The organism is Streptomyces olivochromogenes, assembly GCF_001514115.1.
GTDB lineage: Bacteria > Actinomycetota > Actinomycetes > Streptomycetales > Streptomycetaceae > Streptomyces > Streptomyces olivochromogenes.
Window position 1 is genome coordinate 115,343 of the sequence record NZ_KQ948462.1, and the last position, 53,440, is coordinate 168,782.

Annotated in this window: 49 protein-coding genes and 1 riboswitch; of the genes, 33 read left to right on the forward strand and 16 right to left on the reverse strand. The window is 70.2% G+C overall.

What is annotated here, in order from left to right; translation table 11 throughout:
- The first annotated feature begins 31 nt into the window (after positions 1 to 31).
- From AQJ27_RS29600 to AQJ27_RS29625, 6 genes are all read left to right on the forward strand, one after another.
- On the forward strand, positions 32 to 2,155 hold the full coding sequence (locus tag AQJ27_RS29600) for a DNA gyrase/topoisomerase IV subunit B (RefSeq protein ID WP_067375260.1): 2,124 nt from the start codon (positions 32 to 34) through the stop codon (positions 2,153 to 2,155).
- Positions 2,156 to 2,714: 559 nt separating this feature from the next.
- Positions 2,715 to 3,239, forward strand: a complete 525-nt coding sequence (locus AQJ27_RS29605; RefSeq protein WP_067375262.1) for a DUF1453 family protein — start codon at positions 2,715 to 2,717, stop codon at positions 3,237 to 3,239.
- Entirely contained in the window at positions 3,236 to 4,387 is a 1,152-nt protein-coding gene (locus tag AQJ27_RS29610; protein WP_067375264.1) for a sensor histidine kinase, read from the forward strand. The genes AQJ27_RS29605 and AQJ27_RS29610 overlap by 4 nt, the downstream gene beginning before the upstream one ends.
- Positions 4,384 to 5,067 carry a response regulator transcription factor gene (locus tag AQJ27_RS29615; RefSeq protein WP_067375266.1) on the forward strand — a complete coding sequence of 228 codons (684 nt, stop codon included), beginning with the start codon at positions 4,384 to 4,386 and terminating at the stop codon, positions 5,065 to 5,067. Before AQJ27_RS29610 ends, AQJ27_RS29615 begins: the two co-directional genes overlap by 4 nt.
- A 105-nt stretch (positions 5,068 to 5,172) precedes the next feature.
- Positions 5,173 to 5,661 carry a DUF485 domain-containing protein gene (locus tag AQJ27_RS29620; protein WP_067375267.1) on the forward strand — a complete coding sequence of 163 codons (489 nt, stop codon included), beginning with the start codon at positions 5,173 to 5,175 and terminating at the stop codon, positions 5,659 to 5,661.
- On the forward strand, positions 5,658 to 7,250 hold the full coding sequence (locus AQJ27_RS29625; RefSeq protein WP_067375269.1) for a solute symporter family protein: 1,593 nt from the start codon (positions 5,658 to 5,660) through the stop codon (positions 7,248 to 7,250). The genes AQJ27_RS29620 and AQJ27_RS29625 overlap by 4 nt, the downstream gene beginning before the upstream one ends.
- A gap of 129 nt (positions 7,251 to 7,379) precedes the next feature.
- Here the strand turns inward: AQJ27_RS29625 and AQJ27_RS29630 are convergent, their stop codons facing one another.
- The gene (locus tag AQJ27_RS29630) at positions 7,380 to 8,072 is read right to left on the reverse strand and encodes a response regulator (RefSeq protein WP_067375272.1); all 693 of its coding nucleotides are present in this window, start codon (positions 8,070 to 8,072) and stop codon (positions 7,380 to 7,382) included.
- Between the two features lie 161 nt (positions 8,073 to 8,233).
- Between AQJ27_RS29630 and AQJ27_RS29635 the strand changes: the two genes are divergently transcribed.
- From AQJ27_RS29635 to AQJ27_RS29645, 3 genes are all read left to right on the forward strand, one after another.
- Positions 8,234 to 9,049 carry an ABC transporter ATP-binding protein gene (locus AQJ27_RS29635; protein ID WP_054229902.1) on the forward strand — a complete coding sequence of 272 codons (816 nt, stop codon included), beginning with the start codon at positions 8,234 to 8,236 and terminating at the stop codon, positions 9,047 to 9,049.
- A complete protein-coding gene (locus AQJ27_RS29640; RefSeq protein WP_067375274.1) occupies positions 9,039 to 9,914 on the forward strand; it encodes an ABC transporter permease in 876 nt (291 codons plus the stop codon). The genes AQJ27_RS29635 and AQJ27_RS29640 overlap by 11 nt, the downstream gene beginning before the upstream one ends.
- Positions 9,915 to 10,072: 158 nt before the next feature.
- The gene (locus AQJ27_RS29645; RefSeq protein WP_067375276.1) at positions 10,073 to 11,137 is read left to right on the forward strand and encodes an ABC transporter substrate-binding protein; all 1,065 of its coding nucleotides are present in this window, start codon (positions 10,073 to 10,075) and stop codon (positions 11,135 to 11,137) included.
- A 163-nt stretch (positions 11,138 to 11,300) separates the two neighbouring features.
- Here the strand turns inward: AQJ27_RS29645 and AQJ27_RS29650 are convergent, their stop codons facing one another.
- The 4 genes from AQJ27_RS29650 to AQJ27_RS29665 form a co-directional block, all read right to left on the reverse strand.
- Positions 11,301 to 11,981 (reverse strand): response regulator, encoded by a 681-nt coding sequence (locus AQJ27_RS29650; RefSeq protein ID WP_067375278.1) that lies wholly within the window; start codon positions 11,979 to 11,981, stop codon positions 11,301 to 11,303.
- Complete coding sequence (locus AQJ27_RS29655; protein ID WP_079065352.1) at positions 11,978 to 13,792, reverse strand: sensor histidine kinase; 1,815 nt, start codon at positions 13,790 to 13,792, stop codon at positions 11,978 to 11,980. The genes AQJ27_RS29650 and AQJ27_RS29655 overlap by 4 nt, the downstream gene beginning before the upstream one ends.
- A gap of 119 nt (positions 13,793 to 13,911) precedes the next feature.
- Positions 13,912 to 14,856, reverse strand: coding sequence for a sucrase ferredoxin (locus AQJ27_RS29660; RefSeq protein ID WP_067375280.1), 945 nt, complete (start codon positions 14,854 to 14,856; stop codon positions 13,912 to 13,914).
- 102 nt (positions 14,857 to 14,958) lie between these two features.
- Positions 14,959 to 16,137, reverse strand: coding sequence for a citrate/2-methylcitrate synthase (locus AQJ27_RS29665; protein WP_425275236.1), 1,179 nt, complete (start codon positions 16,135 to 16,137; stop codon positions 14,959 to 14,961).
- Positions 16,138 to 16,358: 221 nt separating this feature from the next.
- Between AQJ27_RS29665 and AQJ27_RS29670 the strand changes: the two genes are divergently transcribed.
- A complete protein-coding gene (locus AQJ27_RS29670) occupies positions 16,359 to 17,537 on the forward strand; it encodes a citrate synthase/methylcitrate synthase (protein WP_067375284.1) in 1,179 nt (392 codons plus the stop codon).
- Between the two features lie 180 nt (positions 17,538 to 17,717).
- On the opposite strand, the gene AQJ27_RS29675 is transcribed toward AQJ27_RS29670, so the two are convergent.
- The 3 genes from AQJ27_RS29675 to AQJ27_RS29680 form a co-directional block, all read right to left on the reverse strand.
- Positions 17,718 to 17,954: a hypothetical protein gene (locus AQJ27_RS29675; RefSeq protein WP_054229908.1), complete on the reverse strand. Its 237-nt coding sequence runs from the start codon at positions 17,952 to 17,954 to the stop codon at positions 17,718 to 17,720.
- Positions 17,955 to 18,296: 342 nt separating this feature from the next.
- On the reverse strand, positions 18,297 to 18,467 hold the full coding sequence (locus AQJ27_RS56510; protein WP_159064416.1) for a hypothetical protein: 171 nt from the start codon (positions 18,465 to 18,467) through the stop codon (positions 18,297 to 18,299).
- 267 nt (positions 18,468 to 18,734) lie between these two features.
- Entirely contained in the window at positions 18,735 to 19,241 is a 507-nt protein-coding gene (locus tag AQJ27_RS29680) for a DUF6082 family protein (RefSeq protein ID WP_067375286.1), read from the reverse strand.
- Between the two features lie 464 nt (positions 19,242 to 19,705).
- Here AQJ27_RS29680 and AQJ27_RS29685 point away from each other — a divergent pair, with 464 nt between their 5' ends.
- The gene (locus tag AQJ27_RS29685) at positions 19,706 to 20,845 is read left to right on the forward strand and encodes a CobW family GTP-binding protein (protein ID WP_067375543.1); all 1,140 of its coding nucleotides are present in this window, start codon (positions 19,706 to 19,708) and stop codon (positions 20,843 to 20,845) included.
- Between the two features lies 1 nt (position 20,846).
- On the opposite strand, the gene AQJ27_RS29690 is transcribed toward AQJ27_RS29685, so the two are convergent.
- On the reverse strand, positions 20,847 to 23,306 hold the full coding sequence (locus tag AQJ27_RS29690) for a DNA gyrase/topoisomerase IV subunit A (protein WP_067375288.1): 2,460 nt from the start codon (positions 23,304 to 23,306) through the stop codon (positions 20,847 to 20,849).
- A gap of 279 nt (positions 23,307 to 23,585) precedes the next feature.
- On the opposite strand from AQJ27_RS29690, the gene AQJ27_RS29695 reads away from it, so the two are divergent.
- The 4 genes from AQJ27_RS29695 (at position 23,586) to AQJ27_RS29710 (ending at position 28,402) form a co-directional block, all read left to right on the forward strand.
- Positions 23,586 to 24,926 carry a M16 family metallopeptidase gene (locus tag AQJ27_RS29695; protein ID WP_067375290.1) on the forward strand — a complete coding sequence of 447 codons (1,341 nt, stop codon included), beginning with the start codon at positions 23,586 to 23,588 and terminating at the stop codon, positions 24,924 to 24,926.
- The gene (locus AQJ27_RS29700; RefSeq protein WP_067375292.1) at positions 24,923 to 26,311 is read left to right on the forward strand and encodes a M16 family metallopeptidase; all 1,389 of its coding nucleotides are present in this window, start codon (positions 24,923 to 24,925) and stop codon (positions 26,309 to 26,311) included. The genes AQJ27_RS29695 and AQJ27_RS29700 overlap by 4 nt, the downstream gene beginning before the upstream one ends.
- 245 nt (positions 26,312 to 26,556) lie before the next feature.
- Positions 26,557 to 26,717, forward strand: a riboswitch (cyclic di-AMP (ydaO/yuaA leader).
- A 12-nt stretch (positions 26,718 to 26,729) separates the two neighbouring features.
- Positions 26,730 to 27,494 carry a M23 family metallopeptidase gene (locus AQJ27_RS29705; protein ID WP_067375294.1) on the forward strand — a complete coding sequence of 255 codons (765 nt, stop codon included), beginning with the start codon at positions 26,730 to 26,732 and terminating at the stop codon, positions 27,492 to 27,494.
- A gap of 212 nt (positions 27,495 to 27,706) precedes the next feature.
- On the forward strand, positions 27,707 to 28,402 hold the full coding sequence (locus tag AQJ27_RS29710; protein ID WP_067375296.1) for a GntR family transcriptional regulator: 696 nt from the start codon (positions 27,707 to 27,709) through the stop codon (positions 28,400 to 28,402).
- A 183-nt stretch (positions 28,403 to 28,585) separates the two neighbouring features.
- Here AQJ27_RS29710 and AQJ27_RS29715 read toward each other — a convergent pair whose 3' ends face one another.
- Positions 28,586 to 28,867 carry an HPr family phosphocarrier protein gene (locus AQJ27_RS29715; protein ID WP_054229914.1) on the reverse strand — a complete coding sequence of 94 codons (282 nt, stop codon included), beginning with the start codon at positions 28,865 to 28,867 and terminating at the stop codon, positions 28,586 to 28,588.
- Between the two features lie 178 nt (positions 28,868 to 29,045).
- Here AQJ27_RS29715 and AQJ27_RS29720 point away from each other — a divergent pair, with 178 nt between their 5' ends.
- The 4 genes from AQJ27_RS29720 (at position 29,046) to AQJ27_RS29735 (ending at position 34,500) form a co-directional block, all read left to right on the forward strand.
- The gene (locus AQJ27_RS29720; protein ID WP_067375298.1) at positions 29,046 to 31,865 is read left to right on the forward strand and encodes a bifunctional acetate--CoA ligase family protein/GNAT family N-acetyltransferase; all 2,820 of its coding nucleotides are present in this window, start codon (positions 29,046 to 29,048) and stop codon (positions 31,863 to 31,865) included.
- A gap of 150 nt (positions 31,866 to 32,015) precedes the next feature.
- Positions 32,016 to 32,603: a DUF5998 family protein gene (locus AQJ27_RS29725; protein ID WP_067375300.1), complete on the forward strand. Its 588-nt coding sequence runs from the start codon at positions 32,016 to 32,018 to the stop codon at positions 32,601 to 32,603.
- A complete protein-coding gene (locus AQJ27_RS29730) occupies positions 32,603 to 33,790 on the forward strand; it encodes an alkaline phosphatase family protein (RefSeq protein ID WP_067375302.1) in 1,188 nt (395 codons plus the stop codon). Before AQJ27_RS29725 ends, AQJ27_RS29730 begins: the two co-directional genes overlap by 1 nt.
- A 62-nt stretch (positions 33,791 to 33,852) precedes the next feature.
- Positions 33,853 to 34,500 (forward strand): thymidine kinase, encoded by a 648-nt coding sequence (locus tag AQJ27_RS29735; protein WP_067375304.1) that lies wholly within the window; start codon positions 33,853 to 33,855, stop codon positions 34,498 to 34,500.
- Positions 34,501 to 34,520: 20 nt separating this feature from the next.
- On the opposite strand, the gene AQJ27_RS29740 is transcribed toward AQJ27_RS29735, so the two are convergent.
- Positions 34,521 to 35,324, reverse strand: coding sequence for a VOC family protein (locus AQJ27_RS29740; protein WP_067375306.1), 804 nt, complete (start codon positions 35,322 to 35,324; stop codon positions 34,521 to 34,523).
- A gap of 324 nt (positions 35,325 to 35,648) precedes the next feature.
- Between AQJ27_RS29740 and AQJ27_RS29745 the strand changes: the two genes are divergently transcribed.
- Positions 35,649 to 36,500 (forward strand): sulfurtransferase, encoded by an 852-nt coding sequence (locus AQJ27_RS29745; RefSeq protein WP_067375308.1) that lies wholly within the window; start codon positions 35,649 to 35,651, stop codon positions 36,498 to 36,500.
- Between the two features lie 151 nt (positions 36,501 to 36,651).
- Here the strand turns inward: AQJ27_RS29745 and sepH are convergent, their stop codons facing one another.
- The gene (sepH, locus tag AQJ27_RS29750) at positions 36,652 to 37,707 is read right to left on the reverse strand and encodes a septation protein SepH (RefSeq protein ID WP_067375310.1); all 1,056 of its coding nucleotides are present in this window, start codon (positions 37,705 to 37,707) and stop codon (positions 36,652 to 36,654) included.
- A gap of 471 nt (positions 37,708 to 38,178) precedes the next feature.
- Between sepH and AQJ27_RS58910 the strand changes: the two genes are divergently transcribed.
- Positions 38,179 to 38,955 (forward strand): hypothetical protein, encoded by a 777-nt coding sequence (locus AQJ27_RS58910; RefSeq protein WP_079065356.1) that lies wholly within the window; start codon positions 38,179 to 38,181, stop codon positions 38,953 to 38,955.
- Here AQJ27_RS58910 and AQJ27_RS29760 read toward each other — a convergent pair.
- Positions 38,879 to 40,198: a D-arabinono-1,4-lactone oxidase gene (locus AQJ27_RS29760; protein WP_067375314.1), complete on the reverse strand. Its 1,320-nt coding sequence runs from the start codon at positions 40,196 to 40,198 to the stop codon at positions 38,879 to 38,881. The two genes, AQJ27_RS58910 and AQJ27_RS29760, sit on opposite strands and share 77 nt — an antisense overlap.
- Positions 40,158 to 41,396 carry an MFS transporter gene (locus tag AQJ27_RS29765; protein ID WP_067375317.1) on the reverse strand — a complete coding sequence of 413 codons (1,239 nt, stop codon included), beginning with the start codon at positions 41,394 to 41,396 and terminating at the stop codon, positions 40,158 to 40,160. Before AQJ27_RS29765 ends, AQJ27_RS29760 begins: the two co-directional genes overlap by 41 nt.
- A gap of 188 nt (positions 41,397 to 41,584) precedes the next feature.
- Here AQJ27_RS29765 and AQJ27_RS29770 point away from each other — a divergent pair, with 188 nt between their 5' ends.
- Both AQJ27_RS29770 and AQJ27_RS29775 read left to right on the forward strand, forming a co-directional pair.
- A complete protein-coding gene (locus AQJ27_RS29770; RefSeq protein ID WP_067375320.1) occupies positions 41,585 to 42,712 on the forward strand; it encodes a ferrochelatase in 1,128 nt (375 codons plus the stop codon).
- An 8-nt stretch (positions 42,713 to 42,720) separates the two neighbouring features.
- A complete protein-coding gene (locus AQJ27_RS29775) occupies positions 42,721 to 43,536 on the forward strand; it encodes an inositol monophosphatase family protein (protein ID WP_067375322.1) in 816 nt (271 codons plus the stop codon).
- A gap of 137 nt (positions 43,537 to 43,673) precedes the next feature.
- Here AQJ27_RS29775 and AQJ27_RS57455 read toward each other — a convergent pair whose 3' ends face one another.
- Positions 43,674 to 43,847: a hypothetical protein gene (locus AQJ27_RS57455; RefSeq protein ID WP_165854003.1), complete on the reverse strand. Its 174-nt coding sequence runs from the start codon at positions 43,845 to 43,847 to the stop codon at positions 43,674 to 43,676.
- Between the two features lie 416 nt (positions 43,848 to 44,263).
- On the opposite strand from AQJ27_RS57455, the gene AQJ27_RS29780 reads away from it, so the two are divergent.
- From AQJ27_RS29780 to AQJ27_RS29795, 4 genes are all read left to right on the forward strand, one after another.
- Complete coding sequence (locus AQJ27_RS29780; RefSeq protein WP_010983842.1) at positions 44,264 to 44,917, forward strand: response regulator transcription factor; 654 nt, start codon at positions 44,264 to 44,266, stop codon at positions 44,915 to 44,917.
- Between the two features lie 6 nt (positions 44,918 to 44,923).
- Complete coding sequence (locus tag AQJ27_RS29785) at positions 44,924 to 46,168, forward strand: sensor histidine kinase (RefSeq protein WP_067375324.1); 1,245 nt, start codon at positions 44,924 to 44,926, stop codon at positions 46,166 to 46,168.
- 392 nt (positions 46,169 to 46,560) lie between these two features.
- On the forward strand, positions 46,561 to 46,857 hold the full coding sequence (locus AQJ27_RS29790; protein ID WP_003997302.1) for a DUF4193 domain-containing protein: 297 nt from the start codon (positions 46,561 to 46,563) through the stop codon (positions 46,855 to 46,857).
- 13 nt (positions 46,858 to 46,870) lie between these two features.
- Positions 46,871 to 47,842, forward strand: coding sequence for a hypothetical protein (locus AQJ27_RS29795; protein ID WP_079065357.1), 972 nt, complete (start codon positions 46,871 to 46,873; stop codon positions 47,840 to 47,842).
- 250 nt (positions 47,843 to 48,092) lie between these two features.
- Here AQJ27_RS29795 and AQJ27_RS29800 read toward each other — a convergent pair whose 3' ends face one another.
- Positions 48,093 to 48,554 carry a DUF3093 domain-containing protein gene (locus AQJ27_RS29800; protein WP_067375327.1) on the reverse strand — a complete coding sequence of 154 codons (462 nt, stop codon included), beginning with the start codon at positions 48,552 to 48,554 and terminating at the stop codon, positions 48,093 to 48,095.
- A 58-nt stretch (positions 48,555 to 48,612) separates the two neighbouring features.
- On the opposite strand from AQJ27_RS29800, the gene AQJ27_RS29805 reads away from it, so the two are divergent.
- The 6 genes from AQJ27_RS29805 to AQJ27_RS29830 form a co-directional block, all read left to right on the forward strand.
- On the forward strand, positions 48,613 to 49,197 hold the full coding sequence (locus AQJ27_RS29805; protein WP_067375329.1) for a PaaI family thioesterase: 585 nt from the start codon (positions 48,613 to 48,615) through the stop codon (positions 49,195 to 49,197).
- Positions 49,194 to 49,718, forward strand: coding sequence for a dUTP diphosphatase (dut, locus tag AQJ27_RS29810; RefSeq protein WP_054229931.1), 525 nt, complete (start codon positions 49,194 to 49,196; stop codon positions 49,716 to 49,718). The genes AQJ27_RS29805 and dut overlap by 4 nt, the downstream gene beginning before the upstream one ends.
- A gap of 1 nt (position 49,719) precedes the next feature.
- On the forward strand, positions 49,720 to 50,481 hold the full coding sequence (locus AQJ27_RS29815; protein ID WP_054229932.1) for a DUF3710 domain-containing protein: 762 nt from the start codon (positions 49,720 to 49,722) through the stop codon (positions 50,479 to 50,481).
- Positions 50,482 to 50,673: 192 nt separating this feature from the next.
- On the forward strand, positions 50,674 to 51,852 hold the full coding sequence (locus tag AQJ27_RS29820) for an alginate lyase family protein (protein WP_067375330.1): 1,179 nt from the start codon (positions 50,674 to 50,676) through the stop codon (positions 51,850 to 51,852).
- Positions 51,853 to 51,938: 86 nt separating this feature from the next.
- Entirely contained in the window at positions 51,939 to 52,637 is a 699-nt protein-coding gene (locus AQJ27_RS29825) for an ABC transporter ATP-binding protein (protein WP_067375331.1), read from the forward strand.
- A 193-nt stretch (positions 52,638 to 52,830) separates the two neighbouring features.
- The coding region (locus tag AQJ27_RS29830) for a histidine kinase (RefSeq protein WP_483027180.1) at positions 52,831 to 53,440 on the forward strand (610 nt) is incomplete at its 3' end.

Genomic DNA, 53,440 nt, shown 5'->3' on the forward strand with positions numbered 1-53,440 from the left:
CCCATCTGAAATTCAGCGAGGAGCGAACCGCGTGACCGCCGACACGTCCGTGCCGTCCACAGCGTTGCTGACCGGAGCAGACCGGGACGGTTCCAACTACACCGCGCGGCACCTGCTCGTCCTCGAGGGGCTCGAGGCCGTACGCAAGCGCCCCGGCATGTACATCGGCTCGACCGACAGCCGCGGTCTGATGCACTGCCTGTGGGAGATCATCGACAACTCCGTCGACGAGGCCCTCGGGGGCTACTGTGACCACATCGAGGTGATCCTGCACGACGACGCCTCGGTGGAGGTGCGGGACAACGGCCGCGGCATCCCGGTCGACGTGGAGCCCAAGACCGGCATGTCGGGCGTCGAGGTCGTGATGACCAAGCTGCACGCGGGCGGCAAGTTCGGAGGTGGCTCGTACGCGGCCTCCGGCGGTCTGCACGGCGTGGGCGCCTCCGTGGTGAACGCGCTCTCCGCCCGTCTGGACGTCGAGGTGGACCGTAGTGGCCACACCCATGCGGTGAGCTTCCGTCGCGGCACCCCGGGAGTGTTCAAGGCGGACGGTCCCGAAGCCGCCTTCGACGCGACCAGCGGGCTGCGCAAGCTGAAGCGGATCCCCAAGACCCGCACCGGCACGCGCGTGCGCTACTGGGCCGACCGCCAGATCTTCCTCAAGGACGCCAAGCTCTCCCTGGAGAACCTGCACCAGCGTGCCCGCCAGACCGCGTTCCTGGTGCCCGGCCTGACCATCGTCGTCCGCGACGAATACGGGCTTGGCGAGGGCGGCAGCAAGGGCGAGGAGTCCTTCCGCTTCGACGGCGGCATCAGCGAGTTCTGCGAGTACCTGGCCACCGACAAGCCCGTCTGTGACGTCCTCCGCTTCTCCGGGCAGGGCACCTTCAAGGAGACGGTCCCGGTCCTTGACGACCACGGGCAGATGACGCCCACCGAGGTCACCCGTGAGCTCGGCGTCGATGTGGCCCTTCGCTGGGGCACCGGCTACGACACGAACCTCAAGTCGTTCGTGAACATCATCGCCACGCCCAAGGGCGGCACCCACGTCGCCGGCTTCGAGCAGGCCGTCGCCAAGACGATGAACGAAGTGCTGCGGGCCAAGAAGCTGCTGCGGGTCGCCGAGGACGACATCGTCAAGGACGACGCACTGGAGGGCCTGACCGCCGTCGTCACCGTGCGCCTCGCGGAGCCGCAGTTCGAGGGGCAGACCAAGGAGGTCCTCGGTACCTCGGCGGCCCGCCGGATCGTGACGAACGTGGTCTCCAACGAGCTCAAGGCCTTCCTGACCACCACGAAGCGGGACGCGGCCGCGCAGGCCCGGGTCGTGATGGAGAAGGCCGTGGCTGCCGCGCGTACGCGGATCGCGGCCCGCCAGCACAAGGACGCGCAGCGCCGGAAGACGGCCCTCGAGTCCTCCTCGCTGCCCGCCAAGCTCGCGGACTGCCGCAGCGACGACGTCGAGCGCAGCGAGCTGTTCATCGTCGAGGGAGACTCCGCGCTCGGCACCGCCAAGCTGGCCAGGAACTCCGAGTTCCAGGCGCTGCTGCCGATTCGCGGCAAGATCCTCAACGTCCAGAAGGCGTCCGTCACGGACATGCTCAAGAACGCCGAGTGCGGCGCGATCATCCAGGTCATAGGGGCCGGGTCCGGGCGGACGTTCGACATCGACGCGGCGCGGTACGGGAAGATCATCCTGCTCGTCGACGCCGACGTCGACGGTGCGCACATCCGGATTCTGCTGCTGACGCTGTTCCAGCGGTACATGCGGCCGATGGTCGAGGCGGGGCGGGTGTTCGCGGCGGTGCCGCCGCTGCACCGCATCGAGCTGAGCCAGCCCAAGAAGGGCCAGGACAAGTACATCTACACGTACTCGGACCGTGAGCTGCGCGAGACGCTGCTGGAGCTGCAGCGCAAGAACGTGCGCTACAAGGACTCGATCCAGCGTTACAAGGGTCTTGGCGAGATGGACGCCGATCAGCTGGCGGAGACGACGATGGACCCGCGTCACCGGACGCTGCGGCGGATCAACATTTCCGACCTGGAGGCGTCCGAGCAGGTGTTTGACCTGCTGATGGGGAACGATGTCGCTCCCCGTAAGGAGTTCATCTCCAGCTCTGCGGCGACGCTGGATCGGTCGCGTATCGACGCGTAGGCGCTGCGCTTGCGGGGCGTCGGTGCCGGGTGCCAGGTGCCGGGCGCTGGGCGCCGCCTGGTGCCGGTGGTGGTCGGGGCTGTGGTGGTGCGTCGAGCCCGTCGCCGCCGGATCAGACGTGGGCCGGGCATGGGAGCCGCTGCTCGATCCGGGCGTAAGCGACAGGCTTGCGACGCACCGCCACGGCCCCTTGCGTAGGAGGGCCGGCTGCGGGTGGGTGGGTGGTGGGGGCCGTGTGTGCTGTTCCTCGCGTGGCTGGGGACGTCGGTCCGCATTTTCATGCTTGTCCGGCGTATGAGGACGAGGCCGTTCAGGTCGACAGGGGGTCTGGGGGGCGCGGCCCCCTGGGGTGGGTCGGGTAGGGGCGGCGGGGGCGAGAAGCGCGGGTGGTGGGTGCGGGCCGTGGGGGCTCCACCCGTGGGTGGAGGGATGGGGTGGGTGTGGATCCACCCGCGATCCACCCCGGCTCCGATCTGCTGAGCTGCCGATTTCCGTAGCGTCGAAGGCGTCGACAGCGCTCGCTGTCGGAACCCGCTCTTCCCCGTCCACGGAGGTCGTGATGTCCGGGCTCGTCAATGCCTTGGTGATCCTCGCCGTTGTTGTGGTGGTCATCGCGCGCCAGTTCCGTACACGCAGGATCAGCACGGACAGGCGCTGGTGGATCGTGCCCGTCGTCCTGGCCGTGATCGCTCTGCGGGAGCCGGGCCTGATCGACAACCACCATCGGACCGAGGCGATTCTGCTGCTGGGGGCGGAGCTGTTCATCGGGCTGGCCATCGGAGCCGCGTGGGGGTGGACGACACGGATATGGGCGGAGCCGGACGGCTCCGTGTGGAGCAAGAGCACCAAGGCCAGCGGGGCCGTCTGGGGCGTGGGCATAGCCCTGCGGCTGGGGCTGTTCGGCATCGGCACCCTGCTGGGCGTCCATCAGGACAGCTCCGCCCTGCTGCTCGCCCTCGCGGCCACTCTGCTGGTCCGCTCCGGGATCCTGGCCTGGCGGTCTCAGTCTCTGCACCCGGTCGTCGCGCAGGCGACGGCGTACGGTGACGACGTGCCCCAGGGCTCGTGGAAGGAGCGCGTGTGACGGAGAACGCCTTGAAGCGCTGGCCCTCCCGCGAGGCGCTGTCCCGAGCCGGAATGGTCAAGTCCAGGCGCGCGCTCGCCTGGGCCGCGCGCCTCTTCGCCCTCGGCCTGCTCCTGTGGACGACCTTCACGAGCGGCCATCTTGGCGCCTGGAAGATCGCGGCGGGCGCTTTGGGGGTCCTCGTCTGCGGGCTGGCGGCGTGGGCCTTCTGGCGGACCACGCTCCAGCACCGTCTGCTGCCGTCTCTGGCGCTGCTCGCCCTGCTGCTCGCGATCGCGACGGTGGGAGTGGGCACAGGCTTCCGGGTGCCGGCCATCGTCCTGTGGTGCGGGTGCGCCATCAGCGCCATCGAGAGGCTGCCGCTAGTGGCGGCACTGCCTGCCACCTCCGTGGCACTGAGCGCGTTCGCGGCGGTCAACAACGACGTCTGGCTGACCACGGCGGCCACCGCCGGGGGGCTCGCCCTGGCCGGGTACGTGCTGCGCCTCGACGCGGAGGCCCGCGGCAGTGCCCAGCGCTTGCTCGCTCAGGAGCGGGCGGCTCGTGTGGCCGAGGCGGAGTCCGCGGCGCTCGCGGAGCGGGCCAGGATCGCGCGGGAGATCCACGACGTCCTGGCACACAGTCTCTCGGCGCAGATGGTGCATCTGGAGGCGGCCCGGCTGCTGATCGAGCGGGGCGGCGACCGGGAGCAGATCCTCGAGCGGGTCGTGGCGGCACGTGGGATGGCCCGTGAGGGGCTCGCCGAGACCCGGCAGGCGCTCTCCGCCCTGCGGGGGGAGATGTCCCCGGTGGAGGACTTCCTGAGCGAGCTGGTCGCCACGGCGGACGGCGCCGACATCACCGTCGCGGGTGAACGGCAGCCGCTGCCCGCCGAGGCCTCGCAGGCGGTGCGCAGGGTGGCGCAGGAAGCCCTGACGAACGTCCGCAAGCATGCGCCGGGCGCCAAGGTCCACATGCGGCTCGAGTACGGCGAGCACGAAGTGACGCTCGGTGTACGGGACTCGGGAGGGCCGCCGGGCGAACTCAGCGGTGCGGGGGCCGGGTACGGTCTGCTGGGCATGCGGGAGCGTGCTGAGCTGCTGGGCGGCTCGTTGGAGGCCGGGCCGGACGAGGAGGGGTTCGTGGTGACGCTGAGGGTGCCCGTATGACGGAGGAGGAGACCAGGAAGCCGGCTCGGGTCGTGGTGGCGGACGACCAGACCGTGGTGCGCGAAGGCATTGTGATGCTGCTGGGCCTGCTGCCGGGGATCGAGGTCGTGGGTGCGGCCGGGGACGGTCACGAGGCCGTGGCGCTCGTGGCCGAGCTCGCCCCGGACGTCGTGCTGATGGACCTGCGCATGCCGCGCTGCGACGGCGTCGAGGCGACCCGGCGCATTCGCGCTGAGTATCCGGGGACACAGGTCGTCGTGCTCACCACGTACGCGGACGACGAGTCGCTGTTTCCCGCGCTCAGAGCGGGAGCCCGTGGCTATCTCACGAAGGACGCGGGCGGCGACGAGATCGTGCGCGCGGTGGAAAGCGTGCTGTCCGGGGACGCGGGACTCTCGCCGAGCATCCAACGGCGACTGCTGGAGCGGCTGTCGGAGCCGGCGCCCTCGGTCGATGCGCCCGTGGAGCCGCCCGATGGGCTCACCACACGGGAGACCGAGGTGTTGCTGCTGATCGCCGAGGGCCTCACCAATCAGGAGATCGCCCGCAGGCTGCATGTCTCCCCCGCCACCGTGAAGACCCACATCAACAACCTCTTCGCCAAGACGGGCCTCAAGGATCGTGCTCAGGCGGTGCGCTACGCCTTTGGGAAAGGTCTCGTACGGCCACCGACGAGATGAGTCACCTGATGGGGTGAAGAGCGCGGAGAGAAGAGTCCGGGATCTTCCCGATCTGTCCATCCTTGGGCACGCGGCAGAAAAAGGGTCGCGGACAAGGAGAGTTCGGTGGAGAAGCACGACGGTCGCGATACCGGAGAGGTCCGGTTCGATGACCCCTGGTACGACGCGCTCGCCTCAGGCTGGGGTGAGTTGGACGGCACGGGCGCGCCCGCTCCCGCCGTGCCGTCCGCGCGCCCGGAGCACGAAGGTCGCGCGGGCGGGACGGCCGACGTCTATCTGGAGGTGCAGCGCAGCGCGGCCTTCCAGGAGGTGCGCAGCCGGTACCGGAGGTTCGTGGTGCCGGGCGTCGCAGTGTTCTTCACCTGGTACGTGGGCTATGTGGTGACCGCGACGACGGCGCCCGGGTTCATGGCCCGGCCCGTCGCCGGCGCGGTGAACGTGGCGATGGTGGCGGGGCTCGGGCAGTTCCTCAGCACGTTTCTGTTCACGTGGGCGTACGCGCGGCATGCGCGGCTGCGCAGGGACCGGGCGGCGCTGGATCTGCGCTGGGACACCCAGGAGCTGACCCGGAGCGTCAGAGGTGGTGAGCGGTGACCGGCAACCATCAGACACTGGCGTTGCTGCTGTTCAGCGCGTTCGTGGCGGTGACGCTGGGGATCACGACGTGGGTGAGTCGAAACCGGCACGGGTCGGCCGAGGAGTTCTATGTCGGCGGGCGGTTGTTCTCGCCGATGGAGAATGGTTTTGCCATTTCGGGCGACTACATGTCGGCGGCGTCGTTCCTGGGGGTCACGGGGCTCATCGCGCTCTACGGCTACGACGGGCTGCTGTACGTCGTCGGGTTTCTCGTCGCTTGGCTGGTCGTCCTGTTCCTGGTCGCCGAACTGGTGCGCAACTGCGGGCGGTTCACGCTCGCCGACGTCGTCGCGGCCCGGATGAACGAACGGCCGGTGCGGATCGCGGCGGGAACCTCCTCGGTGACCGTGTCCGTTCTGTATCTGGTGGCGCAGATGGTGGGCGCGGGCAGCCTGGTCGCGCTGCTGCTGGGAGGTTCGAGCGAGGCGGCGCGGAACTGGACGGTGATCGGCGTCGGCGCGCTCATGGTGATCTATGTGTCGCTGGGAGGGATGCGGGCCACCACGTGGATCCAGATCGTCAAGGCGGTCCTGTTGCTGAGCGGTTCCATCGTCTTGACCGTGCTCGTCCTGGTGCGGTTCCACGGGGACGTGAACGAGTTGCTGCGTTCGGCGGCGGAGCGCAGCGGCCATGGTGACGCGTTTCTCGCACCCGGGTTGAAGTACGGCGGGGACTGGACGGCGCGCTTCGACTTCATCAGCCTGGGGCTCGCGCTGGTGCTCGGAACGGCTGGGCTGCCGCACATCCTGTCGCGCTTCTACACCGTGCCCACGGCACGGGCCGCGCGGCGCTCGGTGGTCTGGTCGATCGGGCTCATAGGGGGCTTCTACCTGATGACGATCGTGCTGGGCTTCGGCGCGGCGGCGATCGTCGGCCCGGAGACGGTGCGGGGAGCGAACGCGGCGGGCAACACGGCGGTTCCGCTGCTCGCGCTTGATCTGGGCGGCGGCGCGAACTCTGCCGGAGGAACGGTTCTTTTTGCCGTCGTCGCGGCCATTGCCTTCGCTACGATCCTCGCGGTCGTCGCCGGGATCACTTTGGCGTCCTCGGCATCCGTGGCCCACGACCTCTATGCCTCGATGCGCCGCCGGCATGCGAAGCCCCGTAGCGAGGTCGCCGTGGCGCGTACGGCGGCGGTGGGTATCGGGGTGGTCGCGATCGCGCTCGGGCTGCTGGCCCGCGACCTGAACGTGGCCTTCCTGGTGGGCCTTGCCTTCGCGGTCGCCGCGTCCGCGAACCTGCCGGTGCTGTTGTACTCGCTGTTCTGGCGGAGTTTCACGACCCGCGGCGCCGTGTGGGCCGTATACGGCGGCCTGGTGCCCGCTCTGCTGCTCGTCCTGCTGTCGCCGGTGGTGTCGGGGAGTCCCGATTCGCTCTTCCCGAGCGTGGACTTCCAGTACTTCCCGTTGCAGAACCCGGGCCTGGTGTCGATTCCGCTCGGCTTCCTGGCGGGCTGGCTGGGCACGGTGACGTCCGCGGAGCCGCCGGACGAGGCCAAGCATGCCGAGACCGAGGTGCGGTCGCTGACGGGTGCCGGCGCGGTCTGAGGCGGCCTCGGGTGAGTGTCCGGGGGCGCCCCCAGCAGCGGGGGCGCCCCCCAGTGACGTACGGCCCAAGGACGTACGTCGTGCGCCGGGTGGGTGTCATGGACTCGGCGTACGGCGTACGGCGTGGGGCTAGGGCGCCACCCAGGCGTACCGGTGTTCAGGGCGGCCCGTGTCGCCGTACTTGAGCGAGAGGCGCAGCCGTCCCGCCTGTTCGAGGTGGCGCAGATAGCGCTGAGCGGTGGAGCGGCTGAGCCCGGTCTCGGCCGCGACCTCGTGGGCCGACAGTGGCTGGTTCGCGCGGTGAAGGACGCCGCAGATCAGGTCCGTGGTGGGTTCCGAGTGGCCGCTGGGCAGCCCCGGCGACGACGGGACGGGCGTGGTGCGCAGGGCGCTGAAGATCCGGTCGACCTGCTCCTGACCCGCCACGCCGCGCCCGCCGACCCGGTCGACGGTGCGCCGCAGGGCCGCGTACGAGTCGAGGCGGGTGCGCAGCGCGGCGAAGGTGAACGGTTTGACCAGATAGTGCAGGGCGCCCACGCGCATCGCGGCCTGCACGGTCGTCACATCGCTGGCGGCGGTGATCATGATGACGTCGGTGCCGTGGCCGCGTTCGCGCATGCGGTGCACCAGTTCGAGGCCCGTCTGGTCGGGCAGATAGTGGTCGAGCAGCACCAGGTCGACGGGCGCGCGCTCCACGGCGGCCAGGGCCTGGGCAGCGCTGTGCGCGCGGGCGGCCACCCGGAATCCGGGAACCTTCCCCACGTACTTCGCGTTGATCTCAGCGACGCGGAAGTCGTCGTCCACGACCAGGACGTCAATCATCGGGCCTCTTTCTCTCAAGGCCTGGCGAGCGTTAAGCCCGTGTTTCGGCTCCGCTGTTGTAGCGCGAGCAAAACGAGCACAACAGACTCTTGCAAGCATAAGAAGGCCTTGCGCCCAGAAGACTGATGCTGTGGCCCGCGCCACATCTACGGTCCCGGCCCATGAGCGCAGACACCAGCCCCGCCATTGAGCTGCGGGGCGCGAGCAAGATCTTCAAGACCCCGTCAGGGGGTCTGCACACGGCGGTCAGGGAGCTCGATCTGACCATCGGCCGTGGCGAGTTCGTGGCTGTCGTCGGCCCCACCGGCTGCGGGAAGTCCACCACCCTGACCCTGGTGAGCGGTCTGGAGGAGCCCACCGAGGGCGAGGTCCTGGTGGCCGGTGAGCCGGTCGCGGGCGTCGGCGACAAGGTCGGCTTCGTCTTCCAGCAGGACGCCACCTTCCCCTGGCGGACGGTCCTGTCCAATGTCATGGCGGGCCCGCGTTTTCGCGGTGTCCCGAAGACGGAAGCCAAGCAGCGGGCCCGCGAATGGCTGGCCAGGGTCGGGCTGTCGGCCTTCGAGGACCGTTATCCCCACCAGCTCTCCGGCGGTCAGCGCAAGCGCGTCGCCCTCGCCGCGACCTTTGTCAACGACCCCGAGATCCTGCTGATGGACGAGCCGTTCTCGGCGCTCGACGTGCAGACCAGGGCCCTGATGTCGGACGAACTGCTGGAGCTGTGGGAGGGCACGGGCGCCTCGGTCGTCTTCGTCACCCACGACCTGGAGGAGTCCATCGCGCTCGCCGACAAGGTCGTCGTGATGACCGCGGGCCCCGCCACCGTGAAGCAGGTCTTCGACATCGATCTGCCGAGGCCGCGCAAGGTCGAATCGGTGCGCCTGGAGCCGCGGTTCATCGAGATCTACCGTGAGATCTGGGAGTCCCTCGGTGAAGAGGTCCGCATCACCCGAGAGAGGGGCGCCGCGAATGTCGCCTGACGTCATGCCCGAGACCGTCGTCGCGGCGACCGCCACCGAGCCCGCCAAGCAGGGACGCGCCCACACCCGTGCCCGTGCCGCCCGCAGACGCAGGATGATCGTCGCCGCCGCGCGTGCGGTGCTCCTGGTCGCCGTGCTCGGCCTGTGGGAGGTGTTCGCGCGCGCCAAGATCATCGACCCGTTCAACTTCTCCATGCCGTCGAAGATCTGGGACCAGGTCTACACCTGGGTGACCCATGGGACGGCGCTCGGCTCACTCGGCGAGCAGGTCTGGTACACGCTCCAAGAGGCACTGCTCGGCTGGGTCATCGGAGTCGTGGCCGGCGTGGTCTTCGGTATCGCGCTGGGACGCATCGCTTTCCTCGCCGATGTCCTTGGTCCATACATCAAGGTGCTCAACTCCATACCCAGGATCGTCCTCGCGCCGATCTTCGTGATCTGGTTCGGGCTCGGACCGGCCTCCAAGGTCGCCTCGGCCGTGGTCCTGGTCTTCTTCCCCGTCTTCTTCAACGCGTTCCAGGGTGCCCGCGAGGTCGACCGCAACCTCGTCGCCAACGCCCGGATCCTGGGGGCGAGCGACCGTCGGGTGACGCTTCAGGTCGTCATCCCCTCCGCCACCTCGTGGATCTTCACCAGCCTCCACGTCAGCTTCGGCTTCGCCCTCATCGGTGCGATCGTCGGCGAGTACATCGGCGCCACCAAGGGCATCGGCCTGCTCGTCGCCCAGTCCCAGGGCACCTTCAACGCGGCTGGTGTGTACGCCGCGATGGTCATCCTCGCCGTCGTCGCCCTGCTGGCCGAAGGGCTGCTCACCTTCGCCGAGCGCCGCATCTTCCGCTGGAAGCCGTCGGACTCCGAGAGCTGATCGGCGGACAACACCCGCCCCGGGCGCCCGATTTCCTCTCAGGGCCCTCCAAGGTGCCCGACTTCCTCTCAACGCTTTCCAGGGGTGCCCCCTTTCCGCTCAACGCTCCCCAGGGCCCCCTTTTCCCGCACTGCCCTCTCACAAGGACGTGACCCATCATGCGCAAGACCGCCAGATACTCCGCGCTGGCAGCCGCCGGTCTGCTCGCCCTCTCCTCGCTCACCGCCTGCGCCAACGACGCGGCCTCCACCACCGCCGACTCCGGCAGCAACGGGGGCGGCGGCAAGGGGGAGCACGTCAAGATCATGGTCGGTGGCCTGGACAAGGTCATCTACATGCCGGCGATGCTCACACAGCGGCTCGGCTACTTCAACGACGAGGGTTTGAATGTCGAACTCCTGAGTGAGCCGGCCGGTGTGCAGGCGGAGACCGCACTCGTGTCCGGACAGGTCCAGGGAGCCGTCGGCTTCTACGACCACACGCTCGACCTGCAGACCAAGGGCAAGGCCGTGGAGTCCGTCGTGCAGTTCTCGCACGCGCCCGGCGAGGTGGAGATCGTCTCCAACAAGCGAGCGGACGACATCACCTCGCCCAAGGACTTCAAGGGCAAGAAGCTCGGCGTCACCGGGCTCGGTTCCTCGACCGACTTCCTCACCAAGTACCTCGCGGTCAAGAACGGTGTGAAGGTCAGCGAGTTCGCGCCGGTCGCCGTCGGCGCGGGTCCGACCTTCGTCTCGGCACTCCAGAAGGGGGCCATCGACGGCGGCATGACGACGGACCCGACCGTCGCCACGGTCCTGCAGAAGGGCCTCGGCAAGGTGCTCATCGACATGCGTACGCCGAGTGGATCGCAGGAGGCGCTCGGCGGACCGTATCCCTCGTCCAGCCTCTACATGCAGACGGACTGGGTGAACGGCCACAAGGAGACGGTCCAGAAGCTGGCCAACGCCTTCGTGAAGACCCTCAAGTGGATGTCCACGCACAGCGCCTCCGAGATCGCCGCCAAGATGCCCGCCGACTACTCCCAGGGCAACAAGACGCTCTACGCGACCGCCATCCAGAGCACGCTGCCGATGTTCACCAAGGACGGCGTGATGCCCGCGGACGGCCCTGAGACCGTCGAGAAGGTGCTCAAGGCGTTCAACCCCAACATCAAGAACGCCAAGGTGGACCTGAGCAAGACGTACACCACGGAGTTCGTGAAGAAGGCCGTCACTGGCTGAGGAAGAAGGCCACCAACCAAGGCCACCACTGGCGGAGAAGTGACGGCCACCAAGGCCACCACTGGCGGAGAAATGAAGGCCGCCTCCGGCCCAGAGCGGGGCGCGGCCTCTTCCCCCGCCCCCTGGCCGCGCCTTCGGGATCTCCCCCTCATCGGCCGTGCCCTCAGGCGCGGGTCGCCCAGACGTAGCGATGCTCCGGGCGGCCCGCGTCGCCGTACTTGAGGGTCAGCCTGGCCCGCCCCGTGCGCTCCAGGAGCTTCAGATAGCGCTGGGCGGTCTGCCGGCTCAGTCCGGTCTCCTCGGCGATCTCCTGGGCCGACAGCGGCCCCTCGGCGGTCACCAGGGCCCGCCGGACGAGCTCCGCGGTCGTGGGGGAGTGCCCCTTGGGCAGGTCCGGCTCCGCACTCGCCGACAGGGCGCCGAAAATCCGGTCCACCTGGGCCTGTTCGGCCTCGCCGCCGCCGTCGAGCGTGCGGCGCAGACCCGCGTACGCCTCGAGCTTGGTGCGCAGGCCCGCGAAGGCGAACGGTTTGACCAGGTACTGCAGAGCGCCCTGCCGCATGGCCGCCTGGACGGTCGAGATGTCGCGGGCCGCGGTCACCATGATGACGTCGGTCTGGTGGCCGCGCCGCCGCATCTCCTGGACGACCGCGAGGCCCGTCTCGTCGGGCAGGTAGTGGTCCATCAGGACCAGGTCCAGGTGGGGCAGCGTCTCTATCCCGTGCAGCGCCTCGGCGGCGCTGTGCGCCTCGCCGGCGACACGGAAGCCGGGCACCTTGCCGACGTACGCGGCGTTGACCCGCGCGACCCGCGTGTCGTCGTCCACGACCAGGACCTCGATCATCGCGACTCCTCCTCGGCGGTCGTGGCGGCGGTGGCGCCGGTGGTGTTCTGGGAGAACGTGTCCGGCTGTCGTACGAGTTCCGGTGCGGGCCCGCGGCCGGGTTCGCCCTCCGGGCCCGGCATGAGACCTTCCGCCGGCACGCGGCCTTCTGCCGACACGAGGCCTTCCGCCGGCAACAGGTTCTCCGCCGGCCCGAGACCGGCCTCCGTGAGTGCCTCCGGCAGTACGACCGTGAACTCCGCGCCCCCTCCGTCGGCCTCCGCCGCCTCCGCGCTGCCTCCTTGCCGCTCGGCGAGCCGGCGCACCAGAGAGAGCCCGAGTCCGCGTTTGCCGTGCGCGGGTGGCTTCTTGGTGGACCACCCGTCCGTGAAGATCAGCTCCCGCCGCTCCGCCGGAACTCCGGGCCCGGTGTCCCGTACGCGCAGCACGGCGGTGCGTCCCTCGGCGCGCAATTCGACCTCCACACGCGCGTGTGGGGTGCCCGCGACGGCGTCGAGTGCGTTGTCGACCAGATTGCCCACGACGGTGACCAGCCCCCGTGGGTCGACCAGCCGGTCGGGCAGCAGGGTCCCGTCCGCGACCCAGAGAGCCACCCCGCGCTCGGCCGCCACCGTGGCCTTGCCGACCAGCAGGGCGGCCAGCAGTGGATCGTGGATCTTCTCGGTGACCTGCTCCGCGGTGACCCTGTGGTCGCCGACCACCTCGCCGACGAACTCCACGGCGTCGTCGTACATCTCCAGCTCCAGCAGCCCCAGGACCGTGTGCATCCGGTTGGCGTGCTCGTGGTCCTGCGCGCGCAGGGCGTCGATCAGACCGTGGGTCGAGTCGAGTTCACGGCCCAGTTGCTCCAGTTCCGTGCGGTCGCGCAGGGTGGCCACCGCGCCGCCGTCGTCGGTCGGCATGCGGTTGGCGACCAGGACGCGCTGACCGCGCACCGTCAGCAGATCCGTGCCGGTGACCCGTCCGGCCAGCACATCGGTCGTGCGGCCAGGCCCGAGCACGTCGTCGAGTGGCTGCCCGATGGCCTCCGCGTCGAGCCCGAGCAGGCGCAGCGCCTCGTCGTTGAGGAGCCGTACGCGGCCGACACGGTCCAGGGCGATGACGCCCTCCCGGATGCCGTGCAGCATCGCCTCGCGCTCCGCGAGCAACGCCGAGATGTCGGAGAAGGCCAGGTCACGGGTCTGCCGCTGGACCCGTCGGGAGAGCAGGTACGCGGCGAACGCGCCGACGGCCAGGGCCCCGCCCGCGTACGCGAGGAGTCCCGGGATCGAGTGGATCAGCCGGGCGCGCACACTGTCGTACTCGATGCCCACCGAGACCGCGCCGATGATGTGCCCGTCGGCGTCGCGCAGCGGTACCTTGCCGCGGGCCGAGCGCCCCAGTGTGCCGCTGTCGATCTCCATGACGTCGTCGCCGGCCAGGGCCTTCTCGGGGGAGGTCGAGACGACCCTGCCGATCTGCGAGGTGTCCTTGTGCGACCAGCGCACCCAGTGCGTGTTCATCACCACGACGTACTCGGCCTTGCTGGCCTTGCGGATCCGTTCCGCGGCGACCTGCACAGGGCCGTTCACGGACGGCAGGGTCGTCTGCAGGTCTCTGGCGATCTGTGGCTGGGCCGCCGTGGTCTGCGCGATCGCGAGCGCCCGGTGCATGGCCTCGTCGTCGAGCTGGGCGCTGAGCGGGGCGAGGAACAGCCCCGTCGCGAGTACGGCGACCCCGGCGGCTATCGCCACCTGCATCAGCAGCACCTGAGAGAACGCCCGCCGCGGCAGACCGAGGCGCAGTCGTCGTGCGGGGGGAGTGGGGCTCATACCCATGACGGTACGGGGGAGCGCGCGCCGGGCCGAAGGGAGTGTGGCATGGATCTCTTGAGTGGCGTGTGGGGAAGCTGTGGTCGGCGGGTGCGGGCCGGCCTGCTCAGGAGTCCTGGTCAGCAGGCTACGGGGATCGAGGCCCGGGGCATCTCCCGTACGGCCACCACGTCCATCCGGGCCGGGGAACCCAGCGCCGAGCCGCAGCTCTCCGGGCGGGGCGGCAGTGAGGCGCCCTGCGCGACGATGACGCTCCACAGGCGCCCGTCGGTGTGGGCGACGGTCACCTCCCAGCGTGGTGCCGCGCCGTCCGTGCGGACGACGCCGAGGGCTTCCGCGGCGTGCTCTCCACAAGCCCTGCGCACGGCCAGCTCCGCCGCCTGCCCGGGTCGCTCCCACGCCGAGTTGCCACGGCAGCCCTCTGTGACGACGCGGCCCTCTCGTACGCCCTGGAGGATCTCCTTGACCGCGTGGGCCTCGGCCCGCCCATAGGCGTATCCGTACGGCAGGACGAGCAGGGTGGGCGAGAAGCGGTGACCGCCGAGGTGGGTGACCTCCCACGCGCCCGCGACGCCCGAGGCGGCGAGTTCCGCCGCGAGGGGGCGGCCCAGGAGCGCGCAGCAGCGGTCGCGCTTGCCGTTGGTGCAGACGAGCGCGAGCGGGTCGCCCGTGTGGCGCCGACCCTGGAGAGCCGCGTCGAAGGTGCGCGGGTCTCCCGTGCCGAGCGCGGTGAAGTCCAGGTCGAGCAACCGCTCAGGAGCGCACGTCGTGGCGCTGTGCAGCCACACGTTGCCCGGGGTGGTGTGAGCCGCGTACACCTGGCGCTCGGCGGACGTACCGCAGTCGGCGTGCCGCCCAGGGCGGCGGATGAGCGCGATCCGCACCCCGGTGTCCTGGGCCGCGGCTTCGAGCGCGCGGCCGAGCGCCGGGTCCAGGTGGCTCGACGTGAGCGCCTTGGCACCCCAGGGGCCCGGCTGTTCGAGGAGCAGCCATGTCCTCGCGGTCGCCGCGGTCCCCGCGAGGGGCTCGTCGAGGTCCCGGGACGCGGTCGTGCACGTACTCACAGAGGTGAGCCTAACCTGACTTCGCCCAGGGCGACTTCCGACCGCGAGTACGGGGGCGCACTTTGGGCGCATTCGGGGCGCTGCGGGGCGCTCAGGGGCTCACTAGGGGAGTGGCTGCGGCGGCCGCGCTCCTACGTAGTGGCCGCTCGGGCGCATGCGCAGCGGACGTTCCCCGTACTCCTCCAGGGTGTGGGCGATCCATCCCGCTGTTCGGGCGACGGCGAAAACCGTCTCCCCGGCGGAGGCGGACATGCCGGAGGAGACCGTGAGGACGGCCAGTGCCAGGTCGACATTGGCGTGCAGGGGAGTGTGCCGGGCGGTGGTGGTCACGATGTCCTGGGCCGCCGCCAGGGCGGGCGCCGCGCCGGGGACCTCCTCCAGGAGGGCGAACAGGGCACGCGCGCGTGGGTCCTCGCCGGGGTAGAGCCGGTGGCCGAGCCCGGGGACGCGGCGCCCGGCGCGCAGCTCGTCGGCGACCACGGGGGCCGCGGTGCCCTGGTCGAGGACGTCGAGGAGCAGCCGGTGGGCGAGGCCGCTGGCCGCGCCGTGCAGGGGGCCTTCGAGCACGCCGAGGCCCGCCGAGACGGCGGCGTACGGGTGCGCCCGTGCCGAGGCGGCGACCCGCACCGCGAGCGTCGAGGCGGCCAGGTCGTGGTCGACGAGCAGGCCGAGTGCCGTGTCCAGCACGCGCAGTGACGCCTCGTCGGGAGTCCGGCCGGTGAGGCGTCCCCACAGCCGGCGGGCCAGCGGCCCTTCGTCGCGGTGGTCATGACGCAGGGGCGGGAGGGCGGCGACGAGGGTGGGGATGAGGGTGCGCGCGGTGCCGAGGACGGCGCTCTCGGAGAGGTCGAAGCGCAGTGGATCGGCGGCCGAGGCGGCGATCGCGGCGACCCGGAGCCGGTCAGTGGGGCCGCTGTGCTCGGGCAGCGCATCCACGGCGCGGCGGGCGGCGGTGACGGACGCCTCCGGGGCGGTGAACGTGACGCCGGGGCGCAGCTCTCCGGTCCACAGCCATTCGGCGATCTCTTCGTAGGAGTGACGCGCGGCCAGTTCGGTCGCGTCGACGCCTCGGTAGTAGTACCGGTCCTTGTCGATGAGAGTGATGCGGGTACGGACGGACAGATCGCCGCCGGTGCTCGAACTCCCGCTGGAATCACGTCTGTTGCGCCGGGCGAGCGCCTCCACCTCCTTGGCGTCGAAGGTGCTGCCGCGCCCTCCGGGGTCGCGTCGGCTGCCGAGCTGGCCGCGGCTCACATACGCGTACACGGTCTCGGGCTTCACGCCGAGCAGCTCGGCGGTCTCCCTGGTGCTGAGCCGCCGGCCTTCGTGGCCTCCGCGTCCTTCAGGCCCTCCAGGTCCTTCGTGTCCTTCATGCGTCGACCCTGCCGGTTCGTGATCCCTCATGGACGCCACCGTATCTGTGTATCGGCATATTGATTGAATCAATATTGACACCGATCCAGTCAAGCGTGGACAGTTGAATCAAGTTCAGGGAGGAAAGCATGCCGAACAACCGGGCCGCGACCGCACCGTCCATCACCCCTGTCGACGTACCGAGAGGACTCTCGGGCGTCGTCGTCACCGACACCGCACTGGGTGACGTCAGGGGGCGGGAGGGCTTTTACCACTACCGCCAGTACTCGGCCGTCGAGCTCGCGCAGACCCGCGGGTTCGAGGACGTCTGGCATCTGCTGGTCCACGGTGAACTGCCGGACGCGGCGCGCGGTGCCGCCTTCGCCGCGCGGACGGCGGCACTGCGTGGGCTGCCGGACGAGGTGCGCGCGGCGCTGCCGGCGATCGCCGCGGCGACCGGACCGTCCGGACCGCTCGCGGGACTGCGGACCGCGTTGTCGCTGCTCGGCGCGTCGTTGGGGTTCCGGCCTGTGTACGACATCGACGTCGACCGGCGTCGCGCGGACACGCTGGCGGCGTGCGCGGCCGTGCCGACGCTGCTCACCGCGCTGTATCGGCTCGGTCGGGGGCTGGAGCCGGTGGAACCGCGTGACGACCTGCCGTATGCAGCGAACTACCTCTACATGCTGACAGGGTCGGAGCCGGACCCGGCGCGGGCCCGGGCGGTCGAGCAGTACTTGATATCAACCATTGATCACGGATTCAATGCGTCAACCTTCACCGCGCGGGTGATCGCGTCGACGGGGGCGGACGTGGCCGCGTGCCTGGTGGGCGCGGTCGGGGCGCTGTCGGGCCCGCTGCACGGTGGTGCGCCGAGCCGGGCCCTGGACACCCTCGACGCGATCGGTACTTCCGACCGCATCGACTCCTGGATCCGGGAACGAGTCCTCGCGGGCGATCGCATCATGGGCTTCGGGCACGCGGTGTATCGCACCGAGGACCCGCGCTCCCGCATGCTCCGCGGTATCGCCCAGCAGTTCGGCGGTTCTCTGGTCGCTTTCGCCGTCGAGGTCGAACACCGGGTGGAGGCGATCCTGGCGGAGCTGAAGCCCGGCCGTGAACTCCACACCAACGTGGAGTTCTACGCGGGCGTGGTCATGGAACTGTGCGGCCTCCCGCGGGAGATGTTCACCCCCACCTTCGCCGCGGCCCGCGTCGTCGGCTGGAGCGCCAACATCCTGGAACAGGCGGAGGACCCGAAGATCATCCGTCCGGCGGCGCGGTATGTGGGACCGGTTCCGCCGGTGGCGGTGCCGGTGGCCGGCTGAGGTGATCCAGTGTCGTGACACGTGAAGGGCCCGGCATCACGTCGATGCCGGGCCTGGACGTCGTGGCCCAAGGGGTACCGGGCGGAACTCCGACCTTCAGTTGCCCGTGATCGGTTCCTGGAGCCGTGCCTGGATCGGTTCCCGGATCGGATCCTGGTTCAGTTCCTGGCGGCGGTGACGTCAAGCATCAGGGATGTCCTTCTTCGCGCGGAGCAGGGTCTCGCGCGTGATGATGACGATCCGCTCATAGTCGGCTCGTGCGGCGTCGGGCGGAAGCTCGGGGTCGAGTTCCTTGGTGGCCTCGCGCCCAATGACAGCGAAGCTGCCGTCGCTGAGCTCGAAGATGTCGGGGCACGACTGGCCAGTGGCGCTGCCGCGCTCGCGTGGTGTAGCCCCGACACGTCGCACGATTTTCACGGAGTGGTACCAACCTTATGGCTCGGACTGATGGGTGTCTCCGAGCCGCGGGTCCTCGGAGCGTGACTGACTCCGAGCGGAGATGTTCGTCGGAGGCAAGGGTGTCTCCGAGCGCAGGGGTGTTCGTCGGAGTGGCCGGAAATCTGGCCAGGCGACAACATAGCGGCTTCTGTTGCCCATGGTGCGCAAAGCAACAACAAGCAGTCGAGTGAAGTTCGGCATCTTCCCTTGACGGAAAGTGGCATTGGGGTGATACGTGCGCATCGGGGTCACTGGCGGCGCACTCCCAGCGCGCTGGGAGTGCGGGCCGCGCCGCCTCCGGATGCGTGGTGACCTGCGGCCTTATGGCTGACGACGGACCACCCTCTCCACGGTGCTGCATATGCGGGCCAGCACGCGGTATGCATCGCCCCGCTGGGCGGCATTGGGGCTGAGGCAGGCGACCAGTACGGCTATCAGGACGGGAAGCAGGATGGCAGCGACGACTGCCACGGCGTATGTCGTGATCTCCACGGAGTGGTACCGACCTTATGGCTCGGAGTGAATGGGTGTCTCCGAGCTGTGGGCTCCTCGGAGCGTGACTGACTCCGAGCGGAGAAGTTCGTCGGAGGCAAGGTGTCTCCGAGCGCAGGGTGTTCGTCGGAGTGCCCGTAGGCCGGGCAGGCGACAATTTAGCGCTTCGTGTTGCCCATGGTGCGCAAGGTGACAATGGGCGGCGGGGTGCACGTTGGCATCTTCCTTTGGCGGCACGCGAGGGCCGTGTGCAGGGCGCACCAGGGGTCACGGCGTCTCTTCGTCCGGCTCTCCCACGACCCACCATTCGTCGGTGTCGGAATCAGTCTGATCCTGGATCAGGCTGTCCATCATCCGGCCCAGTTCGGCCTCCTTGGAGGAGTCGGGCAGGCTCTTGCGGTGGTGCTCGGTCGCCACCCAGTACGCCCGGAAGATCTGGTTCTGGCACATGATGCGGAAGTGGCCGTGGAGTTCCGCACGCGTCAGAGCCCCGATCCGGTGGAAGTACAGGGCGTTGATGTAGAGCGCGTTGGCGAAGAGGTACTGCCGCTGCTCCTCGGAGCTGATCTCCGTCTCGTACGTGTTCAGGACCGCGGCGAGGGCGGGATCGTCCATGGCCTTGCACAACAGATCGAAATGGAGCCGGTGCTGCTCGGTGAGCACGGCGCGCCTGCGCTGCCGTGAGCTGCGTTCCGCGACGGCGCTGGCTGCGAGGGCGAGCTTGGCCCAGGCATCTGAGCCAAGCCTCCGTATCGCGGAATTCTGTGTGGCCATGTCAACCCCCGAATCAGGCGACCGTTCCGCCGGTCGTCGGTTGTGGGGCGACAGGGAGCGGACCGGCGAGCGGTGGGCGGCGCGCTTGCCGTCTCCCAGTTTTGCCGAGCGGCTCTGATCGGCGGGGAGGCGGAGAGGAGGCGCACGGAGGGAAGTGCGGGTCGCGATTCCCGGCGCCATGCCCAACGTGTGCCCCGCGAGCGCCGCTAACAATCGTTCACTTCGCGGGGATTCCTCCCACTCGTATCCTTGGTCGGCAGCCATTCCCCGTACGAGCGCCGGTCTACGAGCCGTCCTCGTTCAAGAGCCGGTTCATGAGCCGGAGCACGCGTCGGTGTGAAAGAGGTCGCCCGTTGAGCCAGCCCAGCCCGCAGCAGGTCCCGATCGATCAGATCTCAGGTCAAGTCCTGATCGACCAGACCTCAGGCCAGGTCCCGATCGACCAGACCTCAGGTCAGGTCCCCATGGACCAGACCGCCGGTGACCAGGTCCACGGCGACGGAACTTCCGCCCGGCAGATCCCGGTCGTCGTCCTCGCCGGCTTCCTCGGCTCAGGCAAGACCACCCTGCTCAACCACCTCCTGCACCGCAGCGGAGGCAGCCGCATCGGCGCCGTCGTCAACGATTTCGGGGCGATCGAGATCGATGCGATGGCTGTGGCCGGGGCGCTGGGTGACTCCACCGTCTCGCTGGGGAACGGATGCCTGTGCTGCGCCGTCGACGCCAGTGAGCTCGACGAGTATCTCGGGCGGCTGACCAGGCCCTCGGCCCGTATCGACGTCATCGTCATCGAGGCGAGTGGCCTCGCCGAGCCCCAGGAGCTCGTGCGGATGGTGCTGGCCAGCGAGCATCCGCGGATCGTCTACGGCGGGCTCGTCGAGGTGGTCGACGCGGCCGAGTTCGACGGTACGCGCGAGAAGCACCCCGAGATCGACCGGCATCTCGCCCTCGCCGACCTCGTCGTCGTCAACAAGATCGACCGAGCCGAGGACGGCGAGCGCGTGCTGCGCACCGTACGCGGGCTTGTCGACCGGGCCGCGGTCGTGCCCGCCACCTACGGGCGCGTCGATCCCGAGTTCCTCTTCGACTGCAGGCCGAGCGAGGAGCGCATCGGGCAGCTGTCCTTCGACGACCTCCACCGGCACGACGAGAGCGGTCCCCAGGGGCACCACGACCACCTGCACTCGGCCTACGAATCCCTCTCCTTCAGCTCCGATGTGCCGCTCGGCCCCCGGGAGTTGATGAACTTCCTCGACAGCAGGCCCGAGGGGCTCTACCGCATCAAGGGCTACGTCGATTTCGGCGTCCAGGACAGGGACAACCGGTACGCCGTGCATGCCGTCGGGCGGTTTCTGCGCTTCTACCCGGAGCCCTGGGCTTCTGCCGAGCCGCGCCTCACCCAGCTCGTGCTGATCGGCTCAGGCATCGACACCGCGGCTCTGACCAAGGAGTTGGAGGCGTGCGAAGAGGACGCCCCACACGCCGACGAACACAGCATGTGGGGCGTCCTCCGCTACGTACAGGACCGCCATGTGCAGGACGGCCATGTACAGGACAGCCACGTACAGGACGAGGAGCCCGACGGTCCCGAAGAGACCGGCTGAGCTACACCGGGCCCGCCACCACCGACACCGTCTTCGCCAGCGACACTCCCGAGCCGTCACGGCGCGGGTCGATCTCCGGCAGCTCGGCCGGTGTGCCGTTCTTCTGCGCGGCCCGGGCCGGAACCGCGCCCGCCCAGGCCAGCGAGAGGCAGTCCTCGCCCTTCAGGAACCGCTGGCAGCGCACGCCGCCCGTGGCGCGGCCCTTGCGCGGGTACTGGTCGAAGGGCGTCAGCTTGGCCGTGGTCTGGACGGAGTCGTCCAGCGTGCCCCGCGAGCCCGCCACCGTGAAGACCACCGCGTCCACCGCCGGGTCGACCGCGGTGAAGGAGATCACCTTCGCGCCCTCGGTGAGCTTGATGCCCGTCATGCCGCCCGCCGCCCGGCCCTGCGGGCGGACCTGCGAGGCCTGGTAGCGCAGCAGCTGGGCGTCGTCGGTGATGAAGACCAGGTCCTCCTCACCGGTGCGCAGTTCGACCGCGCCGACGATCCGGTCGCCGTCCTTGAGGGTGATGACCTCCAACTCCTCCTTGTTCGAGGGGTAGTCGGGGACCACACGCTTCACGACGCCCTGCTCGGTGCCGATCGCCAGACCGGGTGAGGACTCGTCGAGCGTCGTCAGACAGACCACCGTCTCGTCCGGCTCCAGGGAGGACAGGAACTCCGCGATCGGCGCGCCTCCGGAGAGGTTGGGCGCCGACGCCGTCTCCGGCAGCTGCGGCAGGTCGATCACGTTCAGCCGGAGCAGGCGGCCCGAGGACGTGACCGCCCCGATCTCGCCGCGGGCCGTCGCCGGCACCGCGGAGACGATCAGGTCGTGCTTGGTGCGCTTGGCGTCCTCGGCCTCCCCGAAGGGGTCGCCGTTGGCCGTACGGGCCAGCAGGCCCGTCGAGGACAGCAGCACCCGGCACGGGTCGTCGGCCACCTGGAGCGAGACCGTCGCGGCGGGGGCGCCCGCGGACTCCAGAAGCACCGTGCGCCGGTCGGTGCCGAACTTCTTGGCGACCGCGGCCAGTTCTCCGGAGACCAGCTTGCGCAGCTCGGCGTCCGAGTCGAGGATCCCGGTCAGCTCGTCGATCTCGCCGTTGAGCCGGTCGCGCTCCGACTCCAGCTCGATGCGGTCGAACCTGGTCAGGCGGCGCAGCGGCGTGTCCAGGATGTACTGCGTCTGGATCTCGGAGAGGGAGAAGTGCTCGATCAGGCGCTCCTTCGCCTGCGCCGAGTTGTCGCTGGAGCGGATGAGGCGGATGACCTCGTCGATGTCCAGGAGGGCGACGAGAAGGCCCTCGACCAGGTGGAGACGGTCGCGCTTCTTGCCGCGGCGGAACTCACTGCGGCGGCGCACGACGGTGAAGCGGTGGTCGAGATAGACCTCGAGGAGCTCCTTGAGGCCCAGGGTGAGCGGCTGACCGTCCACCAGCGCCACGTTGTTGATGCCGAAGGACTCCTCCATCGGCGTCAGCTTGTAGAGCTGCTCCAGGACCGCTTCCGGCACGAAGCCGTTCTTGATCTCGATGACCAGGCGCAGTCCGTGCGAGCGGTCGGTGAGGTCCTTGACGTCGGCGATGCCCTGGAGCTTCTTGGAGTTGACCAGGTCCTTGATCTTGCTGATCACCTTCTCCGGGCCGACGGTGAAGGGCAGTTCGGTGACGACGAGGCCCTTGCGGCGCGCCGTGACGTCCTCCACCGACACCGTGGCACGGATCTTGAAGGTGCCGCGGCCCGACTCGTAGGCGTCCCGGATCCCGGTCAGGCCGACGATACGGCCGCCCGTGGGCAGGTCGGGGCCCGGCACGTACTTCATCAGCGTGTCCAGGTCGGCGCCCGGATAGCGGATCAGGTGGCGGGCGGCCGCGATGACCTCGCCGAGGTTGTGCGGCGGCATGTTCGTCGCCATACCGACGGCGATCCCGGACGAGCCGTTGACCAGCAGGTTCGGGTACGCCGCCGGGAGGACGTCGGGCTCCTGCTCCTGGCCGTCGTAGTTCGGCGTGAAATCGACCGTGTCCTCGTCGATGGACTCGGTCATCAGTGACGTGGCGTCGGCCATCCGGCACTCGGTGTAACGCATGGCGGCCGGCGGGTCGTCATTGCCGAGCGAACCGAAGTTGCCATGGCCGTCGACCAGCGGCAGGCGCATGGAGAACGGCTGGGCCAGGCGCACCAGCGCGTCGTAGATCGACGCGTCGCCGTGCGGGTGGAGCTTACCCATGACCTCGCCGACGACGCGGGCGCACTTCACATAGCCGCGGTCGGGGCGCAGCCCCATCTCGTTCATCTGGTACACGATGCGGCGGTGCACGGGCTTGAGGCCGTCACGGGCGTCCGGCAGGGCTCGCGAATAGATGACCGAGTACGCGTATTCGAGGAAGGAGCCCTGCATCTCGTCCACGACGTCGATGTCGAGGATCTTCTCCTCGTACGAGTCGTCGGGCGGCGGGGTCTTCGTGCTGCGGCGGGCCATCGCTGCTGCGGCTCCTTCACAGTCTCTGCCGGGGCATGAACGGGTTCTGACGCGCACCATTGTGGACCGCCGCACTGACAACGCCGACCGCGACCCGTCCATAGGGGCTCCGCGGAGCCCGGTTCCGCTCGCTCACGGTGAACGGAAGTCCGGCCTCCCACCTCAGGAATTCTCGCTCTCGGCGTACGAGGTGCGGGAACTTCGCCACCTGTCGGCGCGCTTGCATACAGTGGCAGGACCGGCAGGAATTCTGCAGTTTCCGCGATCGAAGGGACGTACATGCCCATGGGTCACACGGCCACAGCTGAGGCAGGCTCCGGCGGCCTGACAGCGACCGAGCACCGCCTGGCCAACGGCCTGCGCGTGGTGCTCTCCGAGGACCATCTGACCCCGGTCGCGGCGGTGTGCCTCTGGTACGACGTCGGCTCACGGCACGAGGTCAAGGGCCGTACCGGCCTTGCTCACCTTTTCGAGCACCTGATGTTCCAGGGCTCCGGCCAGGTGAAGGGCAACGGCCACTTCGAACTGGTGCAGGGCGCGGGCGGCTCCCTCAACGGAACGACCAGTTTCGAGCGCACGAACTACTTCGAGACGATGCCCGCCCACCAGCTGGAGCTCGCCCTCTGGCTGGAGGCCGACCGCATGGGCTCGCTGCTGGCCGCGCTCGACGACGAGTCCATGGAGAACCAGCGGGACGTCGTCAAGAACGAGCGCCGCCAGCGTTACGACAACGTGCCCTACGGCACCGCCTTCGAGAAGCTGACCGCGCTCGCCTACCCCGAGGGCCACCCGTACCACCACACCCCGATCGGGTCGATGGCGGACCTGGACGCGGCGACCCTGGAGGACGCCCGCGCCTTCTTCCGCACCTACTACGCGCCGAACAACGCGGTGATCTCCGTGGTCGGGGACATCGACCCACGGCAGACGCTCGCGTGGATCGAGAAGTACTTCGGCTCCATCCCCGGGCACGACGGCAAGCCCGCCCCGCGCGACGGCTCGCTGCCCGAGGTCATCGGCGAGCAGCTGCGCGAGGTCGTCGAGGAGGAGGTCCCGGCGCGCGCCCTGATGGCCGCCTACCGGCTCCCGGAGGACGGCACGCGCGCGGCCGACGCGGCCGACGTGGCGCTCACCATCCTCGGCGGCGGCGAGTCGTCCCGGCTCTACAACCGGCTCGTACGCCGCGACCGCACCGCCGTCGCGGCAGGGTTCGGCGTGCTGCGGCTCGCCGGAGCGCCCTCCCTGGGCTGGCTGGACGTGAAGACGTCCGGTGACGTCGAGGTCCCGGTGATCGAGTCCGCCGTCGACGCGGAGCTCGCCCGGTTCGCCGAGGAGGGCCCCACGGACGAGGAGATGGAGCGCGCCCAGGCCCAGTTGGAGCGCGAGTGGCTGGACCGGCTCGGCACGGTCGCGGGCCGCGCCGACGAACTGTGCCGGTACGCCGTCCTGTTCGGCGACCCGCAGCTCGCCCTGACGGCCGTACAGCGCGTCCTGGACATCACGGCCGAGGAGGTCCAGGAGGTCGCAAAGTCCCGCCTGCGCCCCGACAACCGCGCGGTGCTCGTGTACGAGCCGGTCGCTGCCGGCACCACCGAAGAGGACGAGGAGGCGGCGAAGTGACCGAGCTCGCCACCATGGACTTCCATCCGCAGCCCCAGGCGGGTCAGCCCAAGCCCTGGGCCTTCCCGGCGCCCGAGCGCGGCACGCTGGACAACGGCCTGACCGTGTTGCGCTGCCACCGCCCCGGCCAGCAGGTCGTCGCCGTCGAGGTGCTGCTCGCCGCGCCGCTCGAGGCCGAGCCCGTGGGCCTCGACGGCGTCGCCACGATCATGGCGCGCGCCTTCTCCGAGGGCACCGACAAGCTCTCCGCCGAGGAGTTCGCCGCCGAGCTGGAGCGCTGCGGCGCCACCCTCGACGCGCACGCCGACCACCCCGGCGTGCGGCTGTCGCTCGAAGTGCCCGTCTCGCGCCTGCCCAAGGCGCTCGGGCTGCTCGCCGACGCCCTGAGGGCACCGGCGTTCGCGGACAGCGAGGTCGAGCGGCTGGTGCGCAACCGGCTCGACGAGATCCCGCACGAGACGGCCAACCCGGCCCGGCGTGCCGCCAAGGAGCTCTCCAAGGAGCTGTTCCCGGCGACCTCGCGCATGTCGCGCCCGCGCCAGGGCACCGAGGAGACCGTCCAGAAGATCGACTCGGCGGCCGTACGCGCCTTCTTCGACAAGCACGTACGTCCCGCCACGTCCGTCGCCGTGATCGTCGGCGACCTGACCGGCGTCGACCTCGACGCGCTGCTCGCCGAGACGCTCGGCGACTGGACCGGTTCGTCCGCCGAGCCGCGACCCGTGCCGCCGGTGGCCGCCGACGACACCGGCCGTGTGATCATCGTGGACCGCCCCGGCGCGGTCCAGACGCAGCTGCTCATCGGCCGCGTCGGCGCCGACCGGCACGACCGTGTGTGGCCCGCCCAGGTGCTCGGCACGTACTGCCTCGGCGGCACCCTCACCTCGCGCCTGGACCGCGTCCTGCGCGAGGAGAAGGGCTACACCTACGGTGTGCGGGCGTTCGGTCAGGTCCTGCGCGCCGCGCCGGACGGAACCGGTATCGCGATGCTCGCCATCAGCGGCTCCGTGGACACCCCGAACACCGGCCCGGCGCTCGACGACCTCTGGAAGGTGCTGCGCACCCTCGCCGCAGAGGGCCTGACGGACGCCGAGCGCGACATCGCCGTACAGAACCTGGTGGGGGTGGCGCCCCTCAAGTTCGAGACCGCGGCGGCCGTCGCGGGCACGCTCGCGGACCAGGTCGAGCAGTACCTGCCGGACGACTACCAGGCGACGCTGTACCAGCAGCTCGCCGCGACCGGCACCGTGGAGGCCACCGCGGCCGCCGTGAGCGCCTTCCCGGTGGACCGTCTGGTGACCGTCCTCGTCGGCGACGCCGCGCAGATCCAGGAGCCCGTCAAGGCCCTCGGAATCGGTGAAGTGACCGTCGTTTCGGCGGAGTAGAGGTTCAACGGAGCGTGACTCCGTAGGGCCCGGGTGACTGATCAGTCGCCCGGGCCCCTTTTTGATCGGATTTCCGCTCGGGTTTTCGCTCGGGCTTCATCCCCAAGATGTCCGTATTGGTAGGGAGGTTGCCCGTCTGCCCTGTGGCATGCACTACAAAAGCCGTGATCCGTTTGTTGATTGAAAGACGCCCGTCTAGCGTCGGTGCGGCTGTTCGTCAGGCAGTGCGCCGCGCCCGCGGCACCGGACAGTCATCGCCGAGTCCCCGTACGGCGCGAGCCAGGGGAGCCGGGGACCCACACGTAGTCCCTGGGGTGAATCGGACGCCCTCCCTGGAGGGGGTCCGTAGGAGACCTTCCTGCTCCGAACCCGTCAGCTAACCCGGTAGGCGAGAGGGAAGGAAAGGACCAGCCCCTACATGGCGTTCACCTGTGGCCCCGGGAAACACCGCCGTCCGAGCCGCGTGAAGCGCTCCACCACGAACGCCGTCGGCGTCGCCGCGCTCACCACCACCGGTGTCATCGGAACCCTGGCCGCCCCGGCACTCGCCGCGGACGCCTCCGTCGAGCAGACCGGGCTGACCCAGGCCGTCACCCTCGGCGACAACGTCGCCGCCCAGATCGACGCGCAGGCCGCCGCCCAGCAGCGCGCCGCCGACGAGGCCGCCGCGCGCAAGAAGGCCGAAGAGGCCGCGCGCAAGAGGGCCGCCGAGGAGGCGAAGAAGGAGCGCGAGGCCAAGGAGCGTGCCGCCCGCGCCGCCGAGCGCAAGCGCCTCAACACCTTCGTCCTGCCGATCACCGGCTCGTACATCTCCACCGGCTACAAGACCGGCGGCAGCCTCTGGTCCTCCGGCAGCCACACCGGCGTCGACTTCCACGCCGCCTCCGGGACCTCGGTCCACGCGGTCGGCTCCGGCACGGTCGTCACGGCCGGCTGGGGCGGCGCGTACGGCAACCAGATCGTCCTGAAGATGCACGACGGCACCTACACGATGTACGGCCACCTGTCGTCCATCGGTGTCTCCGTGGGGCAGACGGTCACCCCGGGCCAGCAGATCGGCCTCTCCGGCTCCACCGGGAACACCACCGGGCCGCACCTCCACTTCGAGGCCCGCACGACGGCGGAGTACGGCTCCGACATGGACCCGGTCGCCTACCTCCGCTCACACGGCGTGAACGTCTGACACTCGCACATCCCTAACGTCTGACGACCCGCGTCAACACTTCCGAAGCCCCGGCTCCCCTCAGCCGGGGCTTCGTCGTTTCGAACGACTGTCTGTCCAAAAAATATCCATGGATTCCGGCCCGCCATCGGAAATTCCGGCTCTCTGCAATAGAGTCACTGAACAAGCGTCAATCGACCGCGTTTCGCGGGGATTAAGGCGGAGGTCCGGTCATGCGCATTCCCGCGCACTCGGTATGCACGGCGATCCGTGACGACATCGTCGCGGGTGTCTACGAGCGCGGCAGCCGGCTCACCGAGGAACTGCTCGCGCGGCGCTACGGCGTCTCGCGGGTCCCCGTGCGCGAGGCCCTGCGCACGCTGGAGGCCGAGGGCTTCGTCGTCACCCGTCGGCACGCGGGCGCGTGCGTCGCGGAGCCCACCGAGCAGGAGGCCGCGGACCTGCTCGAGATGCGCATGCTCCTGGAGCCGCTGGGCGCCGCGAGGGCCGCGCAGCGGCGTACCGAGGCCCACCTCAAGGTGCTTCGAGGCCTGGTCAGACTGGGTCAGGAGCGGGCCAGGAGGGGGAACAGCGAGGATCTGCGCTCGCTCGGCGGCTGGTTCCACGAGACCCTGGCGCAGGCCTCCGGGAGCCCCGCGCTGACCTCCACGCTGGCCCAGTTGCGGCACAAGATCGCCTGGATGTACGCGGTCGAGGCGCCGGCCAATCCGGCGGAGTCCTGGGCGGAGCACGGCGGGATCGTGGACGCGGTGGCGCGCGGCGACAGCGAGCGGGCGCGGGCGGTCATGGCGCTGCACACCGAGCGCGCGACGGTCGCGCACCGGCTGCGCTTTCCCGGCGGGGGAGATCGTCCGGAGCGTGTGAGGACTTCGCAACATCCCGTAAACATGACGGGCGTGCGTCATTAACACCGGCACCGTATACAAAGAGAGGTAATTCGCGGGGGATTATTTCTGCTGCCCGTAATTGGGAAAAGCGAAGGGCCCGCCCGATGTTTTCAGGCGAGCCCTTTGAATGCGTGCGGGGTGGGGTCTTTTGGTGCGAAGACCACTCCCGCCATCAATTGAGGAACCCCGCTCGAGGGCTCTTTCTCAGACGGTCTCGGGGAGCTCCTCGAGACCCTCCGCCACCAGCTTCGCCAGCCGGTCGAGCGCGGCGTCCGCGCCCTCGGCGTCCGAGGCGAGGACGATCTCCTCGCCGCCCTGGGCGCCCAGGCCGAGGACCGCCAGCATGGAGGCCGCGTTGACGGGGTTGCCCTCCGCCTTGGCGATCGTCACGGGGATACCGGAGGCCGTGGCCGCCCGGACGAAGATGGAGGCGGGACGGGCGTGGAGGCCCTCGGCCCAGCCGACGTTGACGCGGCGCTCAGCCATGTGATGCTGCCCTTCAGGTGTTCAGGGTTGTCTAGACCAGTGTTCCACAACGTGAAGCGAGTCCGGGCAGGGTGTTGTTCCCGTCCCGAACTCCGCGTCGGATCCCGGCCTGGAACCGACTTCGGTGCCCCTAGCCTGCCTCGCGCCGTTGTCGGACGCGAGCCGTACTCTGGGGCCCATGCAGACCTCGTCGGACCGGCACGAGTACCCCTCCCACTGGGAGGCCGACGTGGTGCTGCGCGACGGCGGCACCGCCCGCATCAGGCCCATCACCGTCGACGACGCCGAGCGGCTGGTGAGCTTCTACGAGCAGGTCTCGGACGAGTCGAAGTACTACCGCTTCTTCGCGCCCTACCCGCGCCTGTCCGCCAAGGATGTCCACCGCTTCACGCACCACGACTTTGTGGACAGGGTGGGACTCGCGGCCACGATCGGCGGCGAGTTCATCGCCACCGTACGCTATGACCGTATTAATGCCGATGGTCGGCCCGCCTCGGCACCCGCCGACGAGGCCGAGGTCGCCTTCCTCGTGCAGGACGCCCACCAGGGCCGCGGCGTCGCCTCGGCCCTCCTGGAGCACATCGCGGCCGTCGCCAGAGAGCGGGACATCCGCCGTTTCGCCGCCGAGGTACTGCCCGCCAACAGCAAGATGATCAAGGTGTTCACGGACGCCGGGTACCAGCAGAAGCGGCACTTCGAGGACGGCGTCGTACGCCTGGAGTTCGACCTCGAACCCACCGACCGCTCGCTCGCCGTGCAGCGCGCGCGGGAGCAGCGCGCCGAGGCGCGGTCCGTGCAGCGACTGCTCGCACCCGGCTCGGTCGCCGTCATCGGAGCGGGCCGCACCCCCGGCGGGGTGGGACGCAGCGTCCTCGACAACCTGCGCGAGGCCGGGTTCACCGGGCGGCTGTACGCCGTGAACAAGGCACTCCAGGAGAAGGACCTCGACGGCGTCCCGGCCCACCGCTCCGTCCGCGACATCGCCGAGCCCGTCGACCTCGCGGTCGTCGCCGTGCCCGCGCCGTACGTCCCCGAAGTCGTCGCCGAGTGCGGCGAGCACGGGGTGCAGGGCCTCGTGGTCGTCTCCGCCGGGTACGCCGAGAGCGGCCCCGCCGGACGCGAGCGCCAGCGCGCACTCGTCCGCCAGGCCCGTACGTACGGGATGCGCATCATCGGACCGAACGCCTTCGGGGTCATCAACACCTCCCCCGAGGTGCGCCTCAACGCCTCGCTCGCGCCCGAGATGCCGCGCCCCGGGCGGATAGGCCTGTTCGCCCAGTCCGGCGCGATCGGGATCGCGCTGCTCTCCCGGCTGCACCGGCGCGGCGGCGGCGTCACCGGCGTGACCGGAGTGTCCACCTTCGTCTCCTCCGGGAACCGGGCGGACGTGTCCGGCAACGACGTACTCCAGTACTGGTACGACGACCCGGACACCGACGTCGCCCTGATGTACCTCGAATCCATCGGCAACCCGCGCAAGTTCACCCGGCTCGCCCGGCGGACGGCGGCGGCCAAGCCGCTGGTCGTGGTCCAGGGCGCGCGGCACGCCGCCGCTCCCCAGGGGCATGCCGTACGGGCCACCCGGCTGCCGCACGCCACCGTGTCCGCGCTGCTGCGGCAGGCCGGGGTGATCCGGGTCGACACGATCACCGAGCTGGTCGACGCGGGGCTTCTGCTGGCCCGCCAGCCGCTCCCCGCGGGACCGCGGGTGGCCATCCTCGGCAACTCGGAGTCCCTGGGGCTGCTGACGTTCGACGCGTGCCTCGCCGAAGGACTGCGACCGCTTCCTCCGCTGGATCTGACCACGGCGGCTTCGTCGGAGGACTTCCACAGGGCGCTGACGAAAGCCCTCGCCGATGACAGGTGCGACGCCGTGGTGGTGACCGCCATTCCGGCGGTGGGGGAGACGTCGGCCCAGGACGCGGCCCTGGCGGAGGCCCTGCGATCGGCCTCGGCCTCGGCCCCGGCGAAGCCGGTGCTCGTGGTGCACGTCGAGCTCGGCGGGCTCGCGGAGGCCCTGTCGGCGGCGGCCAGCACCGCACCACAGGCGGCGTCCACGGCACCCGGCGCGGGTCAGGCACCCCGTCCCATCGAACGCCCGGCCACCACGGTCAGCGGCCCCTCGGAGGCGAGCCCCCGGCTCATCCCCGCCTACCCCGCCGCCGAGCGCGCCGTCCGCGCCCTCGGCGAGGCCGTGAAGTACGCCCAGTGGCGGCGCGAGGTGGCCGACCCCGGCAAGGTCCCCGAGTACGAGGACATCGACGAGAAGGGCGCCGCCGAGCAGGTCGACGAGCTGCTCTCCCGGGGCTCGGGACTGACGCTCGCCCCCGAGGACGCCTGCGTGCTGCTCGGGCGGTACGGCATCGACGTACACCGGGCACTGCCCGCGCCGACACCCGACGAGGCCGCGGCGGCCGCGCGCACCCTCGGTTACCCCGTGGCCCTCAAGACCACCGCACCGCACCTGAGGCACCGCGCCGACCTGGGCGGCGTACGCCTGGATCTGACGGACGAGGCGCAACTGAGGAGGGCGTACGCGGAGTTGACCGAGCTCTTCGGAACGCCGGAGGTGCTGCGCCCGGTCGTGCAGGGCATGGCGCCGCGCGGGGTCGACACGGTCGTACGGGCCGTCATCGACCCGGCGGCCGGAGCGGTGCTCTCGTTCGGCCTGGCCGGAGCCGCGTCGGAGCTGCTCGGGGACACGGCACACCGACTGGTTCCGGTCACCGACCGGGACGCGAGCTCGCTGGTCCGGTCGATCCGGACGGCGCCGCTCCTGTTCGGCTGGCGTGGCTCGGCGCCGGTCGACACCGTGGCCCTCGAAGAGCTGATGCTGCGCGTCTCGCGGCTGGTCGACGACCACCCGGAGGTCGTCGCCGTCTCCCTGGAGCCGGTGGTGGTCGCTCCGCGCGGCCTGAGCGTGCTCGGCGCCACCGTGCGGCTGGCCCGCGCCCCCGTCCGCGACGACCTGGGCCCCCGCACGCTTCCCGTCGTCTGAGCCGTACCGGACCCGCCGTCTCAGCTGTATCGGACCCGCCGTCCGAGCCGTACCGGCGTCCGCCGCCGTCGGCGATTCGTTCTGATCCGTCCACGACAGACACCCGCGAGCGGTGCCTCGCAGTCAGTGGGCCACCGTAGGATGGACGTCATGGCCAAGACCAGTACGACGACCCAGGGGCTGCGAGCGGCGATCGAGCGCAGCGGCTACTACCCGGCCCTCGTGGCCGAGGCGGTGGAGGCCGCGATCGGCGGCGACACCATCCGGTCGTACCTGGTCCACCAGGAGACGACGTTCGACGCCAACGAGGTGCGCCGGCATGTGACCGTGCTCGTCCTCACCGGCAACCGCTTCATCGTGAGCCACACCGACGAGCAGAACGCGGACACGACCTCACCGACGCCGTACGCCACGACCTCGACCGAGTCCGTGAAACTCGGCCGGATCTCGTCGGTCGTCGTCAGCCGGGTCGTCGCCAATCCCGAGTCGTACACGCCGGGCACGCTGCCCCGCGAGGTCGTCCTGACCATCGGCTGGGGCGCGGTCTCCCGTATCGACCTGGAGCCCGCTGCCTGCGGCGACCCCAACTGCGAGGCGGACCACGGCTACACGGGCAACTCGACGGCGGACGACCTGAGCCTGCGCGTCAGCGAGGCCGGGGACGGCCCGGAGACGGTGCGCCAGGCCCTCGCCTTCGCGCAGTCCCTCTCCGAGGCGACCGCGGACGTCACCCGCTGATGGCGCTGCCCACCTGGGACCACCCGGAACCGCTGGCCATCGATTCCGCGCCCGTCCCCGAGTACGGCGCGGGCTCGCTCGCCGATCTGCTGCCCACGCTCGCCGCCGGCATGGGCGTCCCTGGCATGACCACCGCCATACCGGAACTGACCGAGGCCGACCGGAACTGCGTCTTTCTGATCGACGGTCTCGGCTGGGAGCAACTGAAGGCGCACCCGGACGAGGCCCCCTTCATGAGCTCCCTCCTCGGCAGCTCGCGCGGCGGCACCGGCCGGCCGATCACCGCCGGCTACCCGGCGACCACCGCGAGCTCCCTCGCCTCCGTCGGCACGGGCCTGCCACCCGGCGCGCACGGCCTGCCCGGCTACACCGTGCGCAACCCGAGGACCGGCGAGCTGATGAACCAGCTGCGCTGGAGTCCCTGGACGGAACCCCGCGTCTGGCAGCCGTACCCCACCGTCTTCCAGCTCGCGGACGCGGCGGGTGTGCACACGGCCCAGGTCTCGTCCCCGACCTTCCAGAACACCCCGCTCACGAAGATCGCCCTGAGCGGCGGAACGTTCCACGGGCGGCTGTCCGGCGAGGACCGCATGGACCTCGCGGCCGAACAACTGGCCGCCGGCGACCGCTCGTTGGTGTACACCTACTACGCCGAGGTGGACGGCAAGGGCCACCGCTTCGGCGTCGACTCGGACCCCTGGCGCGGTCAGCTGATGTACGTCGACCGCCTGGTCCAGCGCCTCGCGGAGCAACTGCCGCCGCGCGCGGCGCTGTACATCACCGCCGACCACGGCATGATCGACATCCCCTTCGACGAGCAGCACCGCATCGACTTCGACGAGGACTGGGAGCTGCGCGCGGGAGTCGCCCTGCTGGGCGGCGAGGCCCGGGCCCGGCATGTGTACGCCGTCCCGGGTGCCGAGGCGGACGTCCTGACCTGCTGGCGCGAGGTGCTCGGCGAGCAGTTCTGGGTGGCTTCACGCGACGAGGCGATCGCGGCGGGCTGGTTCGGGCCACAGGTCGACGAACGCGTCTACGCCCGGATCGGCGACGTCGTGGCGGCGGCCTGCGACGACGTCCTGATCGTCGCGACCGAGCGGGAGCCGAAGGAGTCGGCGATGGTCGGCAACCACGGTTCGATGGCGCCGGTGGAGCAGCACGTTCCGCTCCTGGAAGTACGTACCTGACCCCTCCCCGCCCGACTCTCCTGCGCCCGCCCCCATTCTTGCCGAAAGGTGCTCAACCCCCCATGCCCGAGCTGGTGTTCTTCTCCGGAACGATGGACTGCGGGAAGTCGACGCTGGCTCTCCAGATCGAGCACAACCGCTCGGCCCGGGGCCTGCAGGGCATGATCTTCACGCGTGACGACCGCGCGGGGGAGGGCAAGCTCTCCTCCCGCCTCGGCCTGGTCACGGACGCCGTGGAGGTCGCGGACGACCAGGACCTGTACGGGTACCTCGTCGACCACCTCTCCCAGGGCGGCCGGGCGGACTACGTGATCGCGGACGAGGCGCAGTTCCTGGCCCCCCGCCAGATCGACCAACTGGCCCGGGTGGTCGACGACCTGGGGGTCGACGTCTTCGCGTTCGGAATCACCACCGACTTCCGCTCCAAGCTCTTCCCCGGCTCCCAGCGCCTCGTGGAGCTCGCCGACCGGGTCGAGGTCCTCCAGGTCGAGGCCCTGTGCTGGTGCGGCGCCCGTGCCACCCACAACGCCCGCACGATAGGCGGCGAAATGGTCGTCGAGGGCGCCCAGGTGGTCGTCGGCGACGTCAATCAGGCGGAGGACATCGGCTACGAGGTCCTGTGCCGGCGACACCACCGGCGCCGGATGACGGCGGCGACGGCTCGCGCGGGCGCCCTCTCGCCCGACGTACTGCCGATCGCCTCCGCCTGACCCTCAGCGCGCCGCGTGCGTCATCGCTCGGTGCGGATCACCGAGAACACCGCGCCCTCCGGGTCCGCCACCGTGGCCACCCGTCCGTAGGGCGAGTCGTGGGCCGCCTTGAGGAGGTGTCCGCCGAGGTCGGTGGCCTGGGCGACGGCCTCGTCCACGTCCGCGACCTCGAAGTACGTCAGCCAGTGCGGGCCGCGGTCACGGGGCAGGCCGTGGCCGACGCCGTGCATGCCTGCCACCGGGCGGCCGTCGATGTGCAGGGTCATGTAGTCGAAGTCGGCCGAGACGACCGGCTCCGGCTCGTGTCCGAAGACCCCCTGGTAGAACTTGACGACGCTCTCGGTGTCACGGGTCACCAACTCGATCCAGGCGGGCGTGCCGTGCACCCCGTGGAGCGCCGTTCCCAGATGGGCCGCCGCCTGCCAGACTCCGAAGACGGCGCCCGTGGGGTCCGAGGCGATCAGCAGCCGCCCGGCCTCCCCGGCGTCCAGGGGACCCACACCCACGGTGCCGCCGCAGTGCCGTACCGACTCGGCGGTGTGGTTCACGTCATCCGAGGCGAAGTACGGCGTCCAGGCGATCGGCAGATGCCGGTCGGGTGGCATCTGTCCGATTCCCGCCACCTCGTGACCGTCGAGCAGGGCCCGCGCATACGGGCCGAGCTGCCGTGGGCCCGGCTGGAACTCCCAGCCGAACAGCTCTCCGTAGAACTCCTGGGTCGTGGCCATCCCGTGCACCATCAGGCTCACCCAGCAGGGCACGCCGGGTGCGTGTCGAGCGTTCGTGGTGCCGTTCGGGCCGGCCGACTCCCGTGCCTCCGTCATCGTCACTCTCTTCTCGGCCCCTCGCGGTGGCCGTTCACCTTCCGCCTACCAACACGCGTACCGCAATCGCGCGCGTGCACGCCCCGTGCAGATGCTCGCACCACCCGTCACCCTGCGCGCCCCGGCGGCGTCATCGTGTAGTGGTCCACTGCCGGAGAATGCCCGATGAGCCGTTTCCCATCCGTTTCCGCGCGATTGCCGGGGAGTGTCCATCGGCTGTACAGCATGTGCCCGATCCGGTACGCCCGGTGATCGGACCTGTCCGGCCGAGCAGAGTAGCCGGACCTGGACGCCGGGGCCACCCCGTACGCAAGGATGGTGGCCATGAACGCCATCATCTCCGCATCCGAACTCGCGAGCGACCTGGTGGGACCGAACCCGCCGGTCGTGCTCGACATCCGCTGGCAGCTCTCCACGGCGACGGCCGCCGGGGCCGCCCCCTTCGACGGCCGGGCCGCCTACGCGGCAGGGCACATCCCCGGCGCGGTCTTCGTCGACCTGGATGCCGAACTGGCCGGGGAGCCGGGCGAGGGCGGCCGCCATCCACTGCCCGACCTGGAGGCCTTCGGCGAGGCGATGCGGGCCGCAGGAGTGTCCGCGGACCGGGACGTCGTCGTGTACGACGGTGGCGTGGGGTGGGCCGCCGCGCGGGCCTGGTGGCTGCTGGGCTGGACGGGGCATCCGTCGGTGCGCGTGCTTGACGGCGGGCTGGCCGTCTGGAGCGGGCCGGTGTCCTCGGAGGTCCCCGAGCCCGCCCCGGGAACCTTCGAGCCGGTCGCGGGCGCCCGGCCGCTGCTGGACGCGGACGGGGCCGCCGCGCTCGCCCGTACGGGGCTGCTGCTCGACGCCCGGGCCGGTGAGCGCTATCGGGGCGAGGTCGAGCCGATCGACCCCGTGGGCGGGCACATCCCGGGCGCGGTCTCGGCGCCGACCACGGAGAACGTCACGGAGACCGGCGAGTTCCGGCCATCGGACGAGCTCGCGGAGCGCTTCAAGTCCCTCGGCGTGACCGGCACTTCGGAGGTCGGCGTCTACTGCGGTTCGGGCGTGTCCGCCGCCCATGAGGTACTGGCGCTCGCCGTCGCGGGCGTGCCGGCCGCGCTGTACGTGGGGTCCTGGTCGGAGTGGTCGCGGGACGGCGGCCGTCCGGTCGCGGTGGGTCCCGACCCCCAGTAACGGCAAGTCGTGATGGGTCCCGACCCCCAGTAACGGCGAGTCGCTATGGGCCCCGACCGCCAGTAACGGTAAGTCTCGATGGGCCCTGACCTCCAGTAACGGCAAAGGGGCCCGCTCCAGCGTGGCGCGGGCCCCGATGTCGTACAACTGACTAGTCCTGCTTCTTTCGTCGCGTCCCGAAGACGATCTCGTCCCAGCTCGGGACCGCCGCTCTGCGGCCCGGTCGGACGCCGTCGGCCTCGGCCTGGCGGTCGGTCGCGCCGACGAGACGGTCGCGGTGGCTGCCGACCGAGCGGGGCATGAGCACGTCCGCGTAGGCGGACCCGGCACCGGCCGAGGCCGCGGGGGCCGGGGGCTCCTCCGCCTCGGGCTCGGTGGGTGGCTCCTCCGTCGCCGGGAGCTCCGCGCCGGCGGGCCGCTCGGGCACCACCATGTCGCCCCGGAAACTGGGCACCGCTTCCAGGAGGCTGGTGAGCGAGTCGCGCTCGCTCGCGCTCTCCTCGATCGGCTCGGGGGAAGGCCCGGGCAGGCTCGGGCGCTCCATCTGCCGGTCCAGGGCACGGTCCAGCGGGCGGTCGCGCGGCAGCCGTGCGATGCGCGGGACGAACGGGAAGCTCGGTTCGGGCGCCGCGAGGTCGTCGGACTCGCCGATCAGCGAGCGCGCCTCGTCGTCGACGGCCTGGACGAGCCGCCGGGGCGGGTCGTACGTCCAGCTCGCCGAGTGCGGCTCGCCCGCGACCCGGTAGACCAACAGCACTTCCCACGTGCCGTCGTCACGACGCCACGAGTCCCACTGGACGGTGTCCTTCTCGGCGCCCCGGATCAGCAGTCGTTCCTGGACGGCCTCACCGAGCTGGGGTCCAGCGTTCTCACCGGGGCGGCGGACAGGAGTCTTCCGGGCCCGCTCGGCCATGAAGGCACGCTCGGCGAGCACGGGGCCCTCGAAGCGACGCACCCGGTCGACGGGAATTCCCGCGAGCTGGGCGACTTCCTCCGCGGAGGCGCCGGCACGTATCCGCGCCTGGATGTCTCGGGGGCGGAGATGGCTCTCCACCTCGATCTCGATCTGGCCGAGGCGGGGACGGTCGCCGCGAACAGCGGCGCGCAAACGCTCGTCAATCGGAAGCGTGTACTCCGTGCTGTCCGCAGCCTTCAGCACCAGCCGTGTGCCGTCGTTAGAGACGGCCACGACACGCAGTTCGGGCATGGGGACCTCCCGGGTGGTGCCTGCCGACGTCACGTGCGTCGCTGCTTCCGCTAGTCGAGTGTGGCCTGCCCGGGTGCAGCCTGCCACAACCTTGCCGAGTTGCCCGGCGTGTCGGGCACGGGCCCGGGGTCGCCGTTATGGCACGGTTACCTATTCGCAACGCTAAGTGACGAACTCCATCACCCTGTGCAACGAGCCCCCTCCCGGCGGTCCTGTCAGGCCCCGGACACCCTGGCGGGAGTCCGGACCCAGGGCTCGCAACAGTACTCCATTCGGGCCATGTGCGTGGATCGGCACGCCGCCCAACTTCTAGTGGGGGGTGCTAGTTGGCCGTCCACTGTGCCGTATTGGTGACCTTGAAACGTGTCGTACTTCACGTAATCGCCAGAAACGGAACTAAACGTTTCGCCCATCCGTCCCTTTCTCGTGCAAGCGGTCGAGAAGTACGGGAAAGGCAGGCAAGGTCCGGGGATGCGTGAGAAGTCGGATGTGGGCGAGGAGCCGGGGGCGAAGGAGGGGACGCCGAGGAGGAAGCGGGTGGACCTGAGCCTTCCGCAAGTGGCGGGCAGCGCCGTGGCCGCGGTGGTGGCGGCCAAACTCGCCTCCTACTTCGGGGTGTACGGGACGATCCTGGGCGCCGGAGTGGTCAGCGCGATCGCCACCTGTGGAGGCACCGTCTTCCAGCACTTCTTCAAGCGCACCGGCGAACAGCTCCGCGATGTCACGGTCCAGGCGAAGCCGAGGCCCGAGCAGGCGCCGGTACCGGGGGCGTTCACCGAGGGCACCGTGTATCGCGCCCGGGTCAAGAGCTGGAAGCGGCCGGTGATCGCGGCGGCGCTCGTCTTCGGCGTCACGATGGCGGGGATCACGACGTACGAGCTGGTGTCGGGGCAGAGCTTCAGCGGCGACGGAACGAGCACCACCGTCGGTGACGCCCTCAAGGGCAGCGGCTCCGGCTCCCACTCGAGGCCCGGTACGACACCTTCGAGCCCTTCGGGCGGGTCCTCTTCGAGGGAGCCGTCGGCCACCGACAGCACTCCCGGCACCCAAGACGGCTTCGGCGCCGGCGCCACTCAGGGTGACGGCGATGCCACATCCCCTACGCCGACGCCGAGTTCCAGTGCCGATTCGCAGGCGCCGGCCAACACCCCGGCGCCCACAGACGGTTCGCCTACGAGCCCAGCACCCGACGCAAGTAGTCGTTCTCAAAGCGGCGATCCGGGTCAAGACGGTCCCGCAGCGCCGTGAACTCGCCGAAGCGCGGATACACCTTCGAGAAGTACTCCGCGTCGCGGGTGTGCACCTTGCCCCAGTGCGGGCGGCCCTCGTGCGCCGTGAAGATCCGCTCGGCCGCGGTGAAGTACGCCTGGTAGGGCGTACCCCTGAACATGTGGACGGCGATGTAGGCGCTCTCCCGCCCGGACGCCGTGGAGAGCGCGATGTCGTCCGCGGGGGCCGTGCGCACCTCGACGGGGAAACTGACCCGCAGGGACGAGCGGTCGACCATCGTCTTCAGCTCGCGCAGCGTCTCGACGAGCGCCTCGCGCGGAACGGCGTACTCCATCTCCACGAAGCGCACCCGGCGCGGAGAAGTGAAGACCTTGTAGGGAATGTCGGTGTAGGTCCGCGCGGACAGCGCGCGGCTGGAGATCTTCGCGATCGTCGGGATGGTGGCGGGCGCGGCGCGGCCGACCAGATTGGCCACCTGGAAGACCCCGTTGGAGAGGAACTCGTCCTCGATCCAGCCGCCGATCTGCCCGATCGGCTTCTCGGGGCCGGCGCTGCGGTTGTTGCGCTTGGTGTTGCAGTTGCCGGTGTGCGGGAACCAGTAGAACTCGAAGTGCTCGTTCTCGGTGAAGAGTTCGTCGAAGTCGGCGGTGACCTTGTCGAAGGTCATCGGCTCCTCGCGAGCCGTGAGCAGAAAAATGGGCTCTACGGAGAAGGTGATTGCGGTGACGATCCCCAGGGCGCCGATGCCCACCCGGGCCGCCGCGAAGACATCGGGATTCTCCTCCTCGGAGCAGGTGAGGAGCGAACCGTCCGCGGTGACCAGCTCAAGTCCCTTGATCTGCGCGGCGATCGAGGCCGAGTCGCGGCCCGTGCCGTGCGTTCCGGTGCTGGTCGCACCCGAGACCGTCTGCTCCATGATGTCGCCCATGTTCGTGAGCGACAGCCCCTCGCGCGCGAGAGCCACATTGAGCCGCTTGAGCGGGGTGCCCGCCTCAACGGTGACGGTCCCGGCCGCGCGGTCGATGTTGCGGATGCCGGTCAACAGTTGAGGGCGGATCAACACGCCGTCGGTCGCGGCGGCAGCGGTGAAGGAGTGCCCGGTGCCGACGGCCTTGACCCTCAGACCCTCGTCGGCCGCCTTGCGTACGGCCGCGGAGAGCTCCTCGACCGAAGCGGGGGTGACCTCCCGTACGGGACGGGCGGTGACGTTCCCCGCCCAGTTACGCCACGTGCCGCTCTTCCCGCTCACTGTGGTGCTCATGGGTCCCCTCCCGCTGCGGAACCGGCCTGCTCAGCCGGCGATACCCGAGGAATCCGACCGCGACCGCGACGGCTCCGGACACCGCCGGAACCCCGTACCCGGCCTTCGCACCGGCGGCGTCGATCACCCAGCCGGCCACGGAGGAGCCGAGCGCGACCCCGACCGCGAGTCCGGTGCTCACCCAGGTCATGCCCTCGGTCAGTTTCGCGCGTGGTACGTGCTGTTCGATGAGGGACATCGCCGTGATCATCGTGGGAGCGATGGACAGGCCCGCAACGAACAGCGCCACGGCCAGAAACGGCAAGTTTCCGACCAGTAGCAGGGGGATCATACTCACGGCCATGGCGCATATGCCCAGCAGCCACCGACGTTCGGGCGCCCCGTTGAAGTGCAGCAGTCCGAACACGGCCCCCGCCGCGCAGGAACCGGCCGCATAGAGGGCCAGAACCACGCTCGCGGCGCCCTTGTGGCCCTGCTCCTCCGCGAAGGCCACGGTGACCACGTCCACGGCCCCGAAGATCGCTCCGGTCGCCACGAACGTTGCGACCAGGACCTGGAGTCCGGCCGCGCGCAGCGCCGAACCGCCGGTGTGGTGCTCACGCGGGTGCGGCACGGGCTCGGTCGCGCGCTGGGAGGTCAGCCAGAAGACGCCCACCGCCAGGAAGCAGGCGGCGAGCAGCGGCCCGGCCTCCGGGAACCACACCGTGGACAGGCCGATGGAGAAGATCGGCCCGAAGATGAAGCAGATCTCGTCCACCACGGACTCGAAGGAGTACGCGGTGTGCAACTGCGGGGTGCCCCCGTAGAGGGCCGCCCAGCGGGACCGGATCATCGCGCCGATGCTCGGGACACAGCCGATCCCGGCCGCGCAGAGGAACAGCACCCAGTCCGGCCACTCGAAGCGCGCGGCCAGCAGCAGCCCGACGGCCGCCGCGAGCGCGAACAGGGTGACGGGGCGCAGCACCCGCCGCTGGCCGTGCCGGTCCACCATCCGGGAGACCTGCGGGCCCATCACCGCGGCGGCGAGCGCCATGGTCGCCGACAGCGCGCCCGCGAGCCCGTACCGTCCGGTGAGCTGGGAGATCATCGTCACCACGCCGATGCCCATCATGGACAGGGGCATCCGGCCGAGGAAGCCCGCGGCGGAGAAGCCCTTGGAGCCGGGGGCGGCGAACAGGGCGCGGTACGGGCTGGGCACGAGGGGTCTCCGGTGGGCTCGGCCCGGCCGCGCGGTCACCGCGTGCGGTCGGACTCCGGTAAGGCGTGTAGATGGCCGATACAGCTTACGGGTTAGGGGACCCTAACGCACCCTCTCGGGTACTCCCCGATTCCGCTCGTCATGTGGCTGTTGTCCGGCTGGCAGCGACGGATGGCAGGATCGGACGCATGCCAGATGTGCTCGATGCCACCCCCTACGACGCCCTGCTCCTGCTCTCGTTCGGCGGCCCCGAAGGCCCGGACGACGTGGTTCCGTTCCTGGAGAACGTGACGCGGGGGAGAGGCATCCCCAAGGAACGGCTGAAGGAAGTGGGGCAGCACTACTTCCTGTTCGGCGGGGTCAGCCCGATCAACGACCAGAACCGTGCCCTGCTCGACGCCCTCCGCAAGGACTTCGCGGACCACGGCCTGGACCTGCCCGTGTACTGGGGCAACCGCAACTGGGCGCCGTACCTCACCGACACCCTGCGCGAGATGGTCGCCGACGGCCGCCGCCGCGTCCTCGTCCTCGCCACCAGCGCGTACGCCTCGTACTCGGGCTGCAGGCAGTACCGCGAGGACCTCGCCGGAGCCCTGGCGGCCCTGGAGGCCGAGGGACTGGAGCCGCCGAAGATCGACAAGCTGCGGCACTACTTCAACCACCCCGGCTTCGTGGAGCCCATGATCGAGGGCGTCCTGAAGTCCCTCGCCGAGCTCCCCGAGGACGTACGGGCGGGCGCGCACCTCGCCTTCACCACGCACTCCATCCCCACCGCCGCCGCCGACACCTCCGGCCCGGCCGAGGACCACGGCGACGGCGGCGCCTACGTCAAACAGCACCTGGACGTGGCGAAGCTGATCGCCGACGCCGTGCGCGAGGAGACCGGGATCGAGCACCCCTGGCAGCTCGTGTACCAGTCGCGCTCCGGAGCCCCGCACATCCCGTGGCTCGAGCCGGACATCTGCGACCACCTGGAGGAGCTGCACGGGGCCGGGGTCCCGGCCGTCGTGATGGCCCCCATCGGGTTCGTCTCGGACCACATGGAGGTGCTGTACGACCTCGACACGGAGGCGACGGCCAAGGCGGAGGAACTGGGGCTGCCCGTGCGCCGCTCGGCCACCGTGGGCGCCGACCCCCGCTTCGCCGCGGCGATCCGCGACCTCGTCCTGGAGCGCGCCGCGACGGAGAACGGGCTGCAGGTGACACCCTGCGCCCTGGGCGCGCTCGGCGCGAGCCACGGCCTGTGCCCCGTGGGCTGCTGCCCGGCCCGCGCCCCCAAGCCCGCCGCCGCGGGCGCCGACAGCCCGTACGCCTGAGGAGCCCCTTGATCGAGCCCCTGCACACCGAACTGCTCCAGCTCGCCCACGACGCCGCCCGCCGCGCCGGTGAGCTGCTGCGGGACGGCCGCCCGGCGGACCTCACGGTCGCCGCCACCAAGTCCAGCCCGATCGACGTCGTCACCGAGATGGACATCGCCGCCGAGAAGCTGATCACCGACCTGATCGCCCAGCACCGCCCCCACGACGGCTTCCTCGGCGAGGAGGGCGCCTCCAGCGAGGGCACCAGCGGTATCCGCTGGGTCGTCGACCCGCTCGACGGCACGGTGAACTACCTCTACGGGCTGCCGACCTGGGCGGTGTCCATCGCGGCCGAACAGAACGGCGAGACCGTCGTCGGAGTCGTCGCGGCACCGATGCGTGGCGAGACCTACAGCGCCGTGCGCGGCAGGGGCGCCCGGGCCACCGGGGCCTGGGTCGGCGAGCGCCGGCTGACCTGCCGACCGTCGCCGCCCCTGGACCAGGCACTGGTCTCGACCGGCTTCAACTACGTGACCGAGGTCAAGGTCCACCAGGCCGAGGTCGCCCACCGGCTGATCCCCCTGCTGCGCGACATCCGGCGCAGCGGTTCGGCGGCCGTCGACCTGTGCGACGTCGCCGCGGGCCGCCTCGACGGCTACTACGAGCGCGGCCTGCACCCCTGGGACCTCGCGGCGGGCGACCTGATCGCCCGTGAGGCGGGTGCCCTGACCGGTGGACGCCCCGGAGAGCGCCCCGGGGGCGATCTGGCGGTCGCGGCCTCCCCGGGCGTCTTCGAGCCCCTCCAGCGGCTTCTGGAGGAGTTCGGCGCCTGGCACGACTGAGGACACCCACCGTTCCCGTTACGTACGGCACCCGCTGTTCCCGGTGCGTACAGCGGTTACGGAATTCGGTACGCACAACAACGGAGCGGGGCCCCGGCACTGGATCGATGCCGGGGCCCCGCTCTCGTGCGAACTGCTCAGACGCGTGACGCGCCGACCTCCACACCGTGCTCGGCGGCAAGGCGGCGCAGGTCCTCGAGCTCGGCCTGCTCGACCTCCGCGAGGAAGTCGTCGCCTGTTTCGCGAGCCCGCGTCAGGTCGGACTCGGTTGCCCTTATGCGCTGCAGAAGTCCTGCGGTGAATGCGTCCATGCTGCGCCCCCTCGTCCTGGGTCGTGGGTCGGTGGCACGGGGGTGTGCCGTTGGGAAGGGGCGATCACGTCTCCAGAGGGTGCCCAGCGCTGCCCGGGCTGGGCGGCGACGGTGCCGGACACCCACGCCCGCTCTGCGGAAGCGGTTGGACGTACCACAAGGTGGCTTGCCACATGCAGAGCGTGATCGCGGGGTGTAAAGCCGTCCTCCCCCCGCTCCCTTCCGTAGAAACCTCAACCCGACGAGAAAATCTCGCATTCCCGGGCCCCGAGACCGTCGTACCGGTCGCCTCTCACCCGTCTTACAGCCGGTTTATGGCCGAAAAGGGCAGGATGGAGGCCTTACCCACGACAGACCCCCCTGCCCACGTGTGCCGAAGCGGCGCTACGCGGGTGGACAGAGGAAGGACAAGCGACGTGCGCGTACTCGTCGTCGAGGACGAGCAGCTGCTCGCCGATGCGGTGGCCACCGGACTGCGCCGGGAGGCCATGGCCGTCGACGTCGTGTACGACGGTGCGGCCGCCCTGGAGCGCATCGGCGTCAACGACTACGACGTGGTCGTCCTCGACCGCGACCTCCCGCTCGTGCACGGCGACGACGTCTGCCGCAAGATCGTCGAGCTCGGTATGCCCACGCGCGTGCTGATGCTCACCGCCTCCGGCGACGTCAGCGACCGTGTCGAGGGCCTGGAGATCGGCGCCGACGACTACCTCCCCAAGCCGTTCGCGTTCAGCGAGCTGACGGCACGCGTGCGTGCTCTCGGACGTCGTACGAGCGTGCCGCTGCCGCCCGTCCTGGAGCGCGCCGGGATCAAGCTCGACCCCAACCGGCGCGAGGTCTTCCGCGACGGCAAGGAGGTCCAGCTCGCGCCCAAGGAGTTCGCCGTCCTGGAGGTGCTGCTGCGCAGCGAGGGCGCCGTCGTCTCCGCCGAGCAGCTCCTGGAGAAGGCCTGGGACGAGAACACGGACCCCTTCACCAACGTCGTCCGCGTCACCGTCATGACCCTGCGCCGCAAGCTCGGGGAACCCCCGGTCATCGTCACCGTGCCCGGCTCCGGCTACCGGATCTGATCCGCGGTGGCCACGACTCCCGCGCCCCCCACGGCGCCTCCGAAGCCCACCTGGGACCCCAGAAGGGCGGAGCCTCCGTTCCCCTGGCTGCGCCCGACCATCCGCATACGGCTCACGCTGCTGTACGGCGGCATGTTCCTGATCGCCGGCATCATGCTGCTGTCGATCATCTATCTGCTCGCGGCGCAGGCCCTGAACACGGGCGCCGAGCCGCTCTTCAGGATCGCCGGCGGCACCGACATCAAGGTCACCAGCGACAACTGCCCCGCGGTCAACTCGGGCCTGTCGCTCGACGCCTTCAACACCGCGATCAGCCACTGCATCGATGTCCAGCGCCAGACCGCACTGGACAACCTGCTCAGCCGCTCCCTGCTCGCCCTGCTCGGCCTCGCGATCATCGCCTTCGCCTTCGGCTACGCGATGGCGGGCCGCGTCCTGTCGCCGCTCGGCCGGATCACCCGCACCGCGCGCGCGGTGGCGGGCTCGGACCTGTCCCGGCGGATCGAGCTGGACGGCCCCGACGACGAGCTGAAGGAACTGGCGGACACCTTCGACGACATGCTGGAGCGGCTGCAGCGGGCGTTCACCGCCCAGCAGCGGTTCGTCGGCAACGCCTCGCACGAACTGCGCACCCCGCTCGCGATCAACCGCACGCTCCTCGAAGTGCACCTGTCCGACCCCGGAGCCCCGGTGGAGCTCCAGCAGCTCGGCAAGACGCTGCTCGCCACCAACGAGCGCAGCGAGCAGCTCGTCGAGGGCCTGCTGCTGCTCGCCCGCAGCGACAACCAGATCGTCGAGCGCAAGCCCGTGGACCTCGCCGAGGTCGCCACACAGGCCGTCGACCAGGTGCACGCCGAGGCCGCGGCCAAGGGTGTGGCGATCCGCGGGGAGCGCGCCGCGGCGGTCGTCCAGGGCAATGGCGTCCTGCTGGAGCGGATCGCCCTGAACCTCGTCCAGAACGCGGTGCGCTACAACGTGCCGGACGACGGCTGGGTCGAAGTCACGACGCAGGTCCAGCACGGCCAGGCGGTACTGGTGGTCACGAACACGGGTCCGGTGGTTCCCGCGTACGAGATCGACAATCTTTTTGAGCCTTTCCGGCGGCTGCGTACGGAGCGCACGGGCAGCGACAAGGGTGTGGGCCTCGGCCTTTCCATCGCCCGGTCGGTGGCCCGCGCGCACGGGGGCCATATCGCGGCAGAGCCACGCGAGGGGGGTGGGCTCGTGATGCGCGTCACCCTGCCGATCTGAGAACATGTCGCGGACACGCGGCGATGTTCGCTTTGCGCGGAATTTTCTGGTCGCCCATCCGGGAGACTCGTGTGTGATCGATCACAAGGGCGAATTTCCGGCCATCCACTCTCCGTGGTCACGCAGGCTGTCGTAAAGCCGGGAAAATCCGGGTTTTCGGGGGTCTAGATCACGGGAAGTACACGGTGGGACGCCTTTGAAGTGGGCCCTTCGGACCGTGTACGGTCCGCATCGCCATCCAAGCCGATCACTCATGAGGAGTCCGGTTGGGTGTCGATTGAGTAACAGACCTTGATGTGAGGCAAAATCTCCGCCTCAGGTCGGGCACAAGTCCGGCCTCTCACGCGTTACGTGCGCTGAGACACCGCAGACACCCAGAGGGGGAGAGCGACATGGCAACGGATTACGACACCCCACGCAAGACCGACGACGACGTCGACTCGGACAGCCTTGAAGAACTGAAGGCTCGCCGGAACGACAAGTCGACGTCGTCGGTCGATGTAGACGAGTTCGAGGCCGCAGAAGGCCTGGAGCTGCCCGGAGCCGACCTCTCGAACGAGGAGCTGGCCGTCCGGGTGCTGCCCAAGCAGCAGGACGAGTTCACTTGCATGAGCTGCTTCCTGGTGCACCACCGCAGCCAGCTGGCCCGCGAGAAGAACGGTCAGCCGATCTGCCGCGACTGCGACTGAGGCAGGGTCGGCCGTGACTGGCTCGACCCCACCTTGGAAGCGCCGCTTCCCTTCACGGGCAGCGGACGAAGGGCCCTCAGACGGCCCTGAAGGCGTGCGTGACGACGAGCGGGGCTCTTCCCGACCAGGATCAGCCTCGCTCGAGCGGGCGCCCGCCACAGCGCCGACAGGCGCCTTCGAGCGGGCCGGCGAGGTGAAGCCGGCCGACGATCCGGAACCGTCCGACGGTTCGGTTCCGGCGGACGTCGCCGTTCCCGCTACCGGCCGCCGTGCGGCCGGCCTTCGGGACGGGGTCAGAAAGGGCGTCCAGAAGGGCGGCAGCAGGGCCAAGGCGGGCCTGGCCCACCTCGCCGACCGGATCATCGACATCGCGCCGCGCGTGCCCGTACGGGATCTCGCGACCCTCCGCAGGCAGTTCCCGGGACTTACCCCCGAACAGCTCGCGGACAAGCTCGTCGCGGGTGCGGCCAACGCGACGTCCACGGTGGGCGCCGGGATCGGTGCCGCCGCGATGCTGCCGGTGCCGCCCGCGATGCCGACCGAGCTGGCCGCGGAGATCACCGGCGTCGCCGCGATCGAGCTGAAGATGATCGCCGAGCTCCACGAGGTCTACGGCCTGCGGCCGCCGGGCAACCTCAAACAGCGCAGTACCGGGTATCTGAACTCCTGGTCCTCCGAGCGCGGGATCGACGTGACCAAGCCGTCGACGATCAATGCCGCGTTGGGCGGCCACATGAAGCGTGAGCTGCGTCAGCAGATCATGAAACGCATGGTCCGGGATCTGCCGAACCTGATGCCGTTCATGGTGGGCGCGGCGGTGGGTGCGGTCATGAACCGCCGGGACACCAAACGCCTGGCGGCGCGTATCCGCAAGGACCTGCGCAAGTCCCAGGTGCCGTGGGACGCGCTTGCGGAGCTGCCGCCCCTGGAGAAGCCGGCGGATCCCCTGCGGATCGGGGAGATCCCCAAGGAACTGGGGCACTGAGCCCCGCCCGCACCGGCCGCCCGTCGATTTGGGACGAGCGGCGGGGCAGGGGTCACCGGTTCGTGGGAGTCACCGGCTCGTGGTGGGTCGGGAGCACGGGATGTGGAGGCGCACTGCCCCTGGAGCGGTGTGCGCCGGTGCGTAACCGCTGAACGGATGCGTAACCGCTGCACAGGCGCGTAACCGCTGTGCGAAGGCGCACCGTCGCGCGCCGTGGTGGTTCGGGGCGCGACTTCCTCTTCGCAGGGGGCTACGCCGTGGCCCGAGCCGCCTCGAGCGCCGCGATCAGCCGCTCCGGCTCCCTCGTCGACAGGTACAGGTACGGCGTGGGGTCGGCCGGGTCGGTGACCTGGACGCGGAGGGCCGTGGGGATGTACGCCCGTAGGAGCATGAAGGCGCGCGGATCCGCCTTGTACGTGCGCCAGGCGCGCGCCTCCTCCTGGTCCATGATCTCCGCGTCGCCCAGGGCCGCGACCGGGATCTTCGCCTCGCCCGCGATCAGGGAGTCACCGACGACCCGGATGCGGATCGACCCGTACGCGCTCGCCACGACCGCCGAGACCGCGGTGCCGCCGACCAGCGCGCCCAGCAGCGGCAGCGTGCCGAAGGGGAGGAAGACCAGGGCCATCGCTATCCCGATCAGGAAGCAGATCGCCCACCAGCTGCGGGGGGCGGTGAGGCGTTCTTCGTACGGGGAGGCGGAGAGCTGCATGAAGCCAAGCTTGGCACGGTGCGAAGACTTGGTGGACGCGCGGGTAAGGTCTGCGGCTGTGAGTCGTACTTCCGCAGCTCTGAAGCCTCCCGCCGACGCCGTCGCGCCGGTGCGGCACCCCGACGCGCCCGCCCCCGGCGAGCTCCTGGGCGCCCACTACGAACAGTGTTTCGGGTGTGGCGGGGAGCAGTCGCACGGACTGCACCTGGAGGCCCGCGCGGGGGTGGGCGTCACCGTCACGGCGGAGTTCACGGTACGGCCCGCCCACCAGGGCGCCCCGGGGCTCGCCCACGGCGGAGTGCTCGCCACCGCCCTCGACGAGACGCTCGGCTCGCTGAACTGGCTGCTGCGCACCATCGCGGTCACCGGCCGCCTGGAGACCGACTTCGTCCTGCCCGTCCCCGTGGACACGGTGCTGTACCTGGAGGCCGAGGTCACGGCGGTGGCCGGCCGCAAGATCTACTCGACCGCCACCGGGCGGATCGGTGGCCCCGACGGGCCCGTCGCCGTTCGCGCGGACGCCCTCTTCGTCGAGGTCAAGGTCGACCACTTCATCGACAACGGCCGCCCGGAGGAGATCCGGGCCGCCATGAACGAACCGGACCAGATCCGCCGTGTCCGTGCCTTCGAGGTGAACCCGTGACCCGCGAGCCCCGCCAAGAACTCGCTGTACTGATCCGCCGCGTCGACCCGGACGTACCGCTTCCCGAGTACGCGCAGCCCGGTGACGCGGGAGCCGATCTGCGTACCACCGAGAGCCGTGAACTGAAGCCGGGCGAGCGCGCCGTACTGCCCACGGGTGTGTCCATCGCGCTGCCTGAGGGGTACGCGGCCTTCGTGCACCCGCGTTCCGGGCTTGCCGCCCGCTGCGGTGTCGCCCTCGTGAATGCCCCGGGGACGGTTGATGCCGGGTACCGTGGGGAGATCAAGGTGATCGTGGTGAATCTCGACCCGCGCGAGTCGGTGCGGTTCGAGCGCTTCGACCGGATTGCTCAACTCGTCGTCCAGCAGGTCGAGAAGGTCCGCTTCCAGGAGGTCGCGGAACTTCCCGACTCGGCGCGGGCCGCAGGGGGCTTCGGGTCCACTGGTGGTCATGCCGCCGTGGGCGGCACAACGGGTGGGAATCGATACGCTTCGGTCGTATCCGACCGGGAAGGACAGTGACGTGTTCGGACGTCGCAAGAAGGGCAGTGCCGCCGAGGACGCGGCGGGCGAGGCCGAGCAGGTCGTCGACAGTGTCGACACTGAGGCGGACGAGGCGGAGCGGGAGCGCGTGAGGCTCGAGCCGGAGCCGCGGCCCGACGGACCCTGGGACGACTCGGAGGTGCGGGACCCCGCCGAGGGTCGCGTGGACCTGGGTGGTCTCTTCGTGCCCGGAGTCGACGGCATGGAGCTGCGGGTCGAGGTCGCGGGCGACGCGATCGTCGCGGCCACCGTCGTCCTCAAGGACAGCGCCATCCAGCTGCAGGCCTTCGCCGCCCCCAAGCGTGAGGGCATCTGGGGCGAGGTGCGCGAGGAGATCGCCACCGGCATCACCCAGCAGGGCGGTGTCATCGACGAGGTCGAGGGCCCGCTGGGCTGGGAGCTGCGGGCGCAGGTGCCGGTGCAGCTGCCGGACGGCACGGGTGGTTTCCAGGTCGTGCGGTTCGTCGGCGTGGACGGGCCCCGCTGGTTCCTGCGTGGAGTGATCTCCGGGCAGGGCGCCGTGCAGCCGCAGGCCGCGGGCCTGCTGGAGCAGATCTTCCGGGACACGGTCGTCGTACGCGGTGAGGGTCCGATGGCCCCGCGCGACCCGATCGTCCTGAAGCTGCCGAACGACGCGCAGATGGTGCCCGAGGGGGTCCAGCAGGAGGAGCAGAGCGGTTCCCGCTTCTCCGGAGGCATGGGACAACTGCAGCGCGGACCGGAGATCACCGAGGTCCGTTAGCCGCCGCTCGCCGGAGGCTCCGCGAGTAGAACAACCGTACGGATTCAAAGGGTCGCACCCCTCGACGGGGTGCGGCCCTTTCTCGTGCGCGATCCCTTGACGGCCAGTTGGTCTGTACCTATGGTCTCGGCCCAGCGTCTGTGTTCATGCAGGCGCTCATCGTTCACATACGAGAACGGATGGCCCCCCACCATGCGCCGTACCGCACTCCTCGCCACCGTCGCCGCCCTCGTCGCGGGCGCCCTCGTCTGGCCCGCCGCCCGACAGGCCGACGCCGCCCCCGTCACCTTCGCGCACCCCGGAGTCACGGTCTCCAAGAGCCAGCTGGACTTCGCCCGCACCAAGGTCAACGCCGGGGCCCAGCCCTGGAAGGCCGCGTACGACCAGATGATGGCGAGCAAGTACGCCGACCTGAACCGCGTCCCGAAGCCCCGCGCGACCGTGGAGTGCGGCTCCTACTCCAACCCCAACTACGGCTGCACGGACGAGCGCGAGGACGCGATAGCCGCGTACACCGACGCCCTCGCCTGGTACATCACCCGCGACGACCGGTACGCGCAGAAGTCGATCGCCCTGATGGACGCCTGGTCGGCCGTGATCAAGGAGCACACCAACAGCAACGCGCCCCTGCAGACCGGCTGGGCCGGCTCCTCCTGGCCCAAGGCCGCCGAGCTCATCAAGTACACCTACACCGGCACCTGGGCCAACTCCGGCCGCTTCGCGACCATGCTGCGCACCGTCTACCTCCCCGAGATCATCAACGGCTCCAACTCCAACGGGAACTGGGAACTGTCGATGATGGAGGCCGCCGTCGGCATCTCCGTCTTCCTCGAGGACCGGACGTCGTACGACAAGGCCATGGCGAAGTTCCGGACCCGTACGGCCGCGTACATCTACCTCTCCTCCGACGGCGCGCTGCCCAAGACCGTGCCGAGCCAGAACCTCGACACCACCGCGAAGATCGTCAACTACTGGCAGGGGCAGTCCACCTTCGTCACCGGGCTCACTCAGGAGACCTGCCGCGACTTCACGCACACCGGGTACGGCATCTCGGCCATCTCGCACATCGCCGAGACCAGCCGGATCCAGGGCGAGGACCTGTACGGCACCGACGTCGGCGAGCGGCTGCGGCAGGCGCTCGGATTCCAGTCGAAGTACCAGCTGGGCGAGGCGGTGCCGAGCTGGCTGTGCGGCGGTTCCCTCACTCTCGGGCTGGGTCCGGTGACCGAGACCGGCTACAACGCCCTGCACAACCGCCTGGGCATCGCCATGACCAACACCCAGAAGCTGACCGAGCAGAACCGGCCGTCCGGCAGCAACAACCTCTTCGTCGCCTGGGAGACTCTCACCGACGGGGACAACCCCAACTGACGCCCTCTCCGGCCGGGCGCCCCGGTGCCGTCACCGGGGCGCCCGAACGGCGGGGGAGGCAATCGCCCGGCTGACCGGGGAGGGACATGAGCCAGGTCGAGGTCGCCACGAAGACCATGGTGCGCGTTGAGAACGTGTATCGCTGGTACGGCGGTGGAGCCGCCGTCGTACCCGCCCTGCGCGGAGTCTCCTTCGACGTGCCACGCGGCGAACTCGTCGCCCTCACCGGCCGTCCAGGGTCCGGCAGGACCACACTCCTCAACCTGGTCGGCGGGCTCGACGAACCGGACGCGGGGCGGATCACCGTCGACGGGCTCGCACTGGAGGGGCTCGGGGAGGACGGCCTGTTGGAACTGCGCCGGGACCGGATCGGCTTCGTCTTCCAGCCCCTCGGGCTCATCCCGCTGCTCACCGTCGCCGAGAACGTCGGTGTACCGCTGCGGCTGCGCGGGGTCGCGGAGCACGCGCGCGAGGAGCGGATCGCGCGACTGCTCTCCCGCGTCGGGCTCACCGACCACGCGGCGCGCCGACCCGGGGAGCTCACCGGCGGGCAGCAACAGCGCGTGGCGATCGCGCGCGCCCTCGCGGGCGACCCCGTGCTTCTCGTCGCCGACGAGTTCGCGGCCGGACTCGACGAGGGGACCGGCCGTGCCCTGATGGAGCTGCTGCACACGCTCGTCCGCTGCGAACAGGTGACGGCCCTGGTCGCCCCCTCCCGGGCGATCCCGCTCGACCCGGCCGATCGGGTCCTGGAGCTGTGCGAGGGAGGGATCGTCGAGCACTGAGCCGGGTGCCGGGCCGAGCAGGGCCCGGACCAGCACATCAGGGTTGTGCCGACCAGCGCATCCGGTTGTGCCGACCGATGCATCAGGGTTGCGTCAAAGACGGCCGTCGGCCGACTCCCCGCCCCATTTGTCGAGATTGTTGGCCGTAAGGTCGACGCTGCGTATACAGCGGTGACAGGAAGACAATGGGGCCATGGGACGCGGCAAGCTTCGGATCTACCTCGGTGCGGCACCGGGCGTCGGCAAGACGTACGCGATGCTCTCCGAGGCGCACCGCCGTGTGGAGCGGGGCACCGACTGCGTCGTCGCCTTCGTGGAGCACCACAACCGACCACGCACCGAGGTGATGCTGCACGGCCTGGAGCAGGTTCCGCGCAAGCAGCTCGACTACCGCGGCTCCGTCTTCACCGAGATGGACGTGGACGCCGTACTGCTGCGCGCCCCGGCCGTCGCCCTGGTGGATGAACTCGCGCACACCAATGTCCCCGGCTCCCGCAACGCCAAGCGCTGGCAGGACGTCGAGGAACTCCTCGCCGCCGGGATCGACGTCGTCTCCACGGTCAACATCCAGCACCTGGAGTCACTGGGCGACGTCGTGGAGTCCATCACGGGCGTACGGCAGCGCGAGACCGTCCCGGACGAGGTCGTACGGCGGGCGGACCAGATCGAGCTGGTCGACATGTCGCCGCAGGCGCTGCGTCGCCGTATGGCGCACGGCAACATCTACAAGTCCGACAAGGTCGACGCGGCGCTGTCCAACTACTTCCGCCCCGGCAACCTCACCGCGCTGCGCGAGCTCGCCC

Coding starts and splice junctions, on each gene's coding strand:
- AQJ27_RS29630 (WP_067375272.1), bottom strand. CDS start 8,072: ATGATTGACGTCCTGGTCGTGGACGACGACTTCCGCGTCGCTGAGATC.
- AQJ27_RS29745 (WP_067375308.1), top strand. CDS start 35,649: ATGAACGCCATCATCTCCGCATCCGAACTCGCGAGCGACCTGGTGGGA.
- AQJ27_RS29710 (WP_067375296.1), top strand. CDS start 27,707: ATGCGCATTCCCGCGCACTCGGTATGCACGGCGATCCGTGACGACATC.
- AQJ27_RS29725 (WP_067375300.1), top strand. CDS start 32,016: ATGGCCAAGACCAGTACGACGACCCAGGGGCTGCGAGCGGCGATCGAG.
- AQJ27_RS29635 (WP_054229902.1), top strand. CDS start 8,234: ATGAGCGCAGACACCAGCCCCGCCATTGAGCTGCGGGGCGCGAGCAAG.
- AQJ27_RS29825 (WP_067375331.1), top strand. CDS start 51,939: ATGAGCCAGGTCGAGGTCGCCACGAAGACCATGGTGCGCGTTGAGAAC.
- AQJ27_RS29760 (WP_067375314.1), bottom strand. CDS start 40,198: ATGAGCACCACAGTGAGCGGGAAGAGCGGCACGTGGCGTAACTGGGCG.
- AQJ27_RS29685 (WP_067375543.1), top strand. CDS start 19,706: ATGGACCAGACCGCCGGTGACCAGGTCCACGGCGACGGAACTTCCGCC.
- AQJ27_RS29740 (WP_067375306.1), bottom strand. CDS start 35,324: ATGACGGAGGCACGGGAGTCGGCCGGCCCGAACGGCACCACGAACGCT.
- AQJ27_RS29820 (WP_067375330.1), top strand. CDS start 50,674: ATGCGCCGTACCGCACTCCTCGCCACCGTCGCCGCCCTCGTCGCGGGC.
- AQJ27_RS29790 (WP_003997302.1), top strand. CDS start 46,561: ATGGCAACGGATTACGACACCCCACGCAAGACCGACGACGACGTCGAC.
- AQJ27_RS29770 (WP_067375320.1), top strand. CDS start 41,585: ATGCCAGATGTGCTCGATGCCACCCCCTACGACGCCCTGCTCCTGCTC.
- sepH (WP_067375310.1), bottom strand. CDS start 37,707: ATGCCCGAACTGCGTGTCGTGGCCGTCTCTAACGACGGCACACGGCTG.
- AQJ27_RS29730 (WP_067375302.1), top strand. CDS start 32,603: ATGGCGCTGCCCACCTGGGACCACCCGGAACCGCTGGCCATCGATTCC.
- AQJ27_RS29735 (WP_067375304.1), top strand. CDS start 33,853: ATGCCCGAGCTGGTGTTCTTCTCCGGAACGATGGACTGCGGGAAGTCG.
- AQJ27_RS29655 (WP_079065352.1), bottom strand. CDS start 13,792: ATGAGCCCCACTCCCCCCGCACGACGACTGCGCCTCGGTCTGCCGCGG.
- AQJ27_RS29640 (WP_067375274.1), top strand. CDS start 9,039: ATGTCGCCTGACGTCATGCCCGAGACCGTCGTCGCGGCGACCGCCACC.
- AQJ27_RS29695 (WP_067375290.1), top strand. CDS start 23,586: ATGCCCATGGGTCACACGGCCACAGCTGAGGCAGGCTCCGGCGGCCTG.
- AQJ27_RS58910 (WP_079065356.1), top strand. CDS start 38,179: ATGCGTGAGAAGTCGGATGTGGGCGAGGAGCCGGGGGCGAAGGAGGGG.
- AQJ27_RS29800 (WP_067375327.1), bottom strand. CDS start 48,554: ATGCAGCTCTCCGCCTCCCCGTACGAAGAACGCCTCACCGCCCCCCGC.
- AQJ27_RS29720 (WP_067375298.1), top strand. CDS start 29,046: ATGCAGACCTCGTCGGACCGGCACGAGTACCCCTCCCACTGGGAGGCC.
- AQJ27_RS29715 (WP_054229914.1), bottom strand. CDS start 28,867: ATGGCTGAGCGCCGCGTCAACGTCGGCTGGGCCGAGGGCCTCCACGCC.
- AQJ27_RS29650 (WP_067375278.1), bottom strand. CDS start 11,981: ATGATCGAGGTCCTGGTCGTGGACGACGACACGCGGGTCGCGCGGGTC.
- AQJ27_RS29670 (WP_067375284.1), top strand. CDS start 16,359: ATGCCGAACAACCGGGCCGCGACCGCACCGTCCATCACCCCTGTCGAC.
- AQJ27_RS29705 (WP_067375294.1), top strand. CDS start 26,730: ATGGCGTTCACCTGTGGCCCCGGGAAACACCGCCGTCCGAGCCGCGTG.
- AQJ27_RS29645 (WP_067375276.1), top strand. CDS start 10,073: ATGCGCAAGACCGCCAGATACTCCGCGCTGGCAGCCGCCGGTCTGCTC.
- AQJ27_RS29615 (WP_067375266.1), top strand. CDS start 4,384: ATGACGGAGGAGGAGACCAGGAAGCCGGCTCGGGTCGTGGTGGCGGAC.
- AQJ27_RS29605 (WP_067375262.1), top strand. CDS start 2,715: ATGTCCGGGCTCGTCAATGCCTTGGTGATCCTCGCCGTTGTTGTGGTG.
- AQJ27_RS29690 (WP_067375288.1), bottom strand. CDS start 23,306: ATGGCCCGCCGCAGCACGAAGACCCCGCCGCCCGACGACTCGTACGAG.
- AQJ27_RS57455 (WP_165854003.1), bottom strand. CDS start 43,847: ATGGACGCATTCACCGCAGGACTTCTGCAGCGCATAAGGGCAACCGAG.
- AQJ27_RS29680 (WP_067375286.1), bottom strand. CDS start 19,241: ATGGCCACACAGAATTCCGCGATACGGAGGCTTGGCTCAGATGCCTGG.